Here is a 41,364-nt window from a genome sequence, read left to right on the forward strand (position 1 = left end):
AGCCGACGATCAGCAGCGGTAGCAGTGCGATCAGTTGTTGTGGAGTTATTGTCATGGCGAATTACGGCCTTGTAGTAGAAACAGAATTAACAAACCACTGCTGAATGTTGCTCATCGCAGCATGGGAGGTGTCGAGAATCGGCTGCGGGAAGAAGCCCAACAGCACCAGCAGCACCACCAGCAGCAGGATGATAGACAGTTCACGCAGGGACATCCCCGGCAGCTCTTTCGCCGCGACTTCGCTTTTCGCTTTACCGAAGTAAGCGCGATGTAACATCGACAGCGAGTAAACGGAAGCGAATACCAGACCAAAGGTCGAGATCACAGTAATCACCGGCACCACTTTATAACTGCCGAACAGAATCATAAATTCGCCGACGAAGTTACCGGTGCCCGGCATACCCAGGGTTGCCACGGCGAAGAACATTGACATCGCCGGCAGCCATTTAATTTTGCTCCACAGACCGCCCATCTGGCGCATATCGCGGGTGTGCAGGCGCTCGTACAGCTGTCCGCACAGAATGAACAGACCCGCTGCGGACAGACCGTGCGCAATCATCTGAATCACCGCGCCCTGATAAGCCAACTGGCTGCCGGTGTAGATAGCAATCAGCACGAAGCCCATGTGGGAAACGGAGGTGTAAGCAATCAGACGTTTGATATCAGTCTGGGCGAAAGCCATCCACGCGCCGTAGAAGATACCAATAACGCCCAGCCACATGGCGATTGGCGCAAACTCGGCGGAAGCATTCGGGAACAGCGGTAGCGCAAAGCGCAGCAGACCGTAGGCCGCTGTTTTCAGCAAGATCCCTGCCAGGTCAACGGAGCCGGCGGTCGGTGCCTGGGAGTGGGCATCCGGCAGCCAGCCATGCAGCGGAACCACCGGCATTTTCACCGCAAAAGCGATGAAAAAGCCGAGCATCAGCATGTATTCCACGCCATTGGACATCGGCGTTTTCAGCAGATCTTCGTAGTTGAAGGTCCAGACACCGGTCGCGTTGAAGTGGACAAATGCCAGCGCCAGGATGGCAATCAACATCACCAGGCCACTCGCCTGGGTATAGATGAAGAACTTGGTTGCCGCCGTGATACGCGTTTTACCGTCGGAAGCCTTATGGCCCCACAGCGCGATCAGGAAGTACATCGGCACCAGCATCATCTCCCAGAAGAAGAAGAACAGGAACATGTCGATGGCAAGGAACACACCGATAACGCCGCCCAGGATCCACATCAGGTTGAGGTGGAAGAACCCCTGGTATTTCTCGATTTCGCGCCACGAACACAGTACTGCCAGCACGCCGAGCAGACCGGTCAGCACCACCATCAGCAGCGACAGGCCGTCGATTGCAAGGTGAATGCTAATACCGAAGCGTGGGATCCACGGCATCACGAATTCGGACTGCCACTGCGGAATGCCCGCGGATTGCGTCAGAGAATAGCCGCCCTGCATCCACAGCTGCAGGCCAAGTACGAACGTCAATCCCATGGTGATCAGCGCGATCCAGCGCGGCATCTTCACGCCAAAGCGTTCAGTCTGCCAGCACAGAAACCCGCCGATAAAGGGGATTAGTATTAACCAGGGTAATAACATAGCTAAGTATGTCCCTTATATTTATCCTGCTCAGGCTACCTTGCGTGTTAGCCCGAATCCTGCCAGTGCCCACACAAAACGCCTCGCGTTTTGAACGTCCTGAGGACGCCCCCGAAGGGATGAACTTCGCGAAACATCCTCACGTACTCAGTACGCTCCGGCGGCTGCGCGCTGGCGTTATCCGGTCTGACTTCGCCGATGACACCTGTACTTCAGGAACAGATTTCAACGAATTCTAAAAATTTTTTGGGTTCATCATGTCGAATGTCGCTTCGCTTATCCGACCTACGTTCCGGTAGGCCCGGCCAGCGCAGCGCCGCCGGGCAAAACAACCCAACCCACAAACTCAGCGCAGTACCATCAGCAGCGCCAGCACGACAACCGCGCCGATGCTCATGGATGCCACATACCAGCGTAAATACCCGTTCTCGCTAAACAGCAGACCTTTACCTGCAAAGCGGGAGAGAATAGCCGGAATGTTCATCATTGAGTTCAGCGGATCGCTCTTCAGCAGCCACGCGATGCCGAGGAATGGTTTCACGAACACTTTGTCGTACAACCAGTCAAAGCCCCATGCGTTGTACCACCAGGTACCCAGCAGACGGCCCGGCGCGCTGCTGGCGATAGAGGTCACCAGCGTGCGTTTACCCAGCCACAGCCAGGCGGCGATCAGAATACCGGCAATGGCGATAATCCCGGAGGCAATCTCCAGTGTCATCACGCGGCCGTGCTCAAGTTCGGTGGTCTGCGGCAGTACGCCCTGCAGCGGCGGAACAATCAGTGCGCCAACGAAGGTCGACAGAACCAGCAGCACAATCAGCGGCAGGTGGTGGGTCATCCCCTTCCCTGCGTGCGCATGGATTTGCTCTTTACCGTGGAAGACGATGAAGATCATCCGGAAGGTGTAGAGCGAGGTCATAAATGCGCCGACCAGACCCGCAACCATCAGATTGATATGCCCATTCGCCATCGCACCAGCGAGGATTTCGTCCTTACTGAAGAAGCCTGCGGTGATCAGCGGCAGAGCGGACAGCGCCGCCCCCCCCACCAGGAAGCAGACATACACCAGCGGGATCGACTTACGCAGGCCGCCCATTTTGAAGATGTTCTGCTCGTGGTGGCAGGCCAGAATGACCGAACCGGACGAGAGGAACAGCAGCGCTTTAAAGAACGCATGAGTCATCAGGTGGAAAATCGCCGCATCCCATGCCTGTACGCCCAGCGCCAGGAACATGTAGCCAATCTGGCTCATGGTGGAGTAAGCGAGTACGCGTTTGATATCGGTCTGAACCAGCGCGGCAAAACCTGCCAGCACCAGCGTCACCGCCCCGACGATACCGACCAGATGGAGAATTTCCGGGGTCATCAGGAACAGGCCATGGGTACGGGCAATCAGGTAGACGCCAGCGGTCACCATGGTGGCGGCGTGGATCAGGGCAGAAACCGGCGTCGGGCCAGCCATGGCGTCCGCAAGCCAGGTCTGCAGCGGCAGCTGCGCCGATTTACCGACCGCGCCGCCCAGCAGCATCAGGGTTGCCCACCACAGCATGTTGTTGCCGGCTTCAAAGTGCGCAGGCGCCAGTTCAACCATTTCGCGGAAGTTCAGGGTACCTAGCTCGTTGTAGAGAATGAACAGCGCGAAGGCGAGGAAGACGTCACCGACACGGGTGACCACGAAGGCTTTCATTGCAGCGGCGCCGTTCTTCGGATCGGTGTAGTAGAAACCGATCAGCAGATAGGAGCACAGGCCCACGCCTTCCCAGCCGAGATACATCAGCAGCAGGTTATCGGCCAGTACCAGCACCACCATGCTCGCGATAAACAGGTTGGTGTAGGCGAAAAAGCGGGAGTATCCCTCTTCACCGCGCATATACCACGAGGCGAACATGTGGATCAGGAAGCCAACACCGGTGACCACGGAAAGCATGGTCAGCGAGAGACCATCCAGCACCAGATTAAAACCGATGTTGAAATCCCCCACCGACATCCAGGTCCACAGCGGCACGCTGACCGCCTGTTTGCCGTTAGCAAAGAAGTCGACGCCGACAAAGGCGGTCACCAGCGCCGCCAGACCGACTGACCCCATTCCCACGGTAGCGGAGAGGTTTTCCGACCAGCGGCCACGGGAGAATGACAGCAGAACAAAGCCAATCAATGGCAAAAGAATGGTTAAGGCAAGCATGTTCATCCACGCAACTCACTTACTGAATCGATGTTCAGGTTCTGGCGGCGACGATGGAGCTGCAGCAACAGCGCCAGGCCGATACTCGCTTCCGCAGCCGCGAGGCTGATGGCGAGGATATACATTATCTGACCGTCGGTCTGACCCCAGTAGCTGCCTGCGACCACGAAAGCCAGCGCCGCGGCGTTGATCATGATTTCCAGGCTAATCAGCATAAACAGCAGATTGCGGCGGATAACCAGCCCCGTCAGGCCGAGCACAAACAGGATCGCGGCGAGGATCAGCCCATGTGTTAAGGGAATCATGCGTGTTCCTCCGTTTTTCTTTTGTCGCTATCGCCCTGACGGTTGCTCAGCACTTCACCAGCGCGCTCTTCGCGGCCAATGTGGAAGGCAACAACCAGGCCGGCAAGCAGCAGCATGGAGGCCAGCTCCACCGCCAGTACGTACGGCCCAAACAGCGCAATACCCACTTCTTTCGCGCTCATTGCCGCGCCATCAATCCCCTGATCGTTAAGACCGAGGATGGCATACACGATAACCACCAGCAGTACCGCGGACAGGATGGCCGGGCCAATCCAGATCCCCGGCTGCAGCCACTTGCGTTCCTGCTCGATTTCACTGCCGCCCAGGTTGAGCATCATCACCACGAACACAAACAGCACCATGATGGCCCCGGCGTAGACGATAATTTCCAGCGCACCGGCGAAGTAGGCTCCCAGCGAGAAGAACACTCCGGCAATCGCCAACAGCGAAATAATCAGGTACAGCAGCGCATGCACCGGATTGGTGTGAGTGATCACCCGCAAGGTCGCGAGAATGGCGATGAGGCCACAGATATAAAAAGCGAATTCCATTGCCCTCTCCTTACGGTAACAGGCTCTTGACGTCGATAGGTTTAGCTTCGTTCTCTGCTTCGCCCTTATCTTTGCCGTCGATTGCCATACCCGCCATCCGGTAGAAGTTATATTCCGGGTATTTGCCCGGACCGGAAATCAGCAGATCCTCTTTTTCGTACACCAGATCCTGACGCTTGTATTCACCCAGTTCGAAGTCCGGGGTCAACTGAATCGCCGTGGTCGGGCACGCTTCTTCACACAGACCGCAGAAAATGCAACGTGAGAAGTTGATACGGAAAAATTCCGGGTACCAGCGGCCATCTTTGGTCTCTGCTTTTTGCAAAGAGATACAGCCTACCGGACACGCTACCGCGCACAGGTTACAGGCAACACAGCGCTCCTCACCGTCCGGATCGCGCGTCAGCACGATACGCCCACGGTAGCGCGGCGGCAGATATACCGGTTCTTCCGGGTACATCTGGGTCTCACGTTTGGCGAAGGCATGCATCCCGATCATCCAGATACTGCGGACCTGGGTGCCAAACCCCACCAATAATTCTTTTAAGGTCATGGTCAATTCACCCCTTATTGCGCCTGCCAGAGAATGACAGCCGCCGTTACCAACAAGTTGATCAGCGTTAACGGCAGGCATACCTTCCAGCCAAAGGACATCACTTGGTCATAGCGCGGACGCGGTAATGATGCGCGGATCAAAATGAACATCATCATGAAGAACGCGGTTTTCAGCGCGAACCAGATGAACGGAGGTAACCATGGGCCATTCCAGCCACCGAAGAACAGCGTCACGATCAGCGCTGAAACGGTGACAATCCCGATATATTCACCGACAAAGAACAGACCGAACTTCATGCCGGAATATTCGATGTGGTAACCATCGGCCAGTTCCTGCTCAGCTTCCGGTTGGTCAAACGGGTGACGGTGACAAACCGCCACGCCGGCGATAGCAAAGGTGACAAAGCCGAAGAACTGCGGAATCACGTTCCACAGATGCGCCTGGTTATTGACGATATCGCTCATGTTGAACGATCCCGCCTGTGCCACCACCCCCATCAGCGACAGACCGAGGAACACTTCGTAGCTCAGGGTCTGCGCGGATGCACGCATCGCCCCCAACAGCGAGTATTTGTTGTTACTCGACCAGCCAGCGAACAGCACGGCGTAAACCGCCAGACCGGCCATCATCAGGAAGAACAGGATGCCGATGTTCAGATCGGCGACCACCCACGTCGGGCTGACCGGCACGATAGCAAACGCCAGCAGCAAGGACGTAAAGGCGATAACCGGTGCCAGAGTAAAGATAACGCGGTCGGTAAAGCGCGGAATCCAGTCCTCTTTAAAGAACATCTTGATCATGTCGGCGACGAGCTGCAGCGAGCCGCCCCAGCCGACACGGTTTGGTCCGTAGCGGTTCTGGAACAGGCCCAGCAGACGACGTTCGCCAAAGCTCATGAACGCGCCGCAGGTCACCACCACCAGCAGAATCACTACTGCCTTGAGGATGCTTAACAAAATGTCGATGAGATCCGGTGTTAACCAACTCATACTTTCGCCTCCTGCAGAGTGTCAATACGTGCTCCGGTCAGTACCGGCGCAATTCCCGGCATGCCCATCGGTAAACCCACCTGCCCTGCCGTCAGTCCCGCAGAAATCACCAGCGGGAGGCTGAGCGTCTGGCCTTCAACGCGGAACGAAATCATCGCGCCTTCATTGACGCCAAGCTTCGCGGCATCGGCCGGGTTCAGCTTGATATAGGGCTGCGGCATGCGGCTCTGGAAGACCGGGGAACGCTGCGACAGTTCATCGCTGCCAAACAGATGATAGTACGGCGCAATACGCCATTGACCTTCTTCAGCCTGGAAGCCTGCCGGCACCGCGGTAAAGTACTCAAGCCCGCTGGTGGAAGCTTCAATCAGACGTACGCCAGGATCGCCATGACGCAGTTTTCCACCCACCTCATCCTGGAACTTGTTCCACGCCTGCGGGGAGTTCCAGCCCGGAGCCCAGGCGAACGGAATTTGCGAACGCGGTGCAGACGGCTGGTTGTTCCCTTCCATCGAGAAGGCGAACATCGTGTCTTTATCCTGCGGCTGGCGGGGTTCATGCACGCTGATATTGGCACGCATCGCCGTGCGGCCACTATAACGATGGGGTTCACGAGCCAGCTTCTGCCCACGAATACGGAAGGTCGCGTCCGGTGCGGCATCTTTAATACCCGCCAGCTGCGGCAGCTTAGCAATAGCGGCATCAATCACATGATCCAACTGCGTCCAGTCAACCTGACGGTTGTCGACGGTGCTGTGCAGTGAGTGCAGCCAGCGCCAGCTTTCCAGCATCACGGTATTCGCATCGTAGTAAGTCGGGTCGTAGACCTGGAAGAAACGCTGCGCGCGCCCTTCGTTGTTGACCACGGTTCCGTCGCTTTCGGCGAAGCTCGCCGCAGAAAGCACCAGGTGCGCTTTATCCATAATTGCGGTGCGTTGATGGTCAACAACCATCACCAGCGGCGCTTTAGCCAACGCGGCGTCAACGCGCGCGGCAGAAGCGTGACGATGCAGATCGTTTTCCAGCACCACCACTGCATCGGCAGCGCCAGTTTCCAGCTCGCTCAGTGCCTCTTCCAGAGAGCCGCCGCCAATCATGCCAAGGCCCACGCTGTTCACCGCACGGGCCACCATAGTGACACCGACGTCAATACCGCGGCCTTTCAGCGCTTTCGCCACGTTAGCCGCTGCCTGAATGATTTCAATGCTGCCGGCGTTGGTCCCGGAGACAATCAGCGGTTTCTTCGCTCCAGCCAGCGCCTGAACGATCACGTCAATTTTGCCCTTCAGATCGCTGCTCAGTCCGTCCACCGCCGGTGCGGTTTCATCCAGCGCATGGGCAATGGCAAAGCCGAGACGCGCCTGATCTTCGACCGGCGCGCGATAGGTCCACGCGGCAACATCGTCAAGACGGGTGTCGTCAATATTAGTGACGAACAACGGATGCTTCGCGCGTTGACCGATATTGAGGATCGCGGCGATCTGCCAGTCGGCAACTTTCTGCGCCGCCGCCATTTCACGCGCTTTCCCTTTCACCGCCTGACGCACGGCCAGCGCAACGCGGGCGCCAGTCTGGGTAATATCTTCCCCGAGAACCAGAACCGCATCGTAGGATTCAATATCGCGCAGCGTCGGGGTATGAATACCACCATCGCGCAGCACAGTCAGCATCATCTGCAGACGTTCCTGCTCGGCTCTGGCGATGCCAGTATAGAAGTTTTCAGCCCCGACCAGCTCGCGCAGCGCAAAGTTGCTTTCAAGGCTGGCGCGCGGAGAACCGATACCAATCACCTTTTTCGACTGACGCAGAATATCCGCTGCGCCCTGCATTGCCTGTTCGGCATTAAGGGTAATCAGATCGTCGCCACGGCGCTGAACCGGCTGGCGCGGACGGTCTTTCAGGTTCACATAGCCATAGCCAAAACGGCCGCGGTCGCAGAGGAAGTAGCGGTTAACGGTACCGTTGTAACGGTTTTCGATACGGCGCAATTCACCATAGCGCTCGCCCGGGCTGATGTTACAGCCGATGGAGCACTGCTGGCAGATGCTCGGCGCAAACTGCATATCCCATTTACGGTTGTAACGCTCGGAATGCGTTTTGTCGGTAAAGACGCCGGTCGGGCAGACTTCAACCAGGTTACCGGAGAATTCGCTTTCCAGCGTGCCATGTTCCGGACGGCCGAAATAGACGTTGTCATGGGCACCGTAAACGCCAAGGTCGGTACCATCTGCATAATCTTTGTAGTAACGCACGCAGCGATAGCAGGCGATGCAGCGGTTCATTTCGTGAGAGATGAACGGCCCCAGGTCCTGGTTACGGTGGGTACGCTTGGTGAAACGGTAGCGGCGGAAGCTGTGACCGGTCATGACGGTCATATCCTGCAGGTGGCAGTTGCCCCCCTCTTCACAGACCGGGCAGTCGTGCGGGTGGTTGGTCATCAACCACTCCACCACACTCTCGCGGAACTGCTTCGCTTCGCCGTCGTCGATAGAAATAAAGGTACCGTCGGATGCCGGTGTCATACAGGACATCACCAGGCGACCACGCGTGTCTTCCGCGTTTTGATATTGCTTCACCGCACACTGGCGGCAAGCACCGACGCTCCCAAGCGCCGGGTGCCAGCAAAAGTAGGGAATATCAAGACCAAGAGAGAGACAGGCCTCTAATAGGTTGTCCGCTCCGTTGACCTCGTATTCTTTGCCGTCTACATGAATCGTAGCCATTAGCATGCTTCCAAATTAAAAAATCGTTACCACTTTGTCATTCAGGCCGCCGCATTGGCGCAGGCTGAACGAGCTTGTGGAGACATTACCAGCGCGTCTTAAGCAGGTTCGGCTGAATCCCGTTGATAGCATGGGTATTACTGAACTGCTGCTTAATGCCTGCTTCGAATTCGTCACGGAAATATTTAATGGCGCTCTGCAGCGGTTCTACCGCACCTGGCGCATGCGCACAGAAGGTTTTGCCCGGACCAAGGAACCGACACAGTTGCTCAAGTGTCTCGATATCGCCCGGCTGGCCTTCACCGCGCTCCAGAGCGCGCAGAATTTTCACACTCCACGGCAGACCGTCACGGCACGGTGTACACCAGCCGCAGGACTCGCGGGCAAAGAACTCTTCCAGGTTACGTACCAACGACACCATGCCAATCTCGTGGTCAACGGCCATCGCCAGCGCGGTCCCCAGACGGCTCCCCGCTTTACCAATACTTTCGAATTCCATCGGCAGGTCAAGATGCGCTTCGGTCAGAAAGTCGGTCCCCGCGCCGCCCGGCTGCCAGGCCTTAAACTTAAGGCCGTCACGCATGCCGCCAGCGTAATCTTCCAGAATTTCGCGCGCGGTGGTCCCGAACGGCAGCTCCCAGACGCCCGGATTTTTCACCCGGCCAGAGAAGCCCATCAGCTTGGTACCGGCATCTTTGCTGGTTGAAATGTTCTGATACCACTCGACGCCATTGGCCAGAATCGCCGGGACGTTACACAGGGTTTCCACGTTGTTCACGCAGGTCGGTTTACCCCAGACGCCGGAGCTCGCCGGGAACGGCGGCTTGGAACGCGGGTTGGCGCGACGGCCTTCGAGGGAGTTAATCAGCGCGGTTTCTTCACCACAGATATAACGCCCAGCCCCGGTGTGGACAAACAGTTCAAAATCGAAACCGGTGCCGAGAATATTTTTGCCCAGCAGACCGGCTTCGGTCGCTTCGGCAATCGCACGGCGTAAATGTACCGCCGCTTCAATATATTCGCCACGCAGGAAGATGTAGCCACGGTACGCTTTCAGCGCAAACGCGGAAATCAGCATGCCTTCCACCAGCAGGTGTGGCAGTTGCTCCATCAACAGACGGTCTTTATAGGTGCCCGGCTCCATCTCATCGGCATTACACAGCAAGTAGCGGATGTTCATGGATTCGTCTTTCGGCATCAGGCTCCACTTCAGTCCGGTGGAAAAACCCGCGCCGCCGCGTCCTTTCAAACCGGCGTCTTTTACCTGATTGACGATCTCATCCGGCGCCAGGCCCAGCAGTGCCTTACGCGCGCCAGCATAGCCATTTTTGCTCTGATACTCTTCCAGCCATACCGGCTGTTTATCATCGCGCAGTCGCCAGGTCAGCGGATGCGTTTCGGGAGTGCGGATCACTGTCTTCATTTATACTGCTCCAACAGGTCAGGAATCGCCTCCGGCGTCAGATAACTGTGAGTATCCTCATCAATCATCATCGTCGGTCCCTTGTCGCAGTTGCCCAGACAGCAGGTCGGCAGCAGAGTGAAGCGGCCATCAAAGGTGGTTTGACCCGGTTTGATGTCGAGCTTTTTCTCGATAGCTGACTGAATGCCCTGGAAGCCGGTAATATGGCAAACCACGCTATCGCAATAGCGAATAACGTGACGGCCAACCGGCTGGCGGAAGATCTGGCTGTAGAAAGTGGCGACCCCTTCCACGTCGCTGGCCGGGATCCCCAGCACGTCGGCGATCGCGTAGATCGCGCCATCCGGCACCCAACCGCGCTGTTTCTGAACGATCTTCAGCGCTTCGATGGACGCCGCACGTGGGTCTTCGTAGTGGTGCTTCTCGTGCTCAATGGCCTCACGCTCTGCCGCACTCAGCTCAAAAGCCTCGGTTTGTGGTTGTTGATTCTCGTGCATAATTAGCGGTCCACGTCTGACATAACAAAATCGATACTACCCAGATAAACGATCAGGTCGGATACCAGGCTGCCGCGAATCGCCGACGGGATCTGCTGCAGGTGCGCATAGCTCGGCGTGCGGATACGGGTACGATAGCTCATGGTGCTGCCGTCGCTGGTCAGGTAGTAACTGTTAATACCCTTCGTCGCTTCGATCATCTGGAAGGATTCGTTGGCCGGCATTACCGGGCCCCAGGAAACCTGCAGGAAGTGCGTAATCAGGGTTTCGATATGCTGCAGCGTGCGCTCTTTCGGCGGCGGCGTCGTCAGCGGGTGATCCGCTTTGAACGGGCCTTCCGGCATGTTATCGAGACACTGCTGAAGAATGCGCAGGCTCTGGCGTAGTTCTTCGACTTTCAGCATCACGCGGGTATAGCAGTCAGAGATCCCGCCACCGGTTGGCACTTCAAAGTCAAAGTTTTCATAGCCAGAATAGGGGCGCCATTTACGCACGTCGAAACCAATCCCCGTTGCGCGCAGGCCCGCACCAGTCGTGCCCCACTCCAGCGCTTCTTTAGCGTTATAGGCGGCAACGCCTTTCGAACGGCCAATCAGAATGCTGTTGCGCAACGCGGCTTTCTCGTAAGAGTCCAGACGCTTTGGCATCCACTCAAGGAACTCACGCAGCAGGCGATCCCAGCCGCGCGGCAGGTCATGCGCTACACCGCCGATGCGGAACCACGCCGGGTGCATACGAAAACCGGTAATGGCTTCCACCAGATCGTAGATCTTCTGACGGTCGGTAAAGGCAAAGAACACCGGCGTCATCGCGCCAACGTCCTGAATAAAGGTTGAGATGTACAGCAGATGGCTGTTAATGCGGAACAGCTCAGAGAGCATAACGCGAATCACATTCACGCGATCCGGTACGGTGATCCCCGCCAGTTTTTCAACCGCGAGGACATACGGCATCTCATTGACGCAGCCGCCAAGATATTCGATACGGTCGGTATACGGAATGTAGCTGTGCCAGGACTGACGTTCGCCCATTTTCTCAGCACCACGATGGTGGTAGCCGATATCCGGTACGCAATCGACAATCTCTTCACCATCAAGCTGCAGAACGATACGGAAAGCACCGTGGGCAGACGGGTGGTTCGGGCCGAGGTTAAGGAACATGAAGTCCTCGTTTTCGGTCCCGCGCTTCATGCCCCATGCTTCCGGCTTAAAGGTCAGCGCTTCCATTTCCAGATCCTGCTTGGCTTTAGTCAGCTCAAACGGATCGAACTCGGTAGCGCGCGCCGGGTAGTCTTTACGCAGCGGATGGCCTTCCCAGGTCGGCGGCATCATGATGCGCGTCAGGTGCGGGTGGCCTTCGATATCAATACCGAACATTTCCCACGTTTCGCGCTCATACCAGTTGGCGTTGGGGAACAGTTTGGTAAAAGTCGGCACGCGCAAATCGTTTTCGGACAATGCTACCTTGAGCATAATGTCACGATTGCGTTCAATGGAAATCAGGTGATAGAAAACGGAAAAATCCGCGGCGGGGAGCCCGTCACGGTGGGTGCGAAGACGTTCGTCCATACCGTGCAGATCGAACAGCATGACGTAAGGTTTCGGCAATTTCTTCAGGAAATCACCCACCTCCAGCAGCTGTTCGCGCTTGACCCAGACCACCGGAACACCGGTGCGGGTAGGTTGAACGGTAAAGGCATCCGGCCCAAAACGATTGCGCAGTTCGCCGATCACCGGGTCATCAAGGTGATCGCGGGTTTGCCAGGCTGGTGCGGCGTCATGCGCATGTAAATCGGTCATATTGTTCACCATTGCAAAAGGTCCGTGGTGACTGCCGGGCGAGGCTTCGCTGCTTTAGTAGATTGATTTGCGAAGTGTTATTCCGCCGCCCGCAGGCGCAAGTTAAATCTCGTCCGGTGTCCGCAGATTGGTCACTGCAATGCGTTCACCACGTTTACGCTCGCGTTCCGACTGCATGTTGGCGCGGTATACGCCCTGATCGCCAACCACCCACGAGAGCGGGCGACGTTCTTTACCAATGGACTCCTGCAGCAGCATTAGCGCCTGCATGTAAGCTTCCGGACGTGGCGGGCAGCCCGGGATGTAAACATCAACCGGAATAAACTTGTCCACGCCCTGGACGACAGAATAAATATCGTACATCCCGCCGGAGTTGGCACAGGCGCCCATAGAGATAACCCACTTAGGTTCCAGCATCTGGTCATACAAACGCTGAATGACTGGCGCCATTTTGGTGAAACAGGTGCCAGCGACAACCATCAGGTCCGCCTGACGAGGAGAAGCACGCAGTACCTCGGCACCAAAACGCGCAACGTCATGCACCGCAGTGAATGACGTTACCATTTCAACATAGCAGCATGACAGGCCGAAGTTGTAGGGCCAGATCGAGTTCTTGCGGCCCCAGTTCACCATGTCATGCAGCGCATGTTCGAGTTTCCCCATATACACGCTTTTATTGACTTCTTGCTCCAGGGGGTCAGTTACGATCTCCTGTTTCTGCAGGGGATAACGGTCGTTCTCACCGTTAGGATCTATGCGGGTGAGCGTATAATCCATCTTATTGCCTCGCTTTTACTGCATATGACGGTTAGTGGGACTGTCTGTTTCTGAATTAACCAGCGTGCGACGGGAACGCGCAGGAGTCCAGTCCAGTGCGCCGATACGAACGAGGTAAACCAGACCTGCCAGTAGCACTAAAATGAAAATTGCGGCTTCCACAAAGCCAACCCAGCCGCTTTCGCGGATAGAAGTCGACCATGCGTAGAGATACAGAGCTTCCACGTCGAAGATAACGAAGAACATGGCAACCAGATAAAACTTCGCAGAAAGACGTAAGCGAGCCGAACCAACGGAGTCGATCCCCGATTCAAACGGCGTGTTCTTGCTACGCGCACGCGCGCGACCGCCGAGGTACCAGCCCCCGACAAGCATCAGGCAGCACAGGCCGATGGCAATGATGAGAAATATAGCGAATGCCCAATGATGAGCGATGACTTCAGTGGATGTTGACATACGCATTGCTTAACCAAAAAAGTGTAGCGCTAAAACCTCTGCTCTTGCTGGCAGATGAACGCCACAGCGTTTCACGGGGAGGAATAAAAAATAACCTTGCAAAAAAGCGTCCCTACTTAGCGTAGAAGGCTGTATGCGGTGGCTTTTTACCCCTTTCTTTAACCTTTTGTCAACTTCAACAAAAGTTTTAACAACATTAATTTACATTAGATTTTTTTCATTAACATTAAATGCCCTTTTATGCGGAATAACCTTGCATACAAACCGGATTTAGTGTTGTTGAATCGTGTCCGTTTCTGTTGTAAATCAAAATACCCGTCTATTTTGACAGGATTTAGCCTCGATTCCTCCCCCTCAGGAGGGGTATTTTTTTGATCTGTGACACGGTTTTGTTAATTAAACCTATAAAACAGCAACAATCTGGCCGGTTTTTTAACATTAGCATGAAGTATTGAAAGTGCAGGGAAAAGTCGGGGAGCGAACACGACATTGAATGTAACTTATTGATAAATAGCTCAATAAAACAACAAAATATTAAAAACCCCTGTAAAATAAGAAAAAAAAGAACCGCAAGGCATAATTCAAACCTTAGCGGCTCTTTTTTACACTTACAATTTGTTACCAGCTTTTTGTGATCTGTGTAACTAACTCCACTCAGGAAACAAGGGAATTATCTCCCCCTTCCGGGGTAAACGTAGTCTCAGACGACCAGGGGTTATAATCCAGGGTCAGCGACTGGAAAATAGCCTGCGCCGACTCGCTTATCCTGTGCGCATTACAGCTCAGCACATATTGCGTATCCGGTAGAGCAGGAAGTCCCTCATTCTTGCCGACAACCCGCAGCTCAGAGCTCATCGTTTCTACCGGTCGGGCGGTAACACCAAGCCCTGCCTTTACCGCCGCTTTGACACCCGCAAGCGTCGAGGCGGAATGGGCCAGATGCCACGGTGCGCTGGCGGCATTCAGCGCGGCAATGATGTCCTCACGAAACGGGCACGGCTCTTCAAGCAGGATCAGCGGGATCGTCTCCTCCCGCGGTAACGCATAATCGGCAGCGCAGTACCAAAGCGTTGGCGAGGTGCGTAGAATCAGCGTAGCAAAATCCGCCGTCTGGTGAGTCGTCAGCGCGAGATCAATCGCGCCGCTCGCCAGCATATCCACCACCTCAGCATGATTAAGAACCTTAATTTCCAGCGTCAGTTTCGGATAGAAGCTGCCGATCCGGTTCAACAAAAACGGTAAAATAGTCTCGGCTGTTTCTTCAGATGCACCAATCGTTAAAATCCCTTGCAGGCTGCTGAACATCAGCGACATACAAGCTTCATCATTAAAGCGCAGAATTTTGCGGGCGTAGCCCAGCAGTTGAATACCCTGCTCGGTCAGCAATTTATTCCGCCCATGGCGGGCAAAGAGCTCTTTTCCGACCAGCTGTTCCAGACGTTGCATCTGTTGGCTTACGGCAGACTGAGTTCGGCATACCGCTGCTGCAGCGGCGGCAAAAGTGCTCAGTTCGGCGACAGCAACGAATGTTCTCAGCAGATCAAGGTCGAGATTCAGTATCGGACGATTTGCATTTATCATATTTCTTCACTTACAGGTGGCGAATGCGCACCTGCCTTGTTGATGCTGTGCTCCAAGTTTCCGGCTATTCCTTGAGCCTTGTGCCATTCACAAACGGAATGTGCAGCTGGATGAACGTTATTGCATGTGAAAGTACTCGCCCGCGACAAGTGCGCGAAACGTCTGAGTCATATATTGTTCGTAGTTTTACGCTTTCTATTACATCGTTCTGATTTCTGTGACAACCTTCATAAAAAGGTCTCTACAGCAAGGATGATTTCGTCTGCATCCCTGCACATCCACTGTAAAAAGCGAAAAAAACAAACAGAAAAAGCCTGCAATAACAATATATTAATAACTTACCTGCCTAAAAACAGGCTCTTAATCGATATTAACGCCGGTATCCTAACCGAAAACTGAATTATTTATAAGGTCTAATCATTATTATTAAAGCTAATTTTTAATTTTTTTTCATGACTTTAATTTAATTAACAAAAAGAAAATTCCAGATTGTAAAAAAATAAAAACATTTTAATTAATTAAATATCCTTATTAAGCATATTTAACATTACCGTTACAGCCACACGCTTTCTAGTTATACGCTTTTTCGGACTCACCGGCTTGCCATGCGCAAAAAATAACCATCGGCACTACAACCAGGACATCAAACCATATAAATATTCAATCAATGGCGGAAAAAACACAATTATTAACCATTAAAACACCACTTAAAGGCATATTCTATAAAACACCAAGGCAATCAACAGACAAATCAATTAAACAAAAAAAATCACATAAGCAAAATCTTCTCCTGCTAACCCTTCAAAACCTCGGGGATGAAGAGTACATTGTTCCGTGCTGACTTCCACGGCAGGGAGTGGCGATAACAGCTAAAAGGTCAAAGATTCATGTCCCCTATCGAAAAATCCAACAAGTTAGATAACGTCTGTTACGACATCCGTGGCCCGGTTCTGAAAGAGGCAAAACGCCTTGAAGAAGAAGGCAATAAAGTCCTGAAACTGAACATCGGCAACCCGGCGCCGTTTGGCTTTGACGCCCCCGACGAGATCCTTGTTGATGTTATTCGCAATCTGCCTACCGCCCAGGGTTATTGTGACTCTAAAGGCCTCTACTCGGCGCGTAAGGCTATCATGCAGCACTATCAAGCGCGCGGTATGCGCGATGTGACGGTCGAAGATATTTATATCGGTAACGGCGTCTCAGAACTGATTGTGCAGGCTATGCAGGCGCTGCTGAACAGCAGTGATGAAATGCTGGTTCCGGCACCGGATTATCCGCTGTGGACAGCCGCCGTCTCGCTCTCCAGCGGCAAAGCGGTACACTATTTGTGCGATGAATCTGCCGACTGGTTCCCGGACCTCGACGACATTCGCGCAAAAATCACCCCACGTACTCGCGGCATCGTGATTATTAACCCGAACAACCCTACCGGTGCGGTGTATTCGAAAGAGCTGCTGATGGAGATCGTTGAGATTGCCCGCCAGCACAACCTGATCATTTTCGCCGATGAAATCTACGACAAGATCCTCTACGACGAAGCCCAGCACCATTCGATCGCCGCGCTGGCTCCCGACCTGCTGACGGTGACCTTTAACGGCCTGTCCAAAACCTACCGCGTTGCCGGTTTCCGCCAGGGCTGGATGGTACTGAACGGACCGAAGAAACACGCAAAAGGCTATATCGAAGGTCTGGAGATGCTGGCTTCCATGCGTCTGTGCGCTAACGTACCGGCGCAGCACGCGATTCAAACCGCATTAGGCGGTTATCAAAGCATCAGCGAGTTTATCGTTCCCGGCGGCAGACTTTACCAACAACGCAACCGCGCCTGGGAGTTGATTAACCAGATCCCCGGCGTTTCCTGCGTGAAGCCGCAGGGCGCGCTGTACATGTTCCCGAAAATCGACGCGAAGCGCTTTAATATTCACGATGACCAGAAAATGGTGCTCGACTTCCTGCTACAGGAGAAAGTCCTGCTGGTTCAGGGAAGCGCCTTTAACTGGCCGTGGCCGGATCATGTGCGTATCGTCACCCTCCCGCGTGAGGACGATCTGGAAATGGCGATTTCTCGCTTTGGTCGCTTCCTCTCCGGCTATCACCAGCTCGGATAAATGTTTGCCTGGCCGTCGGTATTTGCATCTGGCGGCCATCCCTGCGCACAATAGGACCCGATGTTGTCACTGATTAAGGGTTGCTATGAGTCAGAGTCATTTCTTTGCCCACCTCTCTCGCCTGAAGTTAATTAACCGTTGGCCGCTGATGCGTAATGTACGGACCGAAAACGTCTCCGAACACAGTCTGCAGGTAGCGATGGTTGCCCACGCGCTGGCCGCGATCAAAAACCGGATGTTTGGTGGCAAGGTTAACGCCGAGCGAATCGCCCTATTGGCGATGTACCACGATGTATCGGAGGTGTTAACCGGCGATCTGCCGACGCCGGTCAAATATTTCAACTCGCAGATTGCGCAAGAATATAAAGCGATCGAGAAGATTGCCCAGCGGAAGCTTATCGACATGGTTCCTGACGAACTACGCGATATCTTTGAACCGCTGATCGACGAGCATCGCTATAGCGAAGATGAGCAATCGATCGTCAAACAGGCCGACGCACTCTGCGCCTACCTGAAATGCCTCGAAGAGCTGTCGGCCGGCAATAATGAGTTTTTACTGGCCAAAGGTCGGCTTGAGAAAACGCTGGCGTCCCGGCGCAGCGAGGAGATGGACTACTTTATGCAGGTCTTCGTCCCAAGCTTCCAGCTGTCGCTGGATGAAATCAGCCAGGATTCCCCGCTGTAAGTGTACTGTGCCCCGGCCTGGGCTATGCGCGCCAGACCGGGACCACGCCGTGGCAGGTTAAAACGGAAACAGCATCGGAACAAGCAGCACGCAGACCACCATCACCAGGATGGTGAACGGCACGCCAATCTTCACAAAATCACTGAAGGTGTATTTTCCCGGCCCCAGCACCAGCGTGTTAACCGGCGAAGAGACCGGCGTCATAAAGGCAGCCGAAGCCGCCATCGCCACCACCATGGCAAAAGGATAAGGTGAGACGTCCATTGATTTCGCCGCCGCCAGGGCGATCGGCGCCATCAGTACCGCCGTGGCAGTGTTGGAAATAAACAGACCGATAGCCGCGCACATCACGAACAAACACCCCAGCATCACGTAAGGACCTTTGCTGCCGGCAACATCCATCAACCCTTCCACCACCAAATCAACGCCGCCGGTTTTTTGCAGCGCCAGCGCAAAGGGCATCATCCCGACGATTAATATAATGCTTGGCCAGTGAATCGCTTTATAAGCGCTCTCCGCATTAATACAGCGGAATTTACCCATCAGCAGGCAGGCGATAATCGCCGCTATTGGGTTGGGGATCTCGTCGGTGAGCATCAGGGCGACCATCAGCACCAGGCAAAAGATGGCGTGCGGCGCCTGGCTGTGCGCGGGCGACGCATCGTTCACCTCAACGGGCATATTCAATACGACAAAGTCACGACCGCGTTTCGCCAGCAGGCCTATCTGGCGCCAGTTTCCGACCACCAGCACGATATCACCAAGCTGCAAAAACTCATCGACGAGCGAACCATCCATCGCTTTGCCGTCGCGCTTAAGGCCGACAATATTGAGCCCGAAGCGGGTGCGAAAACCGATCTCACGGACCGTTTTACCGATCAGTTCCGAATCCGGAATCAGCGCCACTTCGGCCATCCCCACATCCAGCGCCTGATCTGAAAAGTATTCGCCACGCAGTACCATCGGTTCGAGCATTTGCTCGCCGCAGAACTGGCGTAAATCAACATCCGATGCGGACATATCGATCAGTAGCACGTCGCGGGCGCGGAACTCGGAGACGCCGTTCACGTTGACGATAACCCGGCGAAAACGGCGCCAGCGCTCTACACCGATCACGTTGGCGCAGTAGCGTTCACGCAGCCTGAGGTCATCAAGGCGCTGACCAATCATCGGAGAACCCGGACGAATGGCCAGACGACGGGCCCGGCCGGTCAGGTGGTACTCTTTGATTAAATCGCGAAAGGTGCTCCTTTTACGTCCGTCCCGCGGATGGTCGCTCTCCCCACCTCTGAGCATAAAGCGCACCGCCAGCATATAGATGACACCCAACAGCAGTACCACCAGGCCAATCGGCGTGACGCTAAAAAAGCTGAATCCCTGCAGACCTTCACGTAACAGTTCACTGTTCACGACCAGGTTCGGCGGCGTGGCGACCAGCGTCATCATCCCGCTGATCAGCCCGGCAAAGCTGAGCGGCATCATCAGGCGCGATGGCGACGTATTCATCCGCATGGAAACGCTGAGCACAACCGGAATAAAGACAGCCACCACACCTGTTGAACTCATAAACGCGCCAAGCCCGGCGACGGTCAGCATCAGAAAGACCAGCATTTTCGTTTCGCTGTTGCCAGCCACATTCACCAGCCAGTTGCCGACATTGGTCGCCACCCCGGTACGGACCAGGCCATCGCCGATAATAAACAGCGCCGCAATAAGAATGACGTTCGGATCGCTAAAACCCGAGAGCGCTTCGCTGAGCGTCAGCGTATCGCTGAGGACAAAGGCGACAATCACCAGCAACGCAATCGCGTCCATGCGCACTTTCCCGCTGGCAAAGAGCACAACCGCAACGGCAAGAAGAGACAACACCCAAATCAGTTCACCGTTCACAACTTATCCTTGTCTGAAGATGGAGCTGGAATTTTTGCATAAAAAAGCCCCGATCATACGGGGCGACGTCATGAGATTAGTCTTTAACCGAAACATTCACGTTCCCGTCCGCCGTGCGAACGACGGCCAGGCTTGCGAGGGACGTTAAAACCAAATCCGCCTCGTTCAGACGTGGCGTATCTGCCGGCACGTTCACGGCGATAGTCCGGCAGCCCGCCGCCAGACCGGAAAACAAACCGGCTGGCGCATCCTCGACCACAACGCACTCCTGCGGCGCCAGCGCTAAGCGTTCCGCTCCGAGCAGATAGGCATCCGGCGCCGGTTTCCCCTGCTTCACCTGCTCAGCAGTCACGAAAACGCGGGCATCAGGCAGGCCGGCTGCGCGATGACGCGCATGGGCAATAGGCACCGAACCTGAAGTAACGATAGCCCATGGGATCCCGGCGTCATCCAGAGTGGTCAGCAGCGCCACCGCCCCCGGCAGTGCCGTGATACCATCGGTATCCGCCGCTTCAACTGCTTCAAGCCAGCGGAACTCCGTCTGTAATTCCTCTTCGCTGCGCCCCGGCAGAAAATGGCGTAAAGAGGTTATCGCCTGCTTGCCATGAATAAAGTTCAGCACTTCATCGTGCGGAATGTCGAAACGATCCGCCCATTTGCACCACGAGCGCTCCACCATCGGTAATGAATCGACTAACGTCCCGTCAAGATCAAACAGGAAACCTTTACAGTGCACGGAAACCTCCATCAGGCATTAATAATTTGATTAATTTCGTTGCTGCTTAAATGGTACTGACGCGGGCAAGCGTGCCAGGCGTTGAGCATACGCTGGTATTTATCCCACATCGGCGTCTGTGAGTTAAAGCCATGGGTGCCGGCGTCGAAGTGGCTATAGCGCCCCTCAACATTGACGATAAAGCGAACATAGCCGAGGAAACGCGCTTCGGTTGCGACATCAAATCCGAGGAAGGTGACCCGACGTTCGTCGATTTCACTTGCGTCCTTCAGGTTCGTCCAGGAGACATGCAGCGCATGATACATTTCCATAATATCAATGATGGTACGGCAGGTTTCTTCCGTCAGTTGGCCAAACTCGCGATCCAGTTCGCGCATTTGCAATCCGTATCCACGCTCGATGATGGTCTGTAGACGGCGGTAACGTTCAGCGTTGTCCGGGTCGAGCATCGTCATCATCTTGTACTGATTAGATAAAATCAGACGCTGCGCATTGGTCATTTCCATGTTTTGACTCCTGTAGCACTTTACGGCGTGAAAAAAGAAGGCGCATTAATTATGCGCCTTCTTTTATATGCGTTTTCCTTAATGAATTACAAATCATCAAGGAAAGTTTTATCCAGTTGTTTGAAGGCGCGCTTAAGCGTGTCAGCTAATGCCTGATAATCCGGCTTGCCATCGACCGGCGCCAGCGCCTGTCCTGCCTCCTGCAATTTGCCACGCACTTCATAAAACCAGTTCAGCACCGACGGCGGCAGCGGCGTCACCGAACGCTTACCCAGCCACCATAATCCCTGCATAGGCAAACTCAAGGCAAACAGCGCGGTCGCCACCGCCGGCCCCAACTGCCCGCCCAGCGCAATTTGCCAGCACAACGTAAAGACCGCTATCGGTGGCATGATGCGTATGGCGTAACGGGTTGCGCGAATAATGCGGTTTTCAATAAATACCGGAGCGAGGCGTTTGTCCAAAGGCCAGGTCTTTGCGTAGTACTGCCCGCGACGGAACAAGCTAAAGAAGCTGATGGGACGATTATCGGGGGTCGACATGGCTTTACCTCAACTTTAAATATAAAACTTAAAAAATTTGTGCAAAACACCAACTATGCATGACAACGTTCAAAACATTTTGGCAATGGCTGCGGCAATCAGGTATCCTGTGCCCGCCTGAAAGGGCGATAGACCCTTTGACCAGGTGAGTCAAATTATCGCACATTCCGCCATTGGCTGAAAATTATGCAAAATGGCATAAAATCAAATGTACTTCTCCCATCGTGCCCGAAAACAGAACAAGGCATGATGTTAATCATAAATGTCGTTGTCATCCTGCGCTACGCTTTGTGACACACTGACGTTTTTTTAGCCACGTATCATAAAAGGTACTTCCATGTCGAGTAAGTTAGTACTGGTTCTGAACTGCGGTAGCTCCTCACTGAAATTTGCTATCCTTGATGCCGTCAACGGTGACGAATATCTGTCTGGTTTAGCTGAATGTTTCCATCTTCCTGAAGCACGTATTAAGTGGAAAATGGACGGCAGCAAACACGAAGCAGATTTAGGCGCTGGCGCCGCTCACAGTGAAGCGCTTAACTTTATCGTTAACACTATTCTGGCACAAAAACCAGAACTGTCTGCTCAGCTGACCGCAATCGGCCACCGTATCGTTCACGGCGGTGAAAAATACACCAGTTCCGTGGTCATTGATGATTCCGTTATCCAGGGCATCAAAGATTCCGCCTCTTTCGCTCCGCTGCACAACCCGGCTCACCTGATCGGTATTGCTGAAGCGCTGAAATCATTCCCGCATCTGAAAGAGAAGAACGTTGCCGTATTCGACACCGCCTTCCATCAGACTATGCCGGAAGAATCCTATCTGTATGCCCTGCCGTACAGCCTGTACAAAGAGCACGGCGTACGTCGCTACGGCGCTCACGGCACCAGCCACTTCTACGTGACTCAGGAAGCGGCTAAGGTCCTGAACAAGCCGGTTGAAGAGCTGAACATCATCACCTGCCATCTGGGCAACGGTGGTTCTGTTTCTGCTATCCGCAACGGTAAATGTGTTGACACCTCTATGGGTCTGACCCCGCTTGAAGGTCTGGTCATGGGTACCCGCTCTGGCGACATCGACCCGGCTATCATTTTCCACCTGCACGACTCCCTGGGCATGAGCGTTGATGCTATCAACAAAATGCTGACCAAAGAGTCTGGCCTGCTGGGCCTGACCGAAGTCACCAGCGACTGCCGTTATGTTGAAGACAACTACACCGACAAAGCCGATGCTAAACGTGCAATGGACGTTTACTGCCACCGACTGGCCAAGTACATCGGCTCCTACACCGCGCTGATGGAAGGTCGTCTGGATGCCGTTATCTTCACCGGCGGTATCGGTGAAAACGCCGCCATGGTTCGTGAACTGTCTCTGGGCAAACTGGGCGTACTGGGCTTTGAAGTTGATCACGAGCGTAACCTTGCTGCCCGTTTCGGCAAGTCTGGCTTCATCAACAAAGAAGGCACCCGCCCGGCTCTGGTCATCCCGACCAACGAAGAGCTGGTTATCGCGCAAGACGCCAATCGTCTGACTGCCTGATTCCACACCGCCAGCCTAGCTGGCGGTGCTGTTTTGTATCCCGCCTGATACTGGCGGTAACGAAAGAGGATATATCGTGTCCCGTATCATCATGCTGATCCCTACCGGAACCAGCGTTGGCCTGACCAGCGTCAGCCTCGGTGTTATCCGTGCAATGGAACGCAAAGGCGTTCGTCTGAGCGTCTTTAAACCTATCGCCCAACCGCGTGCTGGCGGCGATGCGCCAGACCAGACGACCGCCATCGTTCGCGCTAATTCAAGCCTTCCGGCTGCTGAGCCGCTGAAGATGAGCCACGTCGAGTCGCTGCTGTCCGGCAACCAGAAAGACGTGCTGATGGAAGAGATCATCGCTAACTATCACGCCGCGACTCAGGATGCTGAAGTGGTCCTGGTAGAAGGTCTGGTCCCGACCCGTAAACACCAGTTTGCTCAGTCTCTGAATTTCGAAATCGCCAAAACGCTAAACGCGGAAATCGTCTTCGTGATGTCTCAGGGTACCGACACCCAGGAGCAGCTGAACGAACGTATTGAGCTGACCCGCAACAGCTTCGGCGGCGCGAAAAACAGCAACATTACCGGTGTTATCGTCAACAAGCTGAACGCACCGGTTGACGAGCAGGGGCGTACCCGTCCCGATCTGTCGGAAATCTTCGATGACTCTTCCAAAGCGAAAGTCGTGAAGATCGATCCGGCTCAGCTGCAAACTAGCAGCGCTCTGCCGGTTCTGGGCGCGGTGCCGTGGAGCTTCGATCTGATCGCAACGCGTGCGATCGATATGGCTCGCCACCTGAATGCCACCATCGTCAACGAAGGTGACATCAACACCCGCCGCGTGAAGTCTGTAACCTTCTGCGCGCGCAGCATCCCGCACATGCTGGAACACTTCCGCGCGGGTTCCCTGCTGGTGACTTCCGCAGACCGTCCTGATGTTCTGGTGGCCGCCTGCCTCGCCGCGATGAACGGCGTTGAAATCGGCGCGCTGCTGCTGACCGGTGCTTACGAAATGGACGCGCGCGTCAGTAAGCTGTGCGAACGTGCATTTGCGACCGGCCTGCCGGTCTTTATGGTAAACACCAACACCTGGCAGACCTCCCTGAGCCTGCAGAGCTTCAACCTGGAAGTTCCGGTTGACGATCATGAGCGCATTGAGAAAGTTCAGGAATACGTTGCCAACTACATCAATGCTGACTGGATTGAGTCTCTGACCGCGACTTCCGAACGTAGCCGCCGTCTGTCTCCGCCAGCCTTCCGCTACCAGTTGACCGAGCTGGCGCGCAAAGCGGGCAAACGCGTTGTTCTGCCGGAAGGTGACGAGCCGCGTACCGTTAAAGCCGCAGCGATCTGCGCAGAGCGCGGTATTGCAACCTGTGTCCTGCTGGGTAACCCGGATGAGATCAACCGCGTTGCTGCCGCTCAGGGCGTCGAGTTGGGCGCGGGTATCGAAATCGTTGATCCGGAGGTGGTTCGCGAAAGCTACGTCGCTCGTCTGGTTGAACTGCGTAAGAGCAAGGGGATGACCGAAGCGGTTGCCCGCGAGCAACTGGAAGACAACGTGGTTCTCGGTACGCTGATGCTGGAACAAGACGAAGTCGACGGCCTGGTTTCTGGCGCGGTTCACACGACCGCCAACACCATCCGTCCGCCGCTGCAACTGATCAAAACAGCACCGGGCAGCTCTCTGGTTTCTTCCGTGTTCTTCATGCTGCTGCCGGAACAGGTTTACGTTTACGGCGACTGCGCAATCAACCCGGATCCGACCGCAGAACAGCTGGCTGAAATCGCTATTCAGTCCGCCGATTCCGCTATCGCTTTCGGCATTGAGCCGCGCGTAGCGATGCTCTCCTACTCCACCGGTAATTCTGGTGCCGGTAGCGACGTCGAGAAAGTTCGTGAAGCGACTCGTCTGGCGCAGGAAAAACGTCCTGACCTGATGATCGACGGCCCGCTGCAGTACGACGCTGCGGTGATGGCTGACGTAGCGAAATCCAAAGCGCCGAACTCGCCGGTGGCTGGCCGTGCGACCGTGTTCATCTTCCCGGATCTGAACACCGGTAACACCACTTATAAAGCCGTACAGCGTTCTGCTGACCTGATCTCGATCGGGCCAATGCTGCAGGGTATGCGTAAGCCGGTAAACGACCTGTCTCGTGGCGCGCTGGTAGATGATATCGTCTACACCATCGCCCTGACCGCGATTCAGTCTTCTCAGCAGCAGCAGTAATGTTGCTCTGAGATCAAAAAAGGCAGCACGATGGCTGCCTTTTTCTTTTGGTCGACTGCCAAGCCGAATCGATATCTGAGCCTGGTGGGCCGGATAAGCGAAGCGCCATCCGGCCAAAAAGGCGCCCCTGACAAGCGGTCGCTTTTTGATTACAGCAGCTCACGGGCCGTAGACACGATGTCGTGCGCCGTCAAACCGTACTCTTTCTGCAGGTAGTCCTGCGTCCCCACCTGACCATAGCGCTCCTTCACGCCGACCCGGCGCATCGCTACCGGACAAGTTTCTACCAGCACCTCCGCCACCGCCGATCCCAGGCCATTGTGGATACTGTGGTTTTCACAGGTCACAATACGTCCGGTTTTATCGGCATAATTTTTTACCAGCATGCGGTCAATGGGCTTCAGGGTAAACATATCGATAACCGCCGCGCTGACCCCCTCCTGTTCAAGCTGACGTGCCGCCTCCAGCGCCTCGACCACCATGATACCGTTCGCAATTAGCGTAATATCATCACCTTCGCGCAGTACATTTCCCTTGCCGATGGTGAAGGTCGAACCCGGCGCATAGACGCCCGGCGCCTGCTTGCGGATAGTGCGTACCCAGTAGAACCCCTCGAGATCGATCAACTGACGCAGAATATCCTCAAACATCGTCGCATCGGTCACCTCCAGCACCACCGAATGCGCTAATCCGCGGACAATCCCCATATCTTCAAATGACATATGGGTACCACCGTTATGGCAGGCGGTGACTCCGGCATCCGAGGCGATGACCTTGACGTTGTTACGCTGATAATCCAGCGACATAAACAGCTGATCGAAACAGCGACGGCTGGCGAAAGCGGTAAAGGTATGCACAAACGGCTTACGTCCGGTCAGCGACAGCCCCGCAGCAGTGCCAATGACATTGGCCTCCATAATGCCGCAGTTGATGACATGCTGTGGGTACTTCTTCGCGACGCTGTCCATTGCCATAGAACTCATCAGGTCCGCTTCAAGGGCAATAATCGGCGTCCCCTTCTCTACCTGCTGTGAGACGAAGCTGGCGTAGATCTTACGCATTTCTACGGCATCTTTTTGTCCTGCGGGTGCAACCTTAATCATGCTCAGCCTCCAGTTGGCGAATCATCTCGTTGAGCGCCACTTTCATTTCGCCCGTCAGGCGCAGGTGGTGGGAATTGCTGAGCTGCTCCAGATACGGCACGCCCTGCCCTTTAATACTGTCGAGGATTACCACTCGCGGACGGGCATCTGCTGCCGGTCGAGGCAAGACCGTTTCAAGCAGTCGCGGAATGTCGTCCCCTTTTACGGTTACCACGTCAAAGCCAAAAGCGCGGAATTTACCTTCCAGATCAAAGGCGCAGATAATTTCATCCAGTTCGCCGTCAAGCTGCTGTTTATTCCAGTCGACAAATATCGTCAGGTTGTTTAAACGATGATGGGCAATAAACTGGAATGCCTCCCAGCACTGACCTTCATTGAGTTCACCATCACCGACGATACAAAACACTCGGTTAGCACGCCCCGCCAGCTTATGTGATAGCGCCATCCCTCCGGCAATGGAGATCCCCTGCCCCAGTGAACCGGTAGTGGCATCCACGCCGCGGGTCTTCAGACGATCAGGATGGCTGGGCAGGCGGGTGCCATTATGGTTTAAGGTCCTGAGCTCATCAATCGGGAAGTAACCCTTGATGGCTAAGGTGCTATACAGTGCCGGACCGGCATGACCTTTTGACAGCACAAAGTAGTCACGCTCAGGCCAGTCGGGGTCCGCAGGATCAATCTTCATCACCGCGCCATACAGCACGGCAAGCGTCTCCACCACTGACATACTGCCGCCGTAGTGACCAAAGCCAAGCTGCGTCAGCATTTTCAGAGTGGTCACACGGATATCACGCGCCAGGTGAGTCACTTCATTCACATTCATGGTTTCGCTCCGGTATTTTCCTGCGTGTTACCACGCGCAGATTTGCTTTTAGCCAGCATGTTGTATGCCACCAGTAGTGCGAACAACACGACGACGAGTCCAGTAATGGCAAAAGGCGAAAGATAGCGTGCGAGATTACCTAGCACGATGCCGATAGCACCAAAGTCAGCATCCGAAAAGGTCGTATTGGCAAAACCGATTGCACCCAATACCGGCAGTAGCAGAACAGGCAGGAAAGTAATCAGCAGGCCATTGGCGAAGGCGCCAATCATTGCCCCGCGCCGTCCGCCGGTTGCATTGCCAAACACCCCGGCGGTCGCGCCGGTAAAGAAGTGCGGCACCACGCCAGGCAGGATCAGCACCAGTTTCATCTGTCCCAGCAGGAACAGTCCCACCAGTCCCCCCAGGAAGCTGAACAGAAAGCCTATCAGCACTGCGTTAGGCGCATAGGGATAGACGACCGGGCAATCCAGCGCAGGACGGGCATTCGGTACCAGTTTTTCCGAGAAGCCGGTGAAAGCCGGAACGATTTCCGCCAGGATAAGCCGCACCCCCTGCAGAATGATGAACACGCCTGCGGCAAAAGTGATAGCCATAATGATGGCGTACACCAGATAGTTCTGACCGCCGCTGAAGGTACTTTCGACATACTCCCGCCCGGCGCTCACCGCCATAATCAGATAGATAATCATCATGGTCAGGGAGATAGAGATAGAACTGTCGCGCAGAAAACTTAAATTCTTCGGCAGGTTCATCTCTTCGGTAGAACGAGAGCCTTTTCCGCACACGCTGCCAATCCAGCCGGAAAGAACATATCCCAGGGTTCCGAAGTGGCCAAACGCGATATCGTCGGTACCAGTAATCCGTTTCATATAGCGCTGGGCCAGCGCCGGGAAAAAAGCCATCACCAGGCCTAAAATCAGCGAACCGGTGAACACCAGACCGATACCATCAAAGCCAGCCACGGTCAGGATCACGCCAATCATGCAGGCCATATAGAAGGTGTGATGCCCGGTCAGAAAGATATATTTCAGACGCGTAAAACGGGCAACAATAATATTTGCCACCATGCCAAAAGCCATGATGAGCGCCGTCGATGCCCCGTATTTCTCCAGCGCGATGGAGACTATTGCTTCATTATTTGGAATAATCCCCTGGATATTAAACGCATGTTCAAACATCCCCCCTAATGGGTTTAGCGAGCCCACCAGCACTGTCGCCCCACCGCCCAATACAATAAACCCGAGAATAGTTTTGATGGTTCCTTTCGCAACGTCAGAAAAAGACTTTCTCTGTGCGATGAGACCGATCATGGCAATTAACCCGACCAGTACTGAAGGGACTTTGAGAATATCAACAACAAAATTCAGCGTCTCAAGGATAAACATATCCGCCTCGCTTAAAATAAGGTTATTGTTTGTCGAACCATGCGCGCAACTGCGCTTCGAGTTCATTAATATCGATAATGTTTTTAATCACCACCAGTTGGCTTTCCGGCACGCTGGCACTGGTGGCGATATCTTTAGCCATCACAAACAGATCCGCTGCCCCGGGCGTCGCCGATGAAAGATCGGCATGCTCAACTTCGGCCTCAATATTGAGTTTTTTCAATACTTTCTTAATATTCATTTCGACCATAAAACTACTACCTAGTCCAGAGCCACAAATTGCCATGATTTTCATTACTATCACCTTTTTTAAGTAGAGTACGCCCGCATTACGCTCGCGAGTAATGTGCGGTGAAATCAGGTTATAAAATTAAATCAGAAACGTGCGATTATTTTTTTAATATCCTCCAGGGTTGTCGCCTGATGTAATTCCTCCATATCTTCCTCACTGGAAAATAATTCCGCGAGGGCAGAAATCATCTCAATATGGCTATGCTTATCGGCAGCGGCGAGCATAACGATAACATCCACCGGATCAAACTCTTCAGCGCCAAACGCGATACCTTCTTCCAGCTTCAGCAGAGACAGCCCCAAACCTTTTGCCCCCTCTTCGGGGCGGGCATGCGGCATTGCCAGGCCAGGAGCCAGGACATAATACGGCCCCAGCTTTGCATGTTGCTCGACGATGGCGGTGATATATTCAGGGCCGATAACCCCCGCCGCCAACAGCGGTCTGGCACAAAGTTGCAGAGCCTGCTGCCAGTCGCTTACGTTTTTCTGCAACGTTATGGTTGCATCTGAGATCCATTTTTCCAGCACCTTGCCCCCTTATCCGTCAACCGGCGATGAGCAAACTTTATTCAAGCTGTCCGCGGTTAACTGGGATAATCGTCACAAAGATAGCGCTACCATCAGGTAACATTCAAAATTGTGATAGCGCTATCAATTCAGGTTTTGCCGATGAAAACACAGCAAAAGAAGGGATTTAAGGCGTATACTCCGTGAGAGGTGAAGTGATGGTAAAAGCATCTGGTCTGCAGGAATTCGTATGTCTCTAACCCGAAAACGGCGTAGTACTGGTAAAGTGACTCTCGCCGACGTTGCCCAGCTTGCCGGCGTGGGCACCATGACCGTTTCACGCGCATTACGCACCCCTGAACAGGTTTCCGATAAACTGCGTGAAAAAATCGAAGCCGCAGTGCAGGAGCTGGGATATATGCCCAATCTTGCCGCCAGTGCGCTGGCATCCGCTTCGTCCTGGACCATCGCGATGGTGGTGCCTAATCTTGCCGAGGCGGGATGTTCGGCCATGTTCGCCGGCCTGCAGCAGGTGCTACAGCCAGCCGGATACCAGATTATGCTCGCAGAATCGCAGCACCGTCTGGAGCAGGAAGAAAAGCTGCTGGAAACGCTGTTAGCCTCCAATATCGCCGCGGCGATTCTGCTGAGCGTCGAGCACAGCGATACTGTACGCCACTGGCTGAAGAACGCCTCGATTCCCGTCATGGAAATGGGAGCGATGCGCACCGACCCGATAGATATGAATATCGGCATCGATAATGTTGCCGCCATGTTTGAACTCACTGAAATGGTCATTAAGCGCGGCTATCAGAATATCGGCCTGCTGTGTGCCAACCAGGAGCAATGGATTTTTCAGCAGCACCTGCAAGGGTGGTACAAAGCGATGCTGCGCCATCATCTGTCCCCCAACAGGGTGATAAACGCCGCCCTGCCGCCAAATTTCTCCACCGGAGCCTCCCAGCTACCGGAGTTTTTACTGGCGTGGCCGGAACTGGACGCCCTGGTCTGTGTTTCAGATGAACTGGCCTGCGGGGTGCTGTATGAATGCCAGCGCCGACGGATCAAAGTGCCAGATGATCTGGCCGTTGTCGGGTTTGGTAACAGCGATGTGAGCCGGGTATGTCAGCCGCCATTAACCACCATGACGGTACCGCATCATAAGATAGGCCTTGAGGCCGGGCGGGCACTGCTTGAACGGCTTAATGATGGAAACTGGAGCGATCGAAAAGCGATCGTCTCCAGTTTATGTCTGCGGGATAGCTGCTAAAAGCTATTCAGCGTCTTCCGATTTTTCTGTTTTTACCTGGTCATTATTGGCGTTGCGGGTCATCCACAGCGCCAGCGCTTTTAATGAATCCGGGGTGAATTCATCGCAGCGAGCGGTAATCTCTTCCGGCGTCAGCCAGCACACGTCGCTCACTTCCTCTTCCTGCAAGGCAAAAGGACCGTGCGACACGCAGCTAAACAGGCTCCCCCAGACGCGACAATGCTTATCTTCGTAATAGAATTGACCATGATCGGCGAACGGCACGCCGGCAATCCCCAGCTCTTCCTCCGCTTCCCGGCGAGCCGAATCCAGCAGTTGCTCATCGGCCTGCACCACACCGCCGGCGGTGGCATCCAGCATGCCCGGCTGGAAATCTTTCGTCTCGGTACGACGTTGCACCAGGATTTTGCCCATCCCATCATGAACAACAATATAGGTTGCCCGATGACGCAGGCACTGCGCGCGCATTTGCTCGCGGCTGGACTGCGCTATCACCTCATTGTTTTCATTAACAATGTCTACCCATTCTGTGCTTGCCAAATCGTTCTGTTCCGCCATCAGGAAACCTTACTTTTGAAAGCGCTCTCGCGGCGCGTCTTTACGGTTGGGGGTAAATTACGGGTTAATTGCAACCTCTGCAATAACCTGGTGATCATCAAGTGCCAAAACCTGTAGTCGGTCCCCTTCCAGGAGGCCATAGCTGGCGGAAAATCCCCCTTTGGGAATACTGACCGAGCCGGGATTGAAGAAAAAAATATCGCCGCGCTTCTCCGCCACCGGAATATGAGTATGACCATAAACCAGCACATCGCCAGCGGCGAGAGGCGGCATTTTTTCGGGGCTGAACAGATGCCCGTGGGTCAGAAACAGGCGGGTGCGTTCGCTCAGTACCTGCTGCCAGGGCGCAGTGATGGGGAAATCCAACAGCATCTGATCGACTTCACTGTCGCAGTTGCCGCGAACGGCAATCACGCGTTGCGCGACACCGTTGAGCTTCACGGCCACCTCCGCGGGCGCATAGCCTTCAGGTAACGCATTTCGCGGCCCATGGTTCAGCACATCACCAAGAATAATCAGCCACTGCGCCCCACTTTGCGCGAACCGTTCCAGAACGCGTTCAGTAGCGGGCAGGGAACCATGAATATCCGATGCAAACATCAGCTTCATTTCTTCCGTCTCCACGCATTTCGATGCACCTATGATAGCGGAACCGCTGCTGCGAATCAGCTCGCGCGTTTGGCTGACAGTGCGAGAAAACGCTGAACCGACGCCCGCTGCCACTGGAAGGTCGCATAGTCCACCAACGGCTCCGGGACCGCATCGCCATTGAGCACCAGCCGGTTGATCATCAGGGCGAGGTCCGTATCGGCAATCGACCATTCACCGAACAGATTACTACCGCCGTAGGCCAACAACTCAGAAGCGGTTTCGAACAATTTTTCCGCGCTTTTGCGGCCCGCGGCGCTAAGTTCCGGTTTCTTTTGCCCTGCAAACACCACGTCGGTGGATCGCTCCTCGCGAATGGGCATCAGATCGCTGCGCAGCCAGGCTTGCACCTGCCGCGCCCGGGCCCGCTTTTGCAGATCGTGGGGATAAAGCCGCTCCCACTCCGGCGGTGCGAAACGTTCATCAAGATACTCGCTAATCGCGGATGACTCACTAAGCACGAAATCCCCCACTTCCAACAACGGCACGCGACGGGTCACGGTGTAGCCTTTCCAGCCAGGCTGCTGATTTTCACCGCTATCGAGATCGATGGTTTTGAGAACAAATGGCAGGCTTTTTTCCTGCAGGGCAACGTAGACGGACATCACGTACGGCGAGAAAAAACTCGAATCGGACCACAGGGTAATGGCAGGCTGGCTCATGGCATCCTCAATAAATTATGGGGCGATAAATCAACATATCCTGTCTTTTAAGGGATGTCACTTTCCGCACCATGAGGATTTTGCATCCCCTGACGTCTGGCCGATGATCATCGTTTTCGACTCCGGATAAGCCTGCATTCCCCATACGTCCCAGGCCGGATTGCTTGAAACCACCGAACGGCGCCTGCGGTTCATGTTCAAGGGTATTGACCAGCACACGCCCGGACTCTATCGCCAGCGCAACCTCCTGAGCACGCTGCCGATCGCCGCTTAATACCAGGGCGCTCAGGCCATAGGTCGTATCGTTGGCAATCGCGATGGCTTGCGCCTGACCCTGCCAGGAAATCAGTACCAGCACCGGCCCAAAGATCTCTTCTCGCGCAATACGCATCTGGTTGTGGACATCGCTGAATACGGTCGGTTTCACACACCAGCCTTTTTCCATTCCCGGCGGCCGCCCTTCACCGCCGATAAGCAATCTTGCCCCCTCCTGCTGCCCCAGGCGAATATAATCCTGCACCCGTTGCCACTGTTTCCGGCTGACCATCGGGCCAATCGTCGTCTGCGCGTCACGCGGGTCGCCGGAGATATAGTCCGCCATCGCATGCACAATAGCCTATTCAAACTCCGCCAGACGCCCGGCGGGCACCAGAATTCGCGTCCCGGCGATGCAGGCCTGGCCGCTATTCATAAACCCGGCCGCCAGCGCCAGCGAAACCGCCTGCTGCACATCGGCCTCATCCAGAATGAGGGTCGGTGATTTACCGCCAAGTCCAGCGTGACGCGTTTCAGCGTTTGCGCACCGCGGACGATAATATATTTCCCTACAGCGGTAGAACCGGTGAAAGAAATTTTAGCAATATCGGGGTGATGATTAATAATATCCCCGACCACTTCGCCCCATCCGGTCACTATGTTAACGACCCCGGCGGGGATCCGCGCCGCGTGCAGCGCTTCGGTGACGATCTGCGTCTGCCAGGCGCTCATCTCTCTGGGTTTAATCACCACCGTACAGCCTGCCGCCATTGCCGTCGCCAGCTTGCTACAGATAAAACCGGCATCGCTGTTCCACGGCGTAATCAACCCCGCCACGCCGACCGGCGTCATCACAACCTGCGCACGCCCTGCCGGTTCAACAAATTCGAAGCTCGCCATCGTCTCCATCGTCTGTTTAATGGTTTGCGCTGGCCATGCCGCCATCCATTGCGAGCGCGAAGCCGGGGCGTCATATTCGGTCACAATCGCCTCGCGTAAATCCTCCTCTCTTGCCTGGACGGCCTGGTACATCCGCTCAAGAACATCCAGACGCTGCTGTTGCGTCGTCCGTGACCAGGAAGGAAAGGCTGCTTTTGCTGCGGCAATCGCGCGCCGGGCATCCTCTTCATCCGACAGCCGTGCCAGACCAATCACCTCTTCCGTTGCCGGGTTGAACAGCGCAAAGGTTTCGCTGCCGTGCGGGGTGACAAATTCACCGTTGATATGAATTTTATCGATGCGCAGCATAATCGACCTTTACTACGCCCCCTAACGGCCAAAAAATCATTCTCTTTCTCGAAGAGGCGCAGTTGGCCTACCGTCTGATCCGGGTCGATATTACTAAAGGCGAACAGTTTCGCTCGCAGTTTCTCGCGCTCTCGCCAAATAATAAAATTCCCGTCATCGTCGATCACATCCCCGTCGACGGCGGAGCGCCGCTCGGCCTGTTTGAATCCGGGGAAATCCTGCGCTATCTGGCGGAAAATGAGGAAAACTGCTCAGTAGCGAGTGCAGCAGCGCCATACCACGCTACAATGGCTGTTATGGCAAGTCAGCGGATCAGGCCCTATGCTGGGGCAGAATCACCATTTCACTCATAGTGCGCCGCAGGCAGTGCCCTATGTCATAGAGCGTTATCAGGTCGAGACCCAGCGGTTGTACAGCGTACTGAACCGTCGCCTGGAGGTCAGTCCATGGCTGGGTGGCAAATATTACAGTATTGCCGACATTGCCTGCTGTCCGTGGATTCGCGCCCACTCTCGCCAGCGTATTGATCTTGCGTATTTTCCGGCGATTCATAACTGGTTTGAACGCATTCGTCAGCGCCCGGCCACCGTTCAGACGCTGATAAAAATACAACACGAATCCCCCCCTGCTCGCATGGCTTGCTTTCATGTATGATTGCGGAAATGACAACACGGAGGAAGCTTGCATGTCTCAGCCAGACGCCATTATTCGCATAAAGAATCTACGCTTACGTACTTTTATCGGAATCAAAGAAGAAGAAATCGCTAACCGCCAGGATGTGGTGGTCAATGTTGCGATTCACTACCCGGCGGAGCGCTCACGCAACAGTGAAGATATTAACGATGCGCTGAATTACCGCACGATTACCAAGCGTATCATCAGCCATATTGAGAATAACCGCTTCTCGCTGCTGGAAAAATTAACTCAGGATGTGCTCGATATCGCATGCGAACATCACTGGGTCACATATGCTGAAGTTGAGATCGATAAACTTTATGCACTGCGCTACGCCGACTCCGTCTCAATGACCATGAGCTGGCGGCGCTAAGCTTCTTGGGAGGCGCTATGAGGATTCTGCTTACTGGCGGTACCGGTCTAATTGGCCGGCATCTGATCCCCCGGCTGCTGGAGCTTGGGCATCACGTAACGGTATCAACGCGCAGCCCGGAAAAAGCGCAATCCCGACTGGATGCCCGCGTCACCTTGTGGCGCGGCTTCGAAGGTCATCATCACCTCAATGATATTGATGCCGTCATCAACCTGGCGGGCGAACCTATCGCCGACAAGCGCTGGACGGCAGAGCAAAAGCAGCGCCTGTGTCATAGCCGCTGGGATATCACTCAAAAGCTGGTCAACCTGTTCAACGCCAGCGATACGCCACCTGCCGTGCTGATCAGCGGTTCTGCCGTAGGCTTTTACGGCGATCTTGGGGAAGTTGTGGTGACCGAGGATGAGCCGCCGCACAATGAATTCACTCACAAACTCTGCGCCCGCTGGGAACAGCTGGCCTGCGAGGCGCAAAGCGATCGCACCCGCGTCTGCCTGCTGCGCACCGGGGTGGTGCTGGCGCCGGCGGGCGGGATCCTGGCCAAAATGATGCCGCTCTTCAGGCTTGGTCTCGGCGGCCCTATTGGTCACGGCAGGCAGTATCTGGCCTGGATTCATATCGACGATATGGTTAACGGCATTCTGTGGTTGCTGGATAACGATCTCAGCGGGCCTTTCAATATGGTTTCCCCTTATCCGGTTCGCAATGAACAGTTTGCCCATTCTCTCGGGCATGTCCTGAATCGCCCGGCAATTTTCCGCGTACCGGCCACGGCTATTCGCCTGCTGATGGGAGAGTCATCGGTACTGGTGCTCGGCGGGCAGCGGGCGCTGCCCCGGCGCCTGGAGGATGCCGGTTTTGGCTTCCGCTGGTACGATCTGGAAGAAGCGCTAAAAAATATCGTCGGGTAAACACAGTGCATTTTCACCCCGGGAGCGTTGCCGGCCTCCCGGGAGCGCCTGATGGTCCTCGGTATAAGATCATATTATCCGCTAGCTTCTGATGTTAAGGTGAGCTGACGATCCACCGAACAACCTGCTAATGATGACCTTAACGACCCCCCGACTCCTGCTTGCTCCGTTTACGGAAGCCGACTGGCCTTTTTTCCTCCGCCTGCGTCGCGATCGCGAGGTGATGCGCTTTATGGGCGAAATGCTCGATGAACCGGCACTGCGCACCCTGTTTACTGCACGCTGCGCCGACCCCGGCGTATTTGTCCTGCGCGATAAACAGGGTAAGGCCATCGGTGATATGGGTCTGCACATCAGTAGTAAAAACCCGCACGAAGCCGATGTCGGGTATGCCCTCATTCCGGAGACACAGGGTCAGGGGTATGCCAGTGAAGCGCTGCGGGCGATATGTGATTATGGCTTTAGCCAACTCGGCGTCAATGCCATTAACGCCTGGGTACTGGGTGACAACATCGGGTCGGCTCGTCTGTTGGAAAAACACGGTTTTGTGCGGATTCAGGTGCTGGAAAAAGCCTACCACCTGAACGGCGTCGATTACGATGACTGGGTATATCGACTGGAGCGGTAATCTGCTCCCGGCGAGCCATATCGCCGGGAGAGACGGCAAAACTTATTTCAAGGAACCTTTCAGGAACTGCTGCAGGCGTGGGCTTTTCGGATTGCCGAACAGCTCATCCGGATGACCTTCTTCTTCAATCTTGCCCTGATGCAGGAAAATGACGTGCGAAGAAACATGGCGCGCAAAGCCCATTTCATGGGTCACCACCACCATGGTTTTCCCCTCTTCCGCCAGCTTCTGCATGATACGCAGGACTTCCCCTACCAGTTCAGGGTCAAGCGCTGAAGTCGGTTCATCAAACAGCAGCACATCGGGCTCCATCGCCAGCGCACGCGCAATAGAGACGCGCTGCTGCTGACCGCCGGAGAGATGCACCGGGTATTTGATCTGCTGGCGCTCGTCGATACCCACTTTCGCCAGATATTTCACCGCCCGCTCGCGCGCTTCCTGTTTGCTCATCCCGAGAACCTGAATCGGCGCCTCCATAACGTTTTCCAGCACCGTCATATGGCTCCACAGGTTGAAATGCTGGAACACCATCGTCAGGCGCGTACGCAGCAGACGCAGTTGGTTTTTATTTGCGACCTTCAACTGGCCGTCTTTGTCGCGAACCAGCCCAATATTCTGTCCGTTAACCACTATCGTGCCTTCGCTGGGTTTTTCCAGGAAGTTAATGCAGCGCAAAAAGGTACTTTTACCGGAACCCGATGAACCGATAATGCTGATAACGTCCCCGGCTTGCGCTCGTAACGAGACGCCTTTCAGCACCTCATGCTCGCCGTAACGTTTATGGAGATCGATAACATTTAATTTATTGTCGGACATGGCGGTCTCAATGCGTCGAAGAAGGTTTTATATGCTGCAACCAACGCTTTTCCGCTTTGCGGAACAAGCTAATCAGCACATACGAAATAATTAAATAGAGCACCGCAGCAATCCCGAAAGCGGTAAACGGCTGATAGGTCGCCGAGTTAATATCTCTGGCGATTTTCAGGAGATCCGGCACGGTGGCGGTAAAGGCCAGCGCGGTGGAATGCAGCATCAGAATCACTTCGTTGCTGTACGCTGGCAGCGCGATACGCAGCGCAGACGGCAAAATAATGCAGCGATACATTTTGACCGATGAGAAACCATAGGCCCGCGCCGCTTCAATTTCCCCAGGAGGAACGGAACGGATTGCCCCGGCAAAAATCTCCGTGGTATAGGCGCAGGTATTCAACGTTAATGCCAGCACCGTACAGTTGAGTCCGCTGCGGAAAAAGGCGTTCAGTAGCTCGGTGCCTTTAACGATTTCCAGGGTATACATCCCGGAGTAAAACACCAGCAGCTGCACGTACAGCGGCGTACCGCGGAACACATAGGTAAACAGCCAGATCGGAAACTGAATATATTTATTAGAAGAGACACGCCCGATAGCGAGAAATACCGCCAGTATACCGCCCATCACCACGGAGGAGATCAGCAGCCACAGCGTGATAGCCACCCCGGTAAAGCGATAGCCGTCGGTCCACAGCAGGGATTTCCAGTACTCCTGAATAATCTCAATCACAGGTCAGCCCTCTTCACGCCCACGGAATAACGGCGTTCAAGCAGCAGCAGTACACCATTGGAAACGGTGGTAAACACGAGATAAACCAGACCGCAGACGATCGCAAAATAGAATGGCTGCCAGGTACTTTTTCCTGCCAACTGAGTGGCTTTGACTACATCTTCCAGTCCCAGCAGAGAGACCAGCGCCGTTGCCTTGAGGATAACCTGCCAGTTGTTGCCAATTCCCGGTAATGCATAGCGCATCATTGCCGGAAAGAGGATCCGCCGGAAGGTCTGCCCGTTGCTGAAACCAAAAGCGGTCGCCGCTTCGATATGTCCTTTCGGAACCGCCATGAAAGCGCCGCGGAAGGTTTCAGTAAAATAGGCGCCGTAGATAAAGCCCAACGTAATAATCCCCGCGATCATCGGGTCGATATCAAATTGTGATAATCCCAGTGCATCGGTGAGGATATTCAGCGCAATCTGCAGACCGTAGAAAATCAGCAGCATCAGCACCAAATCGGGAACACCACGAATTAACGTGGTGTAGCCTTCAAATACCAGCGCCAGCGGTCGATTGCTCGATAACTTTGCTCCGGCACCCGCCAGACCAATGAGGACCGCCAGCACGACCGAACTAAGAGCCAGCTCCAGTGTGACGAGAGCGCCCTGTAAAATAACATGTGAAAACCCGTACAGCATGCTGTCTGCCCTGTCTGTCATCGACCATCACGCGCCAACATGCGCGCGATGGGGTACGTATGATGCTTAGTCACCGTACACGTTAAAATCGAAATATTTTTTTGCCAGCTTGTCGTAGGTGCCATCTTTGCGCATATCCGCGAAGGCTTTATTTAACGCCTCGCGCAGCTCGTTGTCCTCTTTACGCAGGCCCATGCCGGTGCCGACGCCAAACAGTTTTTCATCCTTAATCGACGGACCGCCAAACTGGTAATCTTTGCCAACAGGCTGCTTGAGGAAGCCTTCGCTCGCGGCCACTTCATCCTGGAACGCCGCGTCGATACGCCCGGCGGTCAGGTCAGCATAGATATTGTCCTGGCCTTGATAGGAGACAATTTCAATGCCTTTCGGTGCCCAGTGCTCATTACCGTAGGTCTCCTGGGTTGTCCCCTGAAGCACACCGACACGCTTGCCTTTCAGTCTGGCGAGATCCGGCGTGATATCACTGCCTTTTTTCACGACCAGACGGGAATCCGCAGCGTAAAGTTTGTCGGTGAAAGCAATTTCCTGCTGACGTTTTTCGGTAATGGATAACGAAGACATAATCGCATCGATTTTCTTCGCTTTTAAAGAGGGGATCAGCGCATCCAGCGGGTTTTCAACGAAGGTACATTGCGTATTGATACGCTTACACAACTCTTTTGCCAAATCAATGTCAAAACCAATCAACTGACCCTGGGCATTTTTCGATTCGAACGGGGCATAAGTTGGATCGGTGCCGATACGTAGTTTTTGCGGAATGGCTGCGAATACCGTGCTAACACTGGAAAGGGCCAGCGCTAAAGAAAGAGACAACGCCAGTTTTTTCATAACTATCCTCAACAGACTGTCATTCTAACGAGTTTATTACAGCAGTTATCGTGCCATTATTCGCCCCGGTAAGGCAAAGCATTCTGCGCCGGGAAGCTAATTATTTCGCACCATAAACGCTTAACTATGCATTAAGCGCCCAATTAAATCGCCTTTTATGCACCAAATCAGGACACAACAGGTGGTTTTGCACCAATATAGTGCAATAAAGGGCGTGCGGAATCTATCAGGCCCGGTTTCCCGGGCCAGCGGCGTGCTTAGTCACCGTAGATGTTAAAGTCGAAGTATTTCTTCGCCATTTTGTCGTAGGTCCCGTCTTTACGCATCTCAGCGAACGCTTTGTCGAAAGCGGCTTTCAGCTCGCCATCGGTTTTACGCAGGCCAATGCCGGTACCATCGCCGAAGTATTTTTTATCTTTAACAGAGGGGCCGGCAAAGGCGAAATCTTTACCAGCAGGTTGTTTGAGGAAACCTTCGCTGGCGGCGACTTCATCCTGCAGAGCAGCGTCAAGTCGGCCGGCAGCAAGGTCGGAATAGATCAGATCCTGGTTCTGGTAGGCAATGACATCCACGCCATGACCACGCCAGCGATCATTGCCGTACGATTCCTGAGTTGACCCTTGCAGTACCCCGACATGTTTGCCCTTCAGGGATTCCAGCGTCGGCTGGATAGAAGAGCCTTTTGGCGCAATCAGACGGGAGTCAGCGGCATACAGCTTGTCAGAGAAGGCAATCTCCTGCTGACGTTTTTCAGTAATCGATAAGGAAGAGATAATAGCGTCAATTTTCTTCGCCTTCAGCGAGGGAATCAATGAATCAAAGTCACTCCCCACCCAGGTACATTTTACTTTGATACGCGAACACAACTCGTTGCCCAAATCAATATCAAAACCAACGAAATCCCCTTTCGCGTCCTTCGAGGAGAAAGGCGCGTAGGTGGGATCAGTACCGATGCGAATGCTTTGCGGAAGCGCGGCAAAAACGCTGGAAGCACTGCTGATTCCCATGATTAAAGAGAGGGCCAGGATCGTCTTCTTCATACAATACCCTTAAGTGTCGTGATGTTGTTATATGGTGCGTTGTTTCGTTATGTGTGTAGCCGACTCATCCTGCAGGTTTTATGCCATCTTCTCAGTACGTGCTGGAAACAGTGTTAAATTTGTTAACATAAAGTTGCAGGATTGTCTTGAGAGGGAAGATAGCAGCATTGACGGACAAACCGCAGTGGCCAAACGCAAAAAAACAAATTAAATGTCGAGGATTTGATCGAGGCGACAAAATTGCACTGCGGAGA

At 54.3% G+C, this 41,364-nt stretch carries 38 protein-coding genes and 2 pseudogenes; 9 read left to right on the forward strand and 31 right to left on the reverse strand.

The annotated features are described in order from the left end of the window. Positions 1–61: 61 nt before the first annotated feature. From nuoM to ACZAHD_RS07985, 13 genes are all read right to left on the reverse strand, one after another. Positions 62–1,591: an NADH-quinone oxidoreductase subunit M gene (gene nuoM / locus ACZAHD_RS07925; RefSeq protein WP_462456287.1), complete on the reverse strand. Its 1,530-nt coding sequence runs from the start codon at positions 1,589–1,591 to the stop codon at positions 62–64. A 346-nt stretch (positions 1,592–1,937) separates the two neighbouring features. Next, positions 1,938–3,779 (reverse strand): NADH-quinone oxidoreductase subunit L, encoded by a 1,842-nt coding sequence (nuoL, locus tag ACZAHD_RS07930; protein ID WP_462456288.1) that lies wholly within the window; start codon positions 3,777–3,779, stop codon positions 1,938–1,940. Then, positions 3,776–4,078: an NADH-quinone oxidoreductase subunit NuoK gene (nuoK, locus tag ACZAHD_RS07935; RefSeq protein ID WP_004865088.1), complete on the reverse strand. Its 303-nt coding sequence runs from the start codon at positions 4,076–4,078 to the stop codon at positions 3,776–3,778. The genes nuoL and nuoK overlap by 4 nt, the downstream gene beginning before the upstream one ends. Further along, a complete protein-coding gene (gene nuoJ / locus ACZAHD_RS07940) occupies positions 4,075–4,629 on the reverse strand; it encodes an NADH-quinone oxidoreductase subunit J (RefSeq protein WP_462456289.1) in 555 nt (184 codons plus the stop codon). The genes nuoK and nuoJ overlap by 4 nt, the downstream gene beginning before the upstream one ends. A gap of 10 nt (positions 4,630–4,639) precedes the next feature. Further along, entirely contained in the window at positions 4,640–5,182 is a 543-nt protein-coding gene (nuoI, locus tag ACZAHD_RS07945; protein WP_004865092.1) for an NADH-quinone oxidoreductase subunit NuoI, read from the reverse strand. A gap of 14 nt (positions 5,183–5,196) precedes the next feature. Beyond that, positions 5,197–6,174 (reverse strand): NADH-quinone oxidoreductase subunit NuoH, encoded by a 978-nt coding sequence (gene nuoH, locus ACZAHD_RS07950; protein WP_462456290.1) that lies wholly within the window; start codon positions 6,172–6,174, stop codon positions 5,197–5,199. Continuing rightward, the gene (gene nuoG / locus ACZAHD_RS07955; RefSeq protein ID WP_462456291.1) at positions 6,171–8,897 is read right to left on the reverse strand and encodes an NADH-quinone oxidoreductase subunit NuoG; all 2,727 of its coding nucleotides are present in this window, start codon (positions 8,895–8,897) and stop codon (positions 6,171–6,173) included. Before nuoG ends, nuoH begins: the two co-directional genes overlap by 4 nt. Positions 8,898–8,982: 85 nt before the next feature. Further along, on the reverse strand, positions 8,983–10,320 hold the full coding sequence (gene nuoF / locus ACZAHD_RS07960; RefSeq protein WP_004865097.1) for an NADH-quinone oxidoreductase subunit NuoF: 1,338 nt from the start codon (positions 10,318–10,320) through the stop codon (positions 8,983–8,985). After that, positions 10,317–10,817, reverse strand: coding sequence for an NADH-quinone oxidoreductase subunit NuoE (gene nuoE, locus ACZAHD_RS07965; protein ID WP_004865099.1), 501 nt, complete (start codon positions 10,815–10,817; stop codon positions 10,317–10,319). The genes nuoF and nuoE overlap by 4 nt, the downstream gene beginning before the upstream one ends. A 2-nt stretch (positions 10,818–10,819) precedes the next feature. Then, on the reverse strand, positions 10,820–12,628 hold the full coding sequence (nuoC, locus tag ACZAHD_RS07970; RefSeq protein ID WP_462456292.1) for an NADH-quinone oxidoreductase subunit C/D: 1,809 nt from the start codon (positions 12,626–12,628) through the stop codon (positions 10,820–10,822). Between the two features lie 90 nt (positions 12,629–12,718). Beyond that, positions 12,719–13,393 carry an NADH-quinone oxidoreductase subunit NuoB gene (gene nuoB / locus ACZAHD_RS07975; protein ID WP_002913178.1) on the reverse strand — a complete coding sequence of 225 codons (675 nt, stop codon included), beginning with the start codon at positions 13,391–13,393 and terminating at the stop codon, positions 12,719–12,721. Positions 13,394–13,408: 15 nt separating this feature from the next. Next, positions 13,409–13,855, reverse strand: coding sequence for an NADH-quinone oxidoreductase subunit NuoA (gene nuoA / locus ACZAHD_RS07980; RefSeq protein ID WP_004865103.1), 447 nt, complete (start codon positions 13,853–13,855; stop codon positions 13,409–13,411). A 648-nt stretch (positions 13,856–14,503) separates the two neighbouring features. Beyond that, positions 14,504–15,430 carry a LysR substrate-binding domain-containing protein gene (locus tag ACZAHD_RS07985; protein WP_462456293.1) on the reverse strand — a complete coding sequence of 309 codons (927 nt, stop codon included), beginning with the start codon at positions 15,428–15,430 and terminating at the stop codon, positions 14,504–14,506. Positions 15,431–16,317: 887 nt separating this feature from the next. Between ACZAHD_RS07985 and alaA the strand changes: the two genes are divergently transcribed. Both alaA and yfbR read left to right on the forward strand, forming a co-directional pair. Further along, positions 16,318–17,538 (forward strand): alanine transaminase AlaA, encoded by a 1,221-nt coding sequence (alaA, locus tag ACZAHD_RS07990; RefSeq protein WP_462456294.1) that lies wholly within the window; start codon positions 16,318–16,320, stop codon positions 17,536–17,538. A gap of 85 nt (positions 17,539–17,623) precedes the next feature. Then, entirely contained in the window at positions 17,624–18,223 is a 600-nt protein-coding gene (yfbR, locus tag ACZAHD_RS07995) for a 5'-deoxynucleotidase (protein WP_462456295.1), read from the forward strand. A 57-nt stretch (positions 18,224–18,280) separates the two neighbouring features. Here the strand turns inward: yfbR and ACZAHD_RS08000 are convergent, their stop codons facing one another. The 4 genes from ACZAHD_RS08000 to yfbV form a co-directional block, all read right to left on the reverse strand. Then, complete coding sequence (locus ACZAHD_RS08000) at positions 18,281–20,113, reverse strand: SLC13 family permease (RefSeq protein WP_462456296.1); 1,833 nt, start codon at positions 20,111–20,113, stop codon at positions 18,281–18,283. Between the two features lie 76 nt (positions 20,114–20,189). After that, positions 20,190–20,861: a sugar phosphatase gene (locus ACZAHD_RS08005; protein WP_462456297.1), complete on the reverse strand. Its 672-nt coding sequence runs from the start codon at positions 20,859–20,861 to the stop codon at positions 20,190–20,192. Beyond that, positions 20,861–21,355: a YfbU family protein gene (locus tag ACZAHD_RS08010; protein WP_004865120.1), complete on the reverse strand. Its 495-nt coding sequence runs from the start codon at positions 21,353–21,355 to the stop codon at positions 20,861–20,863. Before ACZAHD_RS08010 ends, ACZAHD_RS08005 begins: the two co-directional genes overlap by 1 nt. Positions 21,356–21,441: 86 nt before the next feature. Next, positions 21,442–21,897, reverse strand: a complete 456-nt coding sequence (gene yfbV, locus ACZAHD_RS08015; RefSeq protein WP_462456298.1) for a terminus macrodomain insulation protein YfbV — start codon at positions 21,895–21,897, stop codon at positions 21,442–21,444. Between the two features lie 337 nt (positions 21,898–22,234). Here yfbV and ackA point away from each other — a divergent pair, with 337 nt between their 5' ends. Together ackA and pta are read left to right on the forward strand one after the other, a co-directional pair. After that, positions 22,235–23,437 carry an acetate kinase gene (ackA, locus tag ACZAHD_RS08020; protein WP_462456299.1) on the forward strand — a complete coding sequence of 401 codons (1,203 nt, stop codon included), beginning with the start codon at positions 22,235–22,237 and terminating at the stop codon, positions 23,435–23,437. Between the two features lie 76 nt (positions 23,438–23,513). Next, on the forward strand, positions 23,514–25,658 hold the full coding sequence (pta, locus tag ACZAHD_RS08025; RefSeq protein WP_462456300.1) for a phosphate acetyltransferase: 2,145 nt from the start codon (positions 23,514–23,516) through the stop codon (positions 25,656–25,658). Between the two features lie 149 nt (positions 25,659–25,807). On the opposite strand, the gene ACZAHD_RS08030 is transcribed toward pta, so the two are convergent. The 5 genes from ACZAHD_RS08030 to ACZAHD_RS08050 all read right to left on the reverse strand — a co-directional run bounded on the left by ACZAHD_RS08030 (position 25,808) and on the right by ACZAHD_RS08050 (position 29,791). Then, on the reverse strand, positions 25,808–26,761 hold the full coding sequence (locus ACZAHD_RS08030) for a transketolase family protein (RefSeq protein WP_462456301.1): 954 nt from the start codon (positions 26,759–26,761) through the stop codon (positions 25,808–25,810). Continuing rightward, positions 26,754–27,584, reverse strand: coding sequence for a transketolase (locus ACZAHD_RS08035; RefSeq protein WP_462456302.1), 831 nt, complete (start codon positions 27,582–27,584; stop codon positions 26,754–26,756). The genes ACZAHD_RS08030 and ACZAHD_RS08035 overlap by 8 nt, the downstream gene beginning before the upstream one ends. After that, a complete protein-coding gene (locus tag ACZAHD_RS08040) occupies positions 27,581–28,972 on the reverse strand; it encodes a PTS ascorbate transporter subunit IIC (protein ID WP_462456303.1) in 1,392 nt (463 codons plus the stop codon). Before ACZAHD_RS08040 ends, ACZAHD_RS08035 begins: the two co-directional genes overlap by 4 nt. Positions 28,973–28,994: 22 nt before the next feature. Further along, positions 28,995–29,267, reverse strand: coding sequence for a PTS sugar transporter subunit IIB (locus tag ACZAHD_RS08045; protein WP_462456304.1), 273 nt, complete (start codon positions 29,265–29,267; stop codon positions 28,995–28,997). 80 nt (positions 29,268–29,347) lie between these two features. Next, positions 29,348–29,791 (reverse strand): PTS sugar transporter subunit IIA, encoded by a 444-nt coding sequence (locus ACZAHD_RS08050; protein ID WP_462456305.1) that lies wholly within the window; start codon positions 29,789–29,791, stop codon positions 29,348–29,350. Between the two features lie 229 nt (positions 29,792–30,020). Between ACZAHD_RS08050 and ACZAHD_RS08055 the strand changes: the two genes are divergently transcribed. Then, the gene (locus ACZAHD_RS08055) at positions 30,021–31,040 is read left to right on the forward strand and encodes a LacI family DNA-binding transcriptional regulator (protein ID WP_462456306.1); all 1,020 of its coding nucleotides are present in this window, start codon (positions 30,021–30,023) and stop codon (positions 31,038–31,040) included. Positions 31,041–31,043: 3 nt separating this feature from the next. On the opposite strand, the gene yfcD is transcribed toward ACZAHD_RS08055, so the two are convergent. The 4 genes and pseudogenes from yfcD to ACZAHD_RS08075 form a co-directional block, all read right to left on the reverse strand. Continuing rightward, positions 31,044–31,598, reverse strand: coding sequence for an NUDIX hydrolase YfcD (gene yfcD / locus ACZAHD_RS08060; RefSeq protein ID WP_462456307.1), 555 nt, complete (start codon positions 31,596–31,598; stop codon positions 31,044–31,046). A gap of 57 nt (positions 31,599–31,655) precedes the next feature. After that, positions 31,656–32,207 carry a phosphodiesterase gene (gene yfcE / locus ACZAHD_RS08065; RefSeq protein WP_462456308.1) on the reverse strand — a complete coding sequence of 184 codons (552 nt, stop codon included), beginning with the start codon at positions 32,205–32,207 and terminating at the stop codon, positions 31,656–31,658. Between the two features lie 56 nt (positions 32,208–32,263). After that, positions 32,264–32,908: a glutathione transferase gene (yfcF, locus tag ACZAHD_RS08070; protein WP_462456309.1), complete on the reverse strand. Its 645-nt coding sequence runs from the start codon at positions 32,906–32,908 to the stop codon at positions 32,264–32,266. A gap of 127 nt (positions 32,909–33,035) precedes the next feature. After that, positions 33,036–34,411, reverse strand: a pseudogene (locus ACZAHD_RS08075) (aldehyde dehydrogenase family protein); the annotation flags it as partial. Between ACZAHD_RS08075 and yfcG the strand changes: the two are divergent. The 4 genes and pseudogenes from yfcG to ACZAHD_RS08095 all read left to right on the forward strand — a co-directional run bounded on the left by yfcG (position 34,410) and on the right by ACZAHD_RS08095 (position 36,998). Beyond that, positions 34,410–35,065: pseudogene (gene yfcG, locus ACZAHD_RS08080) on the forward strand (GSH-dependent disulfide bond oxidoreductase). The pseudogenes ACZAHD_RS08075 and yfcG overlap by 2 nt on opposite strands. Positions 35,066–35,096: 31 nt before the next feature. After that, complete coding sequence (gene folX / locus ACZAHD_RS08085; RefSeq protein WP_015583781.1) at positions 35,097–35,459, forward strand: dihydroneopterin triphosphate 2'-epimerase; 363 nt, start codon at positions 35,097–35,099, stop codon at positions 35,457–35,459. A gap of 17 nt (positions 35,460–35,476) precedes the next feature. Further along, on the forward strand, positions 35,477–36,370 hold the full coding sequence (locus tag ACZAHD_RS08090) for a TIGR01777 family oxidoreductase (protein ID WP_462456310.1): 894 nt from the start codon (positions 35,477–35,479) through the stop codon (positions 36,368–36,370). A 130-nt stretch (positions 36,371–36,500) separates the two neighbouring features. Next, positions 36,501–36,998 (forward strand): GNAT family N-acetyltransferase, encoded by a 498-nt coding sequence (locus ACZAHD_RS08095; RefSeq protein WP_462456311.1) that lies wholly within the window; start codon positions 36,501–36,503, stop codon positions 36,996–36,998. A 42-nt stretch (positions 36,999–37,040) separates the two neighbouring features. Here ACZAHD_RS08095 and hisP read toward each other — a convergent pair whose 3' ends face one another. The 5 genes from hisP to argT all read right to left on the reverse strand — a co-directional run bounded on the left by hisP (position 37,041) and on the right by argT (position 41,110). Then, positions 37,041–37,814: a histidine ABC transporter ATP-binding protein HisP gene (hisP, locus tag ACZAHD_RS08100; protein ID WP_462456312.1), complete on the reverse strand. Its 774-nt coding sequence runs from the start codon at positions 37,812–37,814 to the stop codon at positions 37,041–37,043. A 7-nt stretch (positions 37,815–37,821) separates the two neighbouring features. After that, positions 37,822–38,538 carry a histidine ABC transporter permease HisM gene (gene hisM, locus ACZAHD_RS08105; protein ID WP_004865184.1) on the reverse strand — a complete coding sequence of 239 codons (717 nt, stop codon included), beginning with the start codon at positions 38,536–38,538 and terminating at the stop codon, positions 37,822–37,824. Then, the gene (locus ACZAHD_RS08110; RefSeq protein ID WP_462456315.1) at positions 38,535–39,221 is read right to left on the reverse strand and encodes a histidine ABC transporter permease HisQ; all 687 of its coding nucleotides are present in this window, start codon (positions 39,219–39,221) and stop codon (positions 38,535–38,537) included. Before ACZAHD_RS08110 ends, hisM begins: the two co-directional genes overlap by 4 nt. 66 nt (positions 39,222–39,287) lie before the next feature. After that, complete coding sequence (gene hisJ, locus ACZAHD_RS08115) at positions 39,288–40,070, reverse strand: histidine ABC transporter substrate-binding protein HisJ (RefSeq protein WP_462456313.1); 783 nt, start codon at positions 40,068–40,070, stop codon at positions 39,288–39,290. A gap of 257 nt (positions 40,071–40,327) precedes the next feature. Next, on the reverse strand, positions 40,328–41,110 hold the full coding sequence (argT, locus tag ACZAHD_RS08120) for a lysine/arginine/ornithine ABC transporter substrate-binding protein ArgT (RefSeq protein WP_462456314.1): 783 nt from the start codon (positions 41,108–41,110) through the stop codon (positions 40,328–40,330). Positions 41,111–41,364 lie beyond the last annotated feature (254 nt).

It is taken from the genome of Raoultella sp. (assembly GCF_039594335.1).
In the GTDB taxonomy this organism is placed as follows: domain Bacteria; phylum Pseudomonadota; class Gammaproteobacteria; order Enterobacterales; family Enterobacteriaceae; genus Klebsiella.

Excerpts from the sequence above, each read along its gene's own strand:
- nuoL (WP_462456288.1), bottom strand. The coding sequence starts at position 3,779 with ATGAACATGCTTGCCTTAACCATTCTTTTGCCATTGATTGGCTTTGTT.
- ACZAHD_RS08040 (WP_462456303.1), bottom strand. The coding sequence starts at position 28,972 with ATGTTTATCCTTGAGACGCTGAATTTTGTTGTTGATATTCTCAAAGTC.
- folX (WP_015583781.1), top strand. The coding sequence starts at position 35,097 with ATGTCTCAGCCAGACGCCATTATTCGCATAAAGAATCTACGCTTACGT.
- argT (WP_462456314.1), bottom strand. The coding sequence starts at position 41,110 with ATGAAGAAGACGATCCTGGCCCTCTCTTTAATCATGGGAATCAGCAGT.
- ackA (WP_462456299.1), top strand. The coding sequence starts at position 22,235 with ATGTCGAGTAAGTTAGTACTGGTTCTGAACTGCGGTAGCTCCTCACTG.
- yfcE (WP_462456308.1), bottom strand. The coding sequence starts at position 32,207 with ATGAAGCTGATGTTTGCATCGGATATTCATGGTTCCCTGCCCGCTACT.
- ACZAHD_RS08090 (WP_462456310.1), top strand. The coding sequence starts at position 35,477 with ATGAGGATTCTGCTTACTGGCGGTACCGGTCTAATTGGCCGGCATCTG.
- ACZAHD_RS08055 (WP_462456306.1), top strand. The coding sequence starts at position 30,021 with ATGTCTCTAACCCGAAAACGGCGTAGTACTGGTAAAGTGACTCTCGCC.
- ACZAHD_RS07985 (WP_462456293.1), bottom strand. The coding sequence starts at position 15,430 with ATGATAAATGCAAATCGTCCGATACTGAATCTCGACCTTGATCTGCTG.
- yfcD (WP_462456307.1), bottom strand. The coding sequence starts at position 31,598 with ATGGCGGAACAGAACGATTTGGCAAGCACAGAATGGGTAGACATTGTT.
- nuoM (WP_462456287.1), bottom strand. The coding sequence starts at position 1,591 with ATGTTATTACCCTGGTTAATACTAATCCCCTTTATCGGCGGGTTTCTG.
- nuoG (WP_462456291.1), bottom strand. The coding sequence starts at position 8,897 with ATGGCTACGATTCATGTAGACGGCAAAGAATACGAGGTCAACGGAGCG.
- alaA (WP_462456294.1), top strand. The coding sequence starts at position 16,318 with ATGTCCCCTATCGAAAAATCCAACAAGTTAGATAACGTCTGTTACGAC.
- yfcF (WP_462456309.1), bottom strand. The coding sequence starts at position 32,908 with ATGAGCCAGCCTGCCATTACCCTGTGGTCCGATTCGAGTTTTTTCTCG.
- nuoE (WP_004865099.1), bottom strand. The coding sequence starts at position 10,817 with ATGCACGAGAATCAACAACCACAAACCGAGGCTTTTGAGCTGAGTGCG.
- ACZAHD_RS08110 (WP_462456315.1), bottom strand. The coding sequence starts at position 39,221 with ATGCTGTACGGGTTTTCACATGTTATTTTACAGGGCGCTCTCGTCACA.
- ACZAHD_RS08030 (WP_462456301.1), bottom strand. The coding sequence starts at position 26,761 with ATGATTAAGGTTGCACCCGCAGGACAAAAAGATGCCGTAGAAATGCGT.
- nuoF (WP_004865097.1), bottom strand. The coding sequence starts at position 10,320 with ATGAAGACAGTGATCCGCACTCCCGAAACGCATCCGCTGACCTGGCGA.
- nuoA (WP_004865103.1), bottom strand. The coding sequence starts at position 13,855 with ATGCGTATGTCAACATCCACTGAAGTCATCGCTCATCATTGGGCATTC.
- ACZAHD_RS08005 (WP_462456297.1), bottom strand. The coding sequence starts at position 20,861 with ATGGAGGTTTCCGTGCACTGTAAAGGTTTCCTGTTTGATCTTGACGGG.
- ACZAHD_RS08045 (WP_462456304.1), bottom strand. The coding sequence starts at position 29,267 with ATGAAAATCATGGCAATTTGTGGCTCTGGACTAGGTAGTAGTTTTATG.
- ACZAHD_RS08010 (WP_004865120.1), bottom strand. The coding sequence starts at position 21,355 with ATGGAAATGACCAATGCGCAGCGTCTGATTTTATCTAATCAGTACAAG.
- nuoK (WP_004865088.1), bottom strand. The coding sequence starts at position 4,078 with ATGATTCCCTTAACACATGGGCTGATCCTCGCCGCGATCCTGTTTGTG.
- yfbV (WP_462456298.1), bottom strand. The coding sequence starts at position 21,897 with ATGTCGACCCCCGATAATCGTCCCATCAGCTTCTTTAGCTTGTTCCGT.
- hisJ (WP_462456313.1), bottom strand. The coding sequence starts at position 40,070 with ATGAAAAAACTGGCGTTGTCTCTTTCTTTAGCGCTGGCCCTTTCCAGT.
- nuoI (WP_004865092.1), bottom strand. The coding sequence starts at position 5,182 with ATGACCTTAAAAGAATTATTGGTGGGGTTTGGCACCCAGGTCCGCAGT.
- ACZAHD_RS08095 (WP_462456311.1), top strand. The coding sequence starts at position 36,501 with ATGATGACCTTAACGACCCCCCGACTCCTGCTTGCTCCGTTTACGGAA.
- ACZAHD_RS08035 (WP_462456302.1), bottom strand. The coding sequence starts at position 27,584 with ATGAATGTGAATGAAGTGACTCACCTGGCGCGTGATATCCGTGTGACC.
- yfbR (WP_462456295.1), top strand. The coding sequence starts at position 17,624 with ATGAGTCAGAGTCATTTCTTTGCCCACCTCTCTCGCCTGAAGTTAATT.
- nuoC (WP_462456292.1), bottom strand. The coding sequence starts at position 12,628 with ATGGTGAACAATATGACCGATTTACATGCGCATGACGCCGCACCAGCC.
- nuoB (WP_002913178.1), bottom strand. The coding sequence starts at position 13,393 with ATGGATTATACGCTCACCCGCATAGATCCTAACGGTGAGAACGACCGT.
- nuoJ (WP_462456289.1), bottom strand. The coding sequence starts at position 4,629 with ATGGAATTCGCTTTTTATATCTGTGGCCTCATCGCCATTCTCGCGACC.
- nuoH (WP_462456290.1), bottom strand. The coding sequence starts at position 6,174 with ATGAGTTGGTTAACACCGGATCTCATCGACATTTTGTTAAGCATCCTC.
- hisP (WP_462456312.1), bottom strand. The coding sequence starts at position 37,814 with ATGTCCGACAATAAATTAAATGTTATCGATCTCCATAAACGTTACGGC.